Consider the following 57,671-nt stretch of genomic DNA (forward strand, 5'->3'; position numbering starts at 1 on the left):
TTCGCATCTTGAGCGTCAGTATTGCAGGGGCTGTGTTGATGTTTTTAGTACAGCCCTGGCTCTTCCAGAGCGGCGTGGTGCCCATTACCCAGGTGGAAGTAGAAACCTGGATCTCCGAAAAGTATGCGGTCGGTGCTGCCATTGTGTTTGGCACCGCGTTGATTTCTACGCTGCTTTGGTACGTCAGCGCCCTCCGCGCTAGAGTAACCTCCTTTAACGAGGCATCGCCCCTGCGTTTGGTGTGGGGATTGCTGTTGCTGTTGCCCATTATTGGCATTTGCGTAGCGCTGTATTTTTATAACAACAGTAGCGAGGCGTTGCTGCCCCTCACGCTAATGTATGTCGTGGATATTGTCTGGATGTATTGGTTTTCCACCGCCATTAGTTCGCCGGGGCTGCTGAAGTTCATTCCGCCAGGGTCGTTTTCGGTTCGTCACCTTATAGGGCTGAAGTAATGTCTTTATACATCGTCTCGATTGGAGGAACGGGGGCCAAGTGCGTTGAGTCCATCATCCATTTAGCGGCAGCGGGGTTGTTGGGGACAGAAAAAATTCAGGTGCTGTTTATCGACCCGGATGAAAGCAACGGCAACTTGACGCGCGCGCGCGAAACGCTCGCGACCTATCAGGCCTGTCGGCGGGCGATCGCCCAAAGCACCCGTCCCACGTCTTGGATGCAGGCACCAATTGAGTCGTTGGAAGTATGGTCGCCCTTTAGCGGTAGCCTGAATAAATCGTTGGGTTCTTATTTTAATTACGAGAGCTATGCCTTTAACAGTCCCGGATTAGGGCATTTATTTGACGTGCTGTACACCCAAGGGGAGCGGGACGCGGAGCTAGACGTGGGATTCCGGGGGCGTCCGGCCATCGGTTCGGCCATTATGAGCCAAGTAAAGCTAGATACCACCAGTCAGGAACCGTGGCGATCGCTGCTCCAAAGCATCGAACTGGATTTGGGGGCAGGCGGCGGGTCGCCCAGACTTTTCATTTGCGGCTCTATTTTTGGTGGGACGGGCGCGTCGGGATTTCCGACGATCGGGAGGCTGCTCAAGAACAAGCTAGAGCGATCAGGGATGAGCGATCGCGTCAAGATTGGCGGCCTGCTGATGCTGCCCTACTTTCAGTTCAGCGTGCCCGTCGAACAAGACCCCGGTGCAATTTATGCCAGACCGGAGCAGTTTTTACTCAACACCGAAGCGGCTCTGCGCTACTATCAAGCGCAGCCGATTTTTGACAGCATTTATCTCTTGGGCGATCGGGAGCCTGCCTCTGTGGCCCAGTTCAGCATTGGCAAAAATACCCAGAGAAACGATCCCCATTTTATCGAGCTGTACGCCGCTCTAGCCGCTCGTCACTTTTTGGCCCAGACCGAATTAGAGCCAGTGGTGCTGCTCAGCCGCCAGAACGACCAGCAAGTGACTTGGGACGATATCCCCGACAAGGCCGTAGTGAAGCCTACCCTAGCTAATGCCGTGCGCTTTGCCTACCTCTGGGCCGCTAATCTATCGCCGGAGCTGAATGCGGGCAAAGGGAATATCAAAAATTTCCAAAAGGCCGCGCCCTGGTTCAGCCGCTTCTTCAAGCCCCAAGGTCTCTTTCTCGGCGGTCGCGGGATGCCGGACCTTAACGATGAGGTGGAGCAGGACACCCTTCAGTGCATTAATGCGTGGTGTGTTTCGTTTCTGCGCTGGGTCAGCCTGATTCACGGCTCCGGTGGCAGCAACCGCAGCATTCAGCTGTTTCGCCATGCTTTGCTCGTGGATGCCAACGGGAACGTACCCCCCGTGACGGAAAACTTCCCGAAGCTGGTGTTGGGGTCCGATAACCTAGAACAGTCTAGAGATGCGACGCCCCAAGCCATTAAAGAAAAACTGATGGCGATCGCACCCGACCCACCGCCGGGAGTAGCAGGCTTAGCCACAACCCTCTATTCCTTGTGCAAACCTTAATCTGTCCTTGAGGTATTCATGACCGAAAGCAGCAAAATCCCGCAGTCGTCTTACTTTTTCCTGCCCAAGCTCAGAGATGGCGGCGGCCCCCAGGAGGGCATTGACATCAAGCCCGGTGCGGTGGGTGCTTGGGATCGGCAGTCGCGGGCGGCCTTTCAGCACGTGGCCTCTAGTCTAGAGGTACCCTCGGCGGGGCGGGACGTCAAAAGCGTCAGCTCCATTCCCGATATGTGGGCGCGGCCTTTGTCGATGGAAATGGCGATCCACAACCGTCGCTATCCGATCCGCGCCCAGATGATCGAGCAATGGCAGGGGATGTTGGCGGCGATCGCCCTGGCTGAAGTGCGCGGCTTTCCCCTTAAGGCGGTGTTGGTGGAACTGGAGGCGGAGCAAGAGAAAGGCGATGCCTTTGCGCGATCGCTCTACGAACTGCGGCCCTCCACCCAAAATTGTCTGTATGCCCTCAACGGCAGGCATCCTTGGCAAGACGTATACGTGTTTCTGTGGAACGGGCGATCGATTGGGATGTCTTCGCCCAGTACCTTGGTGTGCCCCTCTGAAGAAGGGAACTGGGCGGGGTTGCCCTGGTGGTCTGGGGGGAGGTTGCGATCGCCCGTTGCACCTGTGGATCACCTCAATCTAGACGAGAAAAGCCAGCTCCGGCAGTGGCTCGAAATTGTGCGGCAGGAGCTGAACCCGCCTGGGGAAGTGGTGAGCAAAGCCGTTAACGAAGTCACGGCGCTGTTGGGGGAATTTCAAACCAGCTTGGGTAACGTGCCCAATCAAACCCTCAAACGCAGTAACGAGGCTCGCTTTTTTGGCGTCAATATCGTCCAAGGGCCGCTGCGCGCCCTCAATACGCCCATCCAGGCCAGTCCCAAGGACTCCAGCGTGCGGGTGCTGCCCAGCGTGGGTAAAACCCCAAGTCTGGATCTGCTGCTGATTCCCGAAGCCCACCAAATCATGCGGGAGTGGCGCGAACCAGCCCAGAGCATTTGGATTCACGGCACCATTAACCTCGCCGCCCTCAAGGCAGAAGACGTGCCCCGTTCCGGGGAGATACCGCGCTGGGGCGTACGGTGCCTGCGGGAGGCAGATGTGTTTCTGCCGGAGCTATCGTTTATTACCCAGGCGGGGGCGTTTCCGGGGGGATTGCTCCCCAAGGGCACCGACGCCCTTGCAGAGTTCTACGAGGGTAAGAGCATTACGCCGTTAGTTCCTCTCAACCCCCTGCTGATGGAGTACCTGACGCCAGAGGATCTAGTGGCGATGGTGCAGTTTCAGCGGATCGATCGCGCTTCCGGCCCTCAAGTAGAGGTCATTTTAGACCTGCGCCTGTCTGGCATAGATGGGAGCGGCACGGTCTACCGGATGGCAAAAACCTACCCACTGAGTAAAGAAAATGCGATCGCCGAAGTTCCGGTTCTAGAGCTATGGCCCAACTTCCGGTCGGCAACCTGGAAGGAATACTACGCCTTCTACTACGAACCCAATCTGGGCACTTTTCAAGTTCAGTTTGCGAAGGCGCAAGAGACTCATAGCTTTAAGGGAGTGGGTTCGTTCCACTATCCCAATCAATCCTTTCCAGACACTGAAAGTAACTGCCAGATCCTGCAACTTGAGGAGTTTCCAGCGTTTATTGACTGTCGCGACAAGAACCAACGGCCCATTGGCTTAATCTTGCTCAAAACGCCCAAGGAAGTGGGCACCACGACGGGCATTCCCTGGAAAGTAGGGGTTGATTTTGGAACTTCTTTTACCAATGTCTACGTGAAGCGCAGCGGTATTGTGGAACCCTTGAGTGTTGAGCCGCTCCACTATAAAGTCACGCAAAGCAGTGGTGAAATTCGGCAGCCCGCCCTCTACGAGTACTTTATTGCCAGCAGCATGGAGTTGCCGCTATCGACAGTACTGACCACGCGCGGCAGCAAGGGAGAAACGCTGCCCATTCTAGACGGACGCATTTATATCCCTCGCGATAGCACTACCTTTAAGCCCAACACCGATGACTGGATTCGCCCTAATCTCAAATGGTCGGCGGAAAGTCTCAACTTCAACCGTCTGTTTCTGAAGCACCTCATTTTACAAATTACGGCCCAGGCTGCTGCCAGCAGTGTCAAAGAAATTCAGTGGGCGCTCTCTTATCCGTCCGCCTTTTCTAAAACCGATCGCAATAAGTACGTCAAAAATTGGCGAGATTTAACGGTAGCCATTGAGGAATCGACGGGCTTGACTCAAAATTGTCCGACCCTCGACAACCCCAGCAACTACCGCACCGAAAGCTTGGCGATCGCTCAGTATTTTGCAGACTTCGAGCTACCCGGTCGCAAAAGTAAGCTGGATCTCGTCAACAGTACCTGTATTGACATTGGGGGAGGCACGTCAGATATTTCGATTTGGGAAGAAAATAAGCTGGTGCATCAATGTTCGGTACAGCTAGCAGGCAAGGACTTATTTTCCCAGTTCGTTCAAATGAATCCCAATTTTTTGGAGCGCCAATTCAAGATCAAAATTGACGAATGGCGCAAGCTTCAGGGCTTCCAGTTTTACGTCAAGCTAGATGTTTTCATGCGTCGCGAAAGCGAAGGGTGGCTCCAAAATCGCCGCGATATGGTGGCCGAAGACCCGGAGTTTCAAGGATTGCTGCAACTCATGACTCTAGGGGTTTCGGGACTGTACTACTACGTGGGCTTGCTTCTGAAGGCGCTCTACGCTGAAGGCAAATACAAAACTCCAGAAATTACACCCGTGTTTGCCGGGGGCAACGGTTCCCGACTGCTGAACTGGCTGGCCGATGGGGGCGAGTTCAACCGACACTGCGAAGCTAACGATTTGTTTAGCGCCATGCTCAGCTGCGCTTCGGGTTTTGAGGATATCGATGTCGAAACCAAACTGAGTCCGCTGCCCAAAGATGAAGTTGCTTGCGGCCTGGTTTTAGACGAGAGCCACCTCAAAGGACTCGATAAGCGGGATGAAGACCCCCTCATTGCTGGGGAAGCTTTTACCGTCAATGGCGAACCCCAGGATGGCAGTGCCAGAATGCGCCTGGGCGGCACCATTGAGGACTTTGCGGTCCCAGAACTCGCGGCCTTGGCCCATTTTATGAATAGCTATCACCGCACTCTAGATGCCCAGCGCGTCGAGAGCATTGCTCCCTTTAAGGGCTACGCGGTCAGCGACGCACCCGATGCCAATGCCGAACTATGGCGCGCGACCGCGCGGGAACTGAAAAAATCTTTGCTACGACTCAGGGGCAACGCAGACGACATCCGGGTAGAGCCGCCCTTTATTTTGGCTTTGAAGGCACTGTTACAGGTATTAGGAAATCGATGGGCAGACGAATGGAAATAAAATATTTACACAACCTTGCGCCTGCAGGCTTCCTCTTGATGGCGCTATTGCTCGGCGATCGCCCATTGACGCCAACGTCTAACAGCGCTTGGGCGCAGAGTGCCAACTCGCCATCCCCTGCCGAAACAGCGCCTGCTGATTTTGCCACACCTTCTACGCCGTACTCAGATCCTGCTCACTCAAATTCGGGACAGGAACCTCAAGATGCCACCAACGGGTCGGTTCCGGCTTGGCTGTGGTTTGCTTTAGGCGGACTTGGGTTGTGGAATTTGGCCCTCAGCTTTTTAGTATGGCAAAGCCTAAAAGACTCCAATGGAGCCAACCATAAAATGATGCGGAAGCTAAAGGAGTTGGATGCTAAAGATGGCGAACTCAACCAACGCATTAGCCGTAAATCTGCATTGATTGAGGAGTTAAGAGGGCAGCTTTCTTCCTATAAAAAGACGTTAGAGGTCGTGCAACTGCAAGCTCAACCCAAATCTGCAAGGGCGGATGATTTTGGCTTTGACGCTAGAAATCAACCCGCTCGCTACGGCAACGATACTCCATTTGCAAGTAATGATGTTCCTGCAAGCAAGGGCTACGACTACACCGCTCGCGTTAGCGCGCTCAACCAACCCGCTCCCACTGCGAGCAACCCTTGGGATAGCATCGTCCAAAATTACAATCTCTCCCCTCAAGTCTTAGAAAGCTCCGTTATCGAGCGGGTTTCCGAGACCGAAGAAAGCGTAGCCAGTCGGCGCAACGGAAACGCGGCAGTCTTTCTGAAATCAGCCAATAACTACAGCTACTGGATTTTTATGGGGGAAGATCGCAATTATTGGTTGACGCCTAAAAGCGATCTTAAAATTACGCCGATGGGATTCGACACGCTCCAAGCTTTATTTGAATGTCCTGAATATCAGCAGGGTTCTAAAATCCAAACGATCAAACCTGCTAAAGTTTCTCAAAATTCGCTTTCTGGTGGCTGGGATTTGCTTGAAAAGGGTCAAGTGCAATTTACGCGATAGCAGCACGGGTCAAATCCAGGGATTCATGCGTTGAGTTCTAGCGGTTGCGATGGCTATAGTCTCTGCCCCATAACCCTTTGACCATCATCCAAAGCGCTTTAAACGCGCCTGAGGGACCAAGCTGCCGAATCATAAGCTGCACGCTCAGCACAACGTTGAAGTTGTAGGTATAAGAAATTCCAGGCCCGCCAGTGCGATCGCTCACGACGAAGAACAGATCGAGAGGATGAGTTGAACGTAAAAATTCATCGATCAAAATGCGCTCTGTTTCGGTAAATTTGAGGGAATACTGAAATACCTTTTCTAACTCGCCTTCAGCACGGGCGACAATCGCGACAGCGGCAGGTCCAAGACTGCCGCCCATTGCCTTATCTGGCTCCATTGCCGCGATATTCGATGCTCGAGACTCGTGCAAATATGCCACCATTCGTTCGACCAAAGCATCTCGCTCTGCCGGACTCAACCGATCGGCATTGGGGTAGGGAGAAACAGCCAACAAGTCTTCCATGGGCAATTTAGGCCATTCAGAACGGGTGTTTAAAGGTTGTCCGATCGCCGATTTCAGCTCCGCTGAAGGTTCTAATCCAAAGGTTGCAAATAGCTCTGCAACGTGCGACTCATGGTTGAGCCGATCTAAGGTGCATTCAAAATAGGTAATGCCTGGAAACCGACGTTTGTAATCTTCGGCACGCAAATTAATTTCTTCCACGTACCACTGGCATAATTCGTAAGGATTGGCATTTTCAGCGGGTGCGCTCTGGTTTCTGACGTCTCCAGGCTTCAAATACCAGGTTCGACTCCATTCTGAAATACCCGGCACTTCGTGGACTCGGAGCAAGCTGGCGGCTGTATCGTCTGCCGCTCTACTCAAAATAATGACCCCTATCTCTGATTGAGGGATGTAGAAATCCGGTAGTAAATAGCCCCAACCCTTGATGTAAGAGTGATTGGTTTCGCAATAAACTTTTGCGCCAGTGCCGCGTTTTTTCTGAATTTCTTTAATCTTTAAGGGCATCAATGCATGAAGCGCGCGCTCATCTCCTTCATTAAATTGTTGCATTGGCAACCCATTCATGATTGGAGGTCCTTCGTGAAAGCTAACGGTATTTTTTGCCTTCGAAAGCAATTCTGTTAAGTAATCCGAACCCGACGTCCGGCATTGATGCAAAAAATATATCGAATCATTGTTTTTCTCTATAATATTTTTATAATGGAATTAATTTTTAGAAAATCTAGCTATAAAAATGCTGTTTTAAGCTTACCAATAATGCATAATCTGTCAACTTTATCTAAAGAGAAATTGTTTAGAAATATAGGGCGATCGCACAGGTCTATCATAATAATCCAACAGCCCGATACACTAGATGTAATGCTTTACTTCTAAATTGCCCCAAGCAAACCCATGACCACAGAACAACGGCTCCAGCGAATAGAAGATGAATTTGAAGTTGTCAAAGACCTGCTGGTTTCCGCAGCTCGCTATGCAGAATCTGCAAACCAAGAGCTAGACCGAGTTGTAGGTCTCATCGAGCGACTCACTGAATCGCAGGCAGTTTCTCAAGCTGTACTAGATGAGCGATTTAGACAAGTATCCGAAACGCAGACTGCGTCTCAATCCGCACTAGATGCGCAGCTTGGGCAACTGTCTAGATCTCAGGCTGAAACCGATATACAGCTCAAACGAATGCTTGAAGCTCAAGCTGCAACGAGCGCCCAACTAGAGCAAACCAGCCAACGGCTTGATGAATTTATCTTTCAGGCACAGCGGCTCTTGTCTAGAGATGCCGAACGTCTAGACAATGCAGAAGGCCGCATCGAACGCTTAGAGGCGATCGCCCAGCGCCTAGACCGCAACTACGAAGCGCAGCAGTCTCAGTTCCAAGAATTTCAAATGACCACCCGTGCGTCCCAAGATCGCCAAGAACGCATCTTAGACTATCTTCTGCGCCGTGACGGGGAAACCCGATAAAGTAACAGCGTTAGACCCCAAGTCAGCCCTATCCCGACGATGCAAAGAAATACTCTTCAGGAACGCTACGCACAGGGCGATCGCAATTTTCAAAAGGTCGACTTGAGCGGTGCGGACCTCAGCGCTCTAGATCTGCGCGATGCGGACTTTAGGGGCGCGGATCTCTACGGCGCTAAGCTCGTGGCTTCGCTGCTCAACCGAGCCGATTTTAGCGACAATGCCAACTTGGCCTATGCCAACCTCAACGGAGCCGATCTTAGGGAAGCCAATTTGAGCGGGGCTAATTTGGAAGGGGCCGATTTGGAAGGGGCGATCGCCCAAGGGACCCTCTACGACCCCACCACTGTGTTTCCCATCGGCTTCGATCCTGTCGCGGCAGGCGGCATTGCCGTACAAGAACTCGATCGTCAAAGTCGGCTTGCCAGCGTCGCTCAATTAAAAACTCAAGCCGCCCAAAATCCAGTCCCTCAACCCCAACCCATCGCCGAAACCGCGCGGGATTTCTCTGACGATCGAACCGCTTTCGGGACTTCCAATCCCGCAGCGATCGACGCCGACGATTCGGGTTTGTTTCCGTCTGCGGGTGTTGCTGCGCCGCCCACTGTCGCAGCGCCCTCTCCACAGCGCTCCAGGTCGTGTCTGGGGACATTATTGGGAATGTTTCTGGTGCTGGGCCTTGGGTTTGCGGCTCTAAACTGGTTTGACTTCTCCAAACGGTTTCAACCCTCTACGAATCCTTTCAATACAGTGCGGTACCCGCGTCCGGCCTGTGGCGATCCTTTACCCACTAGAGCTAAAGATTATCCGGTGAATTTATATCCCGTATTCGTTCGCTATTCTCCTGCTACGCTCAAAACCGTGACCCAGCAATTTTGTCGAGATGCCTTTGCGACCGATCGCTCGGGGTTGGGCGTTCGGTCGATTCAGGTGGCTTCTTTTACAAATCAGCAGCGCGCTACGCAATTTGCTCGGTTTATGATGCAAAAGGTTGGGAGTGGAGAGGTGGGCGCGTCCACTCGAATTTCCCGATGAGTCGATTAGAATTTTATGGATTGCTAATGCGGACACATGGACATTACTCAACTCAAAACGCAGTACAAGGCCGGAGAGCGGAATTTTCATGGGGTGCAGCTATCGGGTGTCAGCTTGGCTTGGGTCGAGCTAAAAGGGGTGAATTTTCGGGGTGCAGATCTGAGCCATGCGAATCTCAGTGGGGCCGATCTCAGCGAGTCAAACCTCAGTGGGGGAACGAATTTAACCTTTGCGGATTTAAGTCGGGCTGATTTGCGCAATACAAACTTAAAGGGCACCCGTCTGGAAGGCGCCAATTTGGAGAGCATTCAGCTTGAAGGGGCGGTTTATGACGAGAACACTAGCTTTCCCCTTGGCTTCGATCCGCTTAAGGCCGGGGCGATCGCTAGCGGAGCGCTTCAGCCCGCAGCAGTCGCGTTAGAAACGCCACAACCGACTAAGCCAGACGTCGATTTAGAAGAGCACGCATCCAGAGAGCGTCCAAAACTACGAGAGAAGGAGACAAAGCCTAAAAATACTCCCCCCCGAATCTTCGGTCCAAAACCGACGGTCGATACGGCCAAGAAACTCTTTCAAAAAGCACGTAGCGCAACGGTAGATACCATCAGTGATTGGCAAAAGACGGCCAAGGCAACAAGGTGGGTTTCTGCTGCATCTTCTGAAACCAGTCGTCCAGAAACTGATGTTTCCAATACTTCTGGTCGAGGGAAATCGGGCGTTGTCCCTGCCAGCATTAAAGGAAGCTGGAATTGGGGCGCGCTGTTGCTGCCCTGGTTTTGGTTTTTAGACCATCGCGTGTGGGGTGGTTTTTTGCTCTGGCCGTTAGGATTTTTGCCAGGGGTCGGAAGCTGGATTACGTTTGGATTTGCGGTTGTCATGGCCGCCAATGGCAATACCTGGGCTTGGCAAAACCGCAGGTGGGAGAGCGTTGAGGCATTTAAGAAACATCAGCGAGTTTGGACGATCGCGGGTATCGTTTTTTGGATTGTTTTCTATATTTTTAACCTCGCATCGCGGCGATGAAGGGATGGGTCGCATTCTTTCTTTGAGAGGCGCTTTCGATCGCGAGTCCGATGGCGCGGGCAATGAGGTTTTCAATGAGGTTTTCAATGGCGTGCAAAAAGGCAAATGCTAAGCTGTGGTTAACTGCATCCTGAGGCTGTTCTATGACTGCCCTGACGCTCAATTTAGACTCGATCGCCCATTTGACCCACGCACAGTTTCGCGAGCTTTGTCGAGACAATCGCGATGTTAGGCTGGAACTGACGGCTGAGGGAGAATTGATTGTGATGCCGCCAACGGGATGGGAATCGGGCAGGCGAAATGCAAACCTTACGATGGACTTGGGGCTATGGAATCGCCAAGTCGGTCTAGGGATCGTGTTTGACTCCTCAACGGGCTTTATTTTGCCCAATGGGGCGGTCCGCTCTCCTGATGCGGCTTGGGTTGCAAAGGAGAGAATTACGGCACTCAACCCCAACCCTGACGGGTTCTTGCCCCTCGCGCCAGATTTTGTTATTGAGCTGCAATCTGCGAGCGATCGCCTTAAGACGGTACAGCACAAAATGCAGGAGTACATCGACAATGGCGTTCGTTTGGGGTTTTTGCTGAATCCTCAAGATCGGATTGTTGAAATCTATCGACCGGGAAGAGAAGTTGAAGTGCTTCTGTCTCCTGCTGAGATATTGGGCGAGGACGTTTTGCCTGGGTTTGTGCTGAATCTGAAGGGGATTTTTGAGGATTGAAGGGGCGGTCGTATCCGCCCATTTTTGGGAAACGCTTATAACTATATCAATGAGTCAAACCTCAGAGCTTTTAACCGTTAAACCCAGCATGAAAGCTCAAGAATTAATTGAGAAATATAAAGTAGCATGTCAAATTTTTAGAGAGTATCTTTAGAAATGCACCTCATTTGAATCAACAACACTTAATGCAGATCCAATGAAATCAAAAGAACTCCTAAATCAATACGCTACGGGAAAAAGAGATTTTCAGGAAATCGACCTCTCAGGAGAAAATCTCGCTTGGGCTGGTCTTGCCGACATTGATTTAAGGGGATCTAATCTTCAAAATACAACGCTAAGCAGCGTAACTCTTTGCCGAGCAAACCTGAGCCAAGGAACAAATTTAGCGTTTGCAGACCTTAGTCGCGCGGATTTATCCGAGGCTGATTTACGGAGCGCAAATTTAGAAGGCGCAAACCTAGAGGAGACTACACTGAATGGGGCAATCTACGATAAGAAGACTCGTTTCCCAAGGGGATTTAACCCGTTAAGTATTAAACCTATACAGTCTTCACAAGATGCTGCACCCAAGAATCAACCTCAATCCGCCAGCAGTACACCTCAAACCACATCAAAAGAGTGGGAAAAAGCGATCGCCCAAAAACTAACGAGCAACCTTGCTGAAGTTCGTAAAGGAGAGCTTGCCATCGCTCAAACTGCCCGCGATGTATTTTGGGCGGAACGGGATGCAAAACCGATTGATGTTGCGTGGGTTGACGTAGAACAGACTCAGGCTCCACGCCCAAACTCAACCGAGCTGACGGCAACAGCGATCGCCTGGGAATGCCAACACACCCTTAAATCTCACAGAGCTGCCGTCAATGCAGTTGCCATCAGTCCCGACGGTAATTGGCTGGCAAGTGGAGGGGACGATCGCGCGCTGTACCTTTGGGATCTGAACGCTGGGCGCTATGCCTTCTCTTTTTTAGGGCAGTCTCAAGCAGTCACTTCAGTTGCTATCAGCCCAGATAACCGAGCGATCGCCAGCGGTTGCTTCGACCAAAAAGTGACAGCGTGGCATCTAGAACCGCGAAAGCTGATGCGAACGTTTATGGAAAGCGGCCTAGGCAAAAGCCACAACGGACCCGTCCATGCCATTGCATTTACGCCTACAGGCCAAAAACTCATCAGCGGGGGTGCAGACAAAACCATTAAAGTTTGGAACCTACAGACGGGTAGCTTAATGAAGACCCTGCGCGGACATGAAGCTGCCGTTACCGCAATTGCCCTCAACTCAGACGGTAAGACCCTTGTAAGCGGTAGTGTCGATAAAAAGATTGGCTTGTGGAACCTCGAAACAGGCAAACTGAGCCATTTGCTGACAGGACATGAAAATTGGGTTCATTCCGTAGCGATTAGTTCAGACAGCCAAGCCGCTGTTACCGCCAGCACTGATGGCATCATAAAAGTCTGGAACTTAAGGACAGATTCCTTGCTCTATTCCATTACCGCCCATGCCGCAGGCGTCATCTCAGTTGCCATTAGCCCAGACGGAAAAACCATTGCCAGCGGCAGCAGCGATCGCACTATCAAGCTCTGGAGCCTTGCGACGGGCCAACTCCTCAGCACGCTTGAAGGTAGCAACCCCGTTGCATTTTCTCCTGACGGCAAAAAACTGATTTCCGGTGGAGCAAACTACGCCCTTAAAATTTGGCAAAGAGTGACTTAGGGTGCGATATTTTTAAGATTGCGAGCAACCATCCATCCAGAGCAATTGTGAAGCGTGAAATTGACCTCCGACTTAAAGTTTCAACCTGGAAAAATCAAATCTTTAGTTAGCCTAGGCGCGATCGCCGCCATCTCTTTGCTCTTTGGATGCAGTCCCAGCCAGCAATCCATCTCCTGTCCCCAGCCCGCCTCGACCGCCGAAGCAGCCACTCGGCTCAAGCAAACGTCCGACCTCGAACTTTCGTTTTTAATCGATGGCACCCTCTCCATGCAGGGTTACGTCAACGACCTGCCCGACAGTCGGTACAGCAAAACCCTCCGACTCATGGATAGCGCCTCCTCCACGGGTTGGAACAGTGCAAATACCAAATACTATCGGTTTGGGACCAAAAAACAGCCCATCGATCGCGAAACCTTTCTCAAAGCGCAACTCCCGGTCTTTTATCAAAGCGGCAGCGACTTCAGCACCAGTCGCATCGACGCAGCCCTCGCCGACCCGGCAGACAATCGACTCAGCCTAGTCGTGACCGACCTTTACCAAAAAGATGCCGACGTCAGGCTCGTGCAAAATTTATTGGCTCAGCGCTACCTCGAAAAAGGCTACGCGATCGGCATTCTAGCCGTCAAAAGCGAATTCAAAGGCACCGTTTACGACGTCGGTATCTCCAACCAAAATTTTGGCTACTCGACCTCCGGTCAAACCTCACGTGCCTTTCATCCGGTTTACGTAATGCTGCTCGGCAGCTACGGCAACATCAACCACTTCTTCGACCAGCTCCAGCGCAACGGACTCAACGATGTCGAGCATGAATTCGTTATTTTCTCGCCCCAGCCCGTCGCAGAAGCTGCCGTCCTCAACGCCAACGAAATCAAAACAGCCCCACGCAAAGATATCCTTCAGCCCAAATCCCTCAACGACGGACGGCTTGTCGTCCGCAAACAACAGCCCGAAGATCCGGTGCAGTTTTTGGTGGTGACTAAAAAAACGGCCAGCCAACCTACAGATGTCGAACTTCCCTATCGCGCCTTAAAAGGAGTACTGCCAGTCGAACCGACGGCGATCGCCCTTACCCCAACCCTCGAAAAATACCAAAGCCAGTCCAAGCAATTTCAGCCCAGCAACACCCAGGGGTTGCAGCTGACCGATTGGAACGTCAAAGACGGATCGATTCGTTTCAAGGCAAAAATCCAGGCAGACCAGCTCGAATCGGGCATCTATCGCTTTCAATTCGACGCGTCCCCCACAGACTTTATCGAACCAGATTGGTGGAAAACCTGGAATGCCACAGAAGGCAACCTAGACGGAGCCAAAACCCACAACCTACAGCCGTTCCTCAGAGGACTGCGGCTCCGCACTGCCGAACTGATGAAACAGCAAAAGCCTGTTATCGCTCGTCTTTGCTACGCCGTTCAGAAAAAGTGAAATCGATTTTGGTCGCGAGGAACGGTCCGATCGCGGGTCAAACATTTTTCCCGTAGGTCGGTTATCCGGCCCGCTGAGAGACGTTGCTGAGACACCATTGATACAAATCTTTTCATACTATAGAAGAGTCGTGGTTATAGCGTTGGATGGTTCTTATGTTTCCATTTTGTTGTTTTATGGATGCCGCCACGCGGCATAACTATCGCAAAGCCCAACTTGACTTCCTGAAAATGTCGCGAGACGGGCTAGAAACCCGTCTGGCTGCCCTTAATGCGGCGATCGCCACTCTAGAGCAACAGCAGTCCCGTACTGCCCCTGGAGAAACGGCCCAATCCTAGATCGTTCCGTCGGTTCGCGTCGGGACGGGGTGCCGCACCGACGCCCCGCCCCCGAGCGAGTCCTTCGCTTCCAACCCCCTTACCGCCTTCTCTTGCTGCTCTCCATTTATTGCCCCATTTAGTTCTCCATTAGGTCCAATGTCTTCCGACCCCGTCCTAGAACAGCACTTCCAGCAACACCTGCGCGAACTGAGACCCCTGCTGCTAAACCTGCACAAAGCATTGATGGAGCAGGAGCGGAGCGCTTACGAGCAAGCCTACGGGCCGATTGCAACCAAAGGCGAGTATTTTCAGCTCGTTTTAGGGCACGAGCGCTTTAATTGGCTGCGACCCATCTCCCAGGCGATCGTCCGCATTGACGAACTGCTGAGTGCTAAAAAGCCAGAAACGTCCGAACCTGCCGAAGCGATTTTGGTTGACGTTCGGGGCTTGCTCAGCCCCCTAGCAGACGGTTCCATTGCCGAACAGCGCTACTATCTAGCGATCCAGCACAATCCAGAGATTGCCCTCATGCACGCCGCCGCCGCCCGAATCCTAGATCGGCCCTAAGGCCTCAAACGGGAGTCTGATGGAGCGCGACTGAGGCAAAGCGCGCAGTGATTCCACCGTCTGAGCTCCTCAAGGGGGGTAGGGCATTGGCAAATGGGACAGCGATCGTTGCCTTTCGTCCGTTTCTGCACGGCCACAGACCATCGCGAGAAAGCATCGCGCGCGTCTGCGGGCTGCGATCGCGCCTTTGGCTTTCCGCTCGCCGATTCCGCCGACACCAATTTCAAATCCAAGGCATAGCGGTGTTGAGGAGAAGGGCTGCGGTGCCAGTCTCGGGTAGAAAAATAAATATCTTTAACGGATCCATGCCAGGTCGCGTTCACTTTCTTTAAAATTCTGACCCTTTCGAAGGCCAAATTCTGCGCCCACGCACCGCCCGATACTGCAACGTGTAAAATTCCTTGGGTGCTGAGCTTGACGGGACGCGTTTGCGCGGCCACTGCGGCACCGACAATTTCGGGCCACAACCGCACAAACGCGTCAAAGGATTGTTGGTCGCGCCAATGGGTTTGCTTGAGCTGCGACAAAACAGCATTTAATCCTTCAAGGGGCATGGTCCGATCGGTAAGAGCCAGAGAGAGCTTGTTACGGCTGCGCGAAGACAGCTCTAATAAGATAGCTCAGCCAACGGTAAAACGATACTTATCGCTATAATCGTTCATTACCTGTCGCCTCTAAGCGATGAACGATCGTATACTGTATACTCTAATGATAGACAAGGGATATAGAACGCGCGCGTTAAACCTTAGAATTAAAAATGATTCCCATTTCTCCTGAAAGTATAGGAGTTTTATTTTGTCTTTGTCTTTGCGATCGCTCCAACGAAATCAATCCTTGCAAGAGCAAGCTTATCAAGCGTTGCGTTCCGCTATTTTGTCAGGGGAATTGGCTTCGGGAGCGCGGCTGATCGAAACCCATCTGGCTAAAAAACTTCAGGTGAGCCGAACCCCCATCCGCGAAGCATTGCGACAGTTGCAAAATGAAGACTTGGTGGTGGTGGATGGGGATAGCGTCTTGCGCGTCGCGACGTTCTCTCAAGCCGATGCCATTCAACTGTATAACTGCCGGATGGCCTTGGAACATCAGTCCGCGATCGAAGCCTGCGAAAACGCTACGGACGAGCAACTTTACAGCTTGAGTTTGATGGTCGCCCAGGCTGAAAAATTGGCACAAGAAAAAGCCTCTCAGCTCACTAATTTTCAGCTTTTAGATTTAGATTATCGCTTTCATCGCCTCCTCGCGGAAAGTTCGGGGAACTTGTGGCTGCGCTCCTTGCTCGATCAGGTCTTCGACAAAATGATGCTGCTTCGCATTCAGACCATGCAGCACAACCCCAGCGTCCTTAACATCCGCGTCGAGCATCGCCTGATCTACGAAGCTGTGGCCCAGCGAAACGTCAAGGCGGCCACGCAGGCAATTCTGAGTCATTTAGCTGCCGCCAAGGAACGGGTCATTCTAGAGATGAGCCACCTGCACTCGGACGGTAGCCTGATGTCCTCGCAAGAGGATTCCGTACTGGCCAAATAAGCCGTTTATTTTTATTTAGCGCCCTACCTCTATGACAATTTCCACCTCTGACTCCAAGCGCGTTTTTATTTGTGGGTCCGCGCTACGCGGACAGCCCGACCACCAAAATCTTCAGTCAGCCGTTTTTTTGCGCGAAGCTGCGACGCGGCCCAAGTATCGCCTGCATGCTGCGGTGGATGGGTGGCATCCTGCTATCTACGAGGTGGAGGACGGGGGCATTAGCATTCCGGGAGAGGTCTACGAACTCACCGCCGCCCAGTACGACTATTTGATCTCGACGGAACCGCCTCACATGTATCCGGGTGACATCGTGCTAGAAGACGGAGAAGTGTTGACAGCCATGCTGTATCCCCACGCACTGATTGTGGAGCACGATTGGCCCGATATTTCTAACTACGGGGGGTGGGCTGCCTATAAAAAGGCCGCGGCGATGGCGAGCTGAGCGCGCGAGTTTTTTGAGTTCGGTCGAGCTTTAGTTGTTTGAGGCAGTAACAGCCATGTCGGAAGCTTACCCACGGGACATGGTGGGCTACGGACGCAACGCCCCCGATCCCCAATGGCCCGGTCGGGCTCGCATTGCCGTCCAGTTTGTGGTCAATTACGAAGAAGGCGGTGAATCCTGCATTCTTCACGGCGATCGGGCTTCCGAATCGTTTTTGTCGGAAATTGTGGGTGCGGCCCCCTTTCACGGGCTGCGCCACATGAACATGGAGTCCTGCTACGAGTACGGCAGCAGGGCGGGGTTCTGGCGGCTTCATCGCTTGTTTGGGGCACGGCAGATTCCGGTGACGGTTTACGGGGTGGCACTGGCCCTAGCTCGGAATCCAGAAGCCGTAGCCGCAATGCAAGAAGCAGATTGGGAAATTGCGAGTCACGGCTATCGCTGGATCGACTACGCGTACTTCGATGTCGCATCGGAGCGGGAGCATCTGGAAAAGGCGATCGCCCTCCACACCCAAGTCACCGGACAGCGTCCCCTAGGCTGGTATACCGGACGCACGAGCGTCCATACGCGGCGGTTGGTGGTGGAAGAAGGCGGCTTTTTATACGACTCCGATAGCTACGCCGACGACCTTCCCTACTGGGTTTGGGACTATGGCAAGCCCCATCTCGTGATTCCCTATACCTTGGACAACAACGACATGCGCTTCGCGACGGCCCAGGGGTTTAATTCTGGGGATCAGTTTTTTACCTATCTGAAAGACGCTTTTGACCTGCTCTATGCCGAAGGGGAGACGGCTCCCAAAATGATGAGCGTGGGGCTGCACTGTCGGCTCGTCGGCAGGCCCGGACGGGCCGCCGCTCTGGCGCGGTTTTTAGACTACGTGCAGCAGCACGAACGGGTGTGGTTGTGCCGCCGCATCGATATTGCCCGCCATTGGCATCAATACCAATCGCCTGCTTGAGGACAAAATACTTGAGAACAAACTAGAAGTCTCTTTTTGCCGATCGTTGTTCATCTAAAAGGGACCGAGCATGGAACGCCTAAAGGTTGTAATTATTGGTGCTGGAATGGGGGGTCTCGCGACGGGGATTGCCCTCCAGCAAGCCGGCTACGAGGTTGAAATTTACGATCGCGCGAGCGAGTTGCGGCCAGCGGGGGCGGCCATTTCGCTCTGGTCCAATGGTGTGAAAGTACTCAACCGCATGGGATTGGGTGCGGAGATCGCTAAAATCGGCGGCCAAATGGAGCGGATGGCTTACTACAGCCACACCGGAGAACAACTCACCGATTTCAGCCTCAGCCCCCTCGTCGAACGCGTGGGGCAGCAGCCCTATCCCGTCGCCCGTACCGACCTCCAACAGATGCTGCTAGAAACTTTTGGGGCAGACAAAGTTTGCCTCAACGCCAAGTGCGTCAACATTCAGCAGACCCCAGACAGCGCGATCGCCAGCTTTGCCGACGGACAGATCGCGACGGGCGACTTAGCGATCGGGGCCGACGGCACCCATTCTGCAATTCGGCAGTACGTCGTAGGGCGGTCTGTAACGCGCCGCTATGCGGGTTACGTCAACTGGAACGGACTCGTGGAAGCCTCTGAAGATCTCGGGCCGCTCAATAGCTGGGTGCTTCACGTCGGCGAATTCAAGCGCGCCTCCGTCATGCCCGTGGGCGGACCCAATGGAGAACGGCGGTTTTACTACTTTTTTGACGTGCCGATGGCCGACGCAACCGAACCTCTCCAGGCCGATCGGCGGGAGGAGTTAGCGCGGCATTTTCAGGGTTGGGCCGATCCGGTGCAGCGGCTCATCCAGCGGTTAGATCCGGCTAAAATCAACCGCATTGCCATCCACGATGTAGAACCGTTGGAAACAATGGTACGCGATCGCGTTGCCCTCCTCGGGGATGCCGCCCACAGCACTTGTCCGGACCTGGGTCAAGGGGGTGCCCAGGCGATCGAAGATGCGTTTGTTCTAGCCAATTGCCTGGTGACGAATAATTTGGGCGTTGTCGATGCCTTAAAACGTTACGAAGCGCTCCGCCAAGCCCGAACGGCTGACATTATTTTGCGCGCCCGGAAGCGCTCCGAGCTGACCCACGGCAAAGACCCTGCTCGCACTCTACAGTGGTATCGAGATCTGAAACAGGAGGACGGTTCGGGTATTATCGACGGGATTTGCCGCACGATTTTAACAGGTCCGCTTTATTGAAATTGCCCTGTTGCACTTTGGCGGCTTAGATTTGGCGGCTTAGATTTAAAGACTTAAGCTGGCATCCGCTCAGCCGAATGCTGCGGGATTAAAATAGAACTTGCTCTGACGATGAGGACCCTACCATGCACACTCCAGTGCCGACATCCGAAGGCACCCAAACCTACGAATGGAAGTGGTCGAACCAGACCCTCAACATTGCCTACGATCGCCGTGGAGAAGGCTCCCCCGTTCTACTCCTACCTGCCTTCAGCACGGTCTCCAGCCGCAAAGAATGGGAAACAGTCGCCCAGATCCTAAGCGCTGCTTGCGAAGTGACCTGCGTGGATTGGCCGGGATTTGGAGAATCCGACAAAGCGGCGATCGCCTATAACGCGGTCCTCTACGAAGCCTTCTTGCCGGATTTTGCGACCGCTTGCTTCGACCGACCGCTGACCGTCGTTGCCGCAGGTCACGCTGCCGGATACGCGCTGCAATTAGCGCAGCGATTGCCCAAGCAAGTGGCCAGACTCGTCCTCGTCGCGCCCACTTGGCGGGGACCGTTGCCCACGATGGGTGCATCCGAGGCGATCGCCCGCAGTGTTGAAACGCTCGTCAGAACGCCATGGGTCGGTCAGTTGCTGTATTACCTCAACACGCGGCCCTCGTTTTTGAAATGGATGTACGGTCGTCACGTCTTTGCAGATGCTCAAAAGCTAACGCCAGACTTTATTGCTGCAAAATATGCCACCACTCAGCAGCGAGGAGCGCGCTTTGGCCCAGCGGCCTTCGTCACGGGGGGGCTAGATCCGGTCACCAATCGGGGTGCCTTTTTACAGCTTTTTTCGGGTTTGCGCGCCCGCTGTTTGGTCGTTATCGGCGCGGATAGCCCGCCCAAGTCTAAGGCTGAAATGGAAGCCATTGCTGCCATTGCTTCCGCGCAGATCCAGTCGCATCCAGGCTCCCTGGGACTTCATGAAGAGTACGGTGCTGAAGTCGCGGCGCTCATCCAGACGTTTTTACAACAGGAGTCTCGATCGTCAGCCCTCGGAGATAGATAGCGTCCCGCGATCGCCATCCAATGTCGCAAGCACCCCTACGGGTAGAGCGGCATTTTCGCCTTGGTGGCCGAAGGGCAGTTCTGAGACGATCGGGATGCCCGCGTCCGAGAGGCGATCGCGCAGCACCTCCTCCACCGTCAAACTGGCAATTCCCGCCGGAGCATCGCACTGGCTGAACCGACCGAGTGCGATCCCCTTGATCTTGGAGAGCGTGCCGCTCGCGCGCCAGTGCGTGAGCATCCGATCGATGCGGTAAGGAGCCTCAGAGACATCTTCAAGGGCTAAAATAACGCCGTCCAAATCGGGTTGGAGCGCGGTGAAGAGGCAATGGGTCGCCACGGTCAAATTGGCTGGGAGCAAGGGGCCCGTGACGGTGCCGCCGCCCCAGCCGTTTCCTTGGAGCGGCGCTAAAGATCGGCCCTCCACCCAATCGAATAAGCGCTCGACCGACCAAAGGGGTTCTTCGGCAAGGGTCGTCAGAACGGGACCGTGCACCCCGGAAATTCCTTGGCAGGCCAATCCCCACAGCAGGCTGGTGACATCCGAGAACCCGACCAGCCATTTAGGCTCCACCCTAGGCCAGTGCCAACCTTCCTGAAGCCTCGCACCGCCATAGCCGCCGCGACCGCACAGAATTCCTTTACAGGCAGGATTCTTAAGGCCATCTTCTAGGGCTTGCCGCCGCTCGGCATCGGTTCCGGCGAGGTAGCCCCACTGGCGATCGTAGGCGGGACACAGATCTATTTGGTACCCGCGCGATCGCCAAACCTCTAGCCCCCGATCGAAGGCCGTCGGCTCTCGGAGCGCGCCGCTGGGCATCGTCACCCACAGGCGATCGCCGGGTTGCAGCGGGGGGGGAACCTTGCAAACATTCATGCAATAGCCTCGATCGTGGGGTGGCGCAAGTCGGCTCGGTCCGTGCGGACTCGTTTAAAGGTTGAGATCCGCCACGGTGGGGTCGTCGCGGGACGAATCCATTATTTCATCCACCGCCAATAGCACGACCGTAATGTTGTCCTGTCCGCCATTTGCTTTCGCTTCCTGAACCAAGGCATCCGCCGCGCGATCGCAAGTGGGATTGTTCTCGAGCAACTGGGCGATCGCCTCGTCCTCAACCTCCTCGGTAAGGCCGTCGCTGCACAGCAGCAGCAGATCGCCGCTCTGGAGGTCGATGGGCTGGATGTCAATTCGGTTTAACTCGTCCCGACCCAAACATTGCGACAGGACGTGCCGCCAAGGATGGAGCCGGACCTGCGCTGGGGTTAAAATTTTAGCTTGGACGGCCTGGGCCACCCAAGTGTGATCTTCCGTGACTTGTTTGAGTTCGCCATCCCGGAAACGATAGAGGCGCGAGTCTCCAACGTGAGCGCACCAGGGAGAACCATCCTCGGCGAAAACGACTGCAACGGCGGTCGTCCCCATATCGGCCCGCTCTGGGGAAACTTTCTGGGTCTGCAAAATATGCTGATTGGCCCGCACAAACGCCTCTCTTAAAAGATCGGCAGGATCCAGTTCCGAACCCCAGTTCTTTTCTAAAAAATCTTGAATCGCAAAGGTGGCAATTCGACTCGCCTCCTCCCCACCCGCGTGACCGCCCATGCCATCTGCAACGATAAAAAAGCGGCCTTGAGGGTCGTCTATACAGTAGGCGTCCTGGTTGGCGGTCCGAACCGCCCCCCTATCGCTTAAGCCAGCAAACCGAAGTTTCATTCGTCTTATTACAGCATCCGTTCGTAGCGATCGATTCGTAGCAAGAGCCGCACGAGGGCAACGCCCATTCCGACTGCCAGCAGTGCGGCGATCGCCGCCAGCCAGACGTACTGGTTTACCAACAAAATAGTAGCCGATAGGGTGAAGGTTCCGATCAGCAGGGTATAGTTGGTTCCCATATTGACGCTGCTGATCCGCCGAAGCGCGCGATCGGTTTCGATGGAGCGCACCCGCACCCGAATATCCCCCTGCTCCAGCTTATCCAAGGTATCTTCTAAGCGTCGCGGGAGGCCGAAGGCAGAACTACCCACTTGGGCTGCCTGACGGCTAAGTTCTCCCAGCAACCCGCCGTTATCGTCCCGTCCCGATAAATTGCCGTTTGTCATAAGTTCCGCTGCAAAAGGTTTTGCAACCTCCATAAAGTTAAAATCTGGATCCAACCCTTTCCCAACTCCCTCTAGAGTGGAAAACGCCCGCATCACAAACGTGAAAGTTGCCGGAAATCGGAAAGGCTGGTTGTAGGCAACCTCATACAAATCATCGCTGATTTGGGTAATGGACTGAGTCTCAAACGGCTTGTCCATAAAATTATCCAGCATGTACTGGATCGATCGCCGTACGGGCCCCATATCCGAAACTGGCGCTAGCGCTCCTAAGTCGATCAAAGAAACCATGACTTGATTCGCGTCCCGCTGGGCAATTCCCATAAAGGTTTGCATCAATCGTTCCCGCGTGAGGGGCTGAATCTGACCCATCATACCAAAGTCGTAAAAGATCAGCTCTCCCGCTGAATTGACCGCAATGTTGCCGGGATGGGGGTCGGCGTGGAAAAAGCCATCCGTCAAGAGCTGATGGAGATAGGCTTCCGCTCCCATGCGCGCCACGGCCTTCCGCTCGATTCCTGCTGCTTCTAGGGCTTCGTAATTGCTGATCTTAATCCCCGGCATGTATTCCAGCGTTAAGACCCGCTTCGAAGCGTACCGCCAGAACACGCGAGGCACGTTAGCCCAGTCGCAAGCTCTAAAGTTGCGACGGAAGGTATCTGCATTTTTGCCCTCGTTGAGGTAGTCGATTTCTTCGTACAGGATGCGACAACACTCTTCATAAATACCAAGCCAGTCCCGGCCTGGACCCCAATCTGGATGGCGCTGGAAGTATTGGGCGATGCCTTTGAGAATTTTGAGGTCGATATCGAAAAGCTTTTTAAGTCCGGGACGCTGAACCTTAACAACCACCTCTTCCCCGGAATGAAGCTGAGCTTTGTGGACTTGCCCCAAACTAGCAGCCGCTAAAGGAATAGGATCGAAACTGTTGAAAAGATCGGGAATGGGTTTGCCAAACTCTTGGAAAATGGTGCGCTCGACCTGCTCGTAACTAAAGGCTGGAACGCGATCTTGAAGTAGGGAGAGCTCTTCGACGTACTCTGCTGGAAATAAGTCCGATCGCGTTGAAAAGAGCTGCCCTAACTTAATAAACGTGGGACCCAACTCTAAAAACGTTTCCCGAATCCAAATGGCCTGCGCCCGGCGTCGGGCGGCTTGACGCTCTGGAGTCATACCGCCTCGATAGCTCCAAGGCTTTGACATCAGCCAGCGGGCAGTCAGAAACTGAAAGACAAAAGCCCAAATATCGACAAAGCGCCGATGCCGAGAATAATTTTCTCGATTCCAGCGGTAGGCGCTACGGGTGTTTAGGGCAAGCGCCGTAGGAGAAGAAAGGGCAGACACACGGGTTCCTGGGCTAGTGGCGGTCAAGACAGTTTAAATTGTAAAAAAAAGCTCCCACTGAGGCACTTAGGACCCTGTTTTTTGACGATAGTCCTGGAGAGCGGCGCGGAGTTGAGCGATCTCCGCTCGCAGCTCGTCAATAATTTCTTGGAGATCTTGCTGCCCGCCCGTCGGGGGAGTCGCCACGCTTTCATGGCGGACTTGAGAGGCACTAGAGGCTTCTGCTTCGGCGCGTTCCATAACTTGTTGGGTGAACTGCCGCAACCGCTCGCGCTGCTCTGCGTCAAACTTGCCCACATTGCTCATTACGTCAGTTAGCCCGTGCTCTAGTTCTTCGGCAAGAACCTCAGCAGTGGCTCGACCGAGAAAGAAGGCGTTTACGAGGGGATTAGTCATGTCTGGGGTGGCCAAAAGACGATTATGCTTCGCAAAAATTATAACTCGCCTGCCCTATATTGTGCTGGCAGTTTTTTGCGTTTTGATGGGCCAGCTTCTGACTGGGCAACTGTTTCGACCGTTTTATAGCTCTACGCCCGAGGGCAGCGGGAAGGGTATCCGCTCCGCATGGCCCCAAAATGCTTCTAGGCTGTAGAACTGCCTTGCCTCTGGCATCATAATATGGGCGATCGCATCGCCGTAGTCCAATACAATCCAGTTTGACTCGGACTGACCTTCAATGTGAGCGGGCGTGCGGTGGCAAAGCTCCACGGCTGCTTTCTGCATGGAATCGGCTAGGGCCTTGACTTGGGTGCGAGAAAAGCCCGTGACGATCACGAAATAATCCGTGAGATAGGACACCTCCCGTACATTTAGGATCGTAATATCCCCACCCTTGCGCTCATCTGCCGCTGCAGCCAGAGTGAGGGCCAATGCTTTGCTAGAGGCAGGAGGTTGTTGTGGGTGAAAGTCAGACTGGTTCGCAGTTGTCAAGAAAGGATGCTCTGAAATCAAGGGCTAAACCAATAGGTGTGCAGTAGAATATCTCCAGCATATAGCAATTGCTCCGATCGGGGGCTGAGCTAAAGGTAACTTCAAATAAAGCAGCACCGGACCGAGCGAGTTGGCAGCCATAAAAATAAGGGGGCTAGAGAGAGCAAATCGCCGCTACTTGAGCAACGATAGTGAGGGGGTGCGTCGCTCTGACAACTTTGGAGGAACTTATATCTATTGGATTATTAAATATCTTTAAAATTTAGATATATTAGCTAGTGTAATTTCAAATCACTGCAACCAGCTCTAATGTCCGAACGATTTGTCTGCACGTCCTGCCAATAGAACCCTCCTGTACGAGTAATCGTCAGAGTTTTGATGGTTTGCTGCTAAAGCAATACCAATTTGGAAAAGAGCGCGCGGTAAAAATCTCGATCGGCACCGAACCTTAGCAAAAACTGAGGGCAGCAGATGGGTTTGTCTGTATCGCGCGGTTTGGATGAGGAAAGTTCGCGCAACAGCGCTTAGCTCAATCAATAAGACTGTAGAGTCATCAGTAAAAATGTTTTTTCAAGATCCGCTAGGGCTTTCTCGGCTTTTCTTAGACGGTTTGGGAACTCAAGTTAAACTAGCCCACTTAGATAGAATTCCTGAAAGCAGATCGATCTTGGTCGTGAGCAACCATCGCAGCTTTATGGACGCTCCCCTCTTAATGACAGCGCTCAGCAAGTCCATCCAATTTGCCTGCCATCATTACATGAGTCAAATTCCCGTCTTGCGAGAAACGGTCCAGGCGTTAGGGTGCTTTCCCTTAGAAGCGCCCAACCAATCCCAGCAAGGCTTTTTTGACCGAGCGAATTGCTTTTTACAAGCCCGAAAGTTGGTCGGTGTCTTTCCTGAAGGAGGGCAACGTATGGTGAGACCTAGCTCCCCGCGAGAGATCGCGCCCTTTCAACGCGGCTTTGCCCATCTAGCAATGCGATCGCCCGTGCCGAAGCTAGCCGTTCTACCTGTCGCCATTATTTCGCAAGACGAAAGTACCCATCTCGGCGTACCGCTTCCATTGCTGCACTTTTTCGATCCCTCTGAGCCTTTGTTCGAGCAAATGGGATGGCATCCGATAGTTGTCTATCATAAAGTTAAAGTTGCAATCGGGCATCCTTACTGGATTACTCCGACCCATAAAGCGCAGTATCGCGGGAAGCAGGGCAAAGCAATGGTCGGTCGGTTGACCCAGTATTGTCAGCAAGAAATAGCTCAGTTACTGCACCAAGAGGGGGTGTATTAATGACAAAACTCAAAAGTCAAGTTTGCTTTCTAACGCCTAACGCCCTTTTCCCAGACAAACCACTCTTCATTTTTCTGCCAGGGATGGACGGTACGGGGCAGCTTCTCCGAACTCAAACGGTAGGATTAGAAACTGGATTTGACGTCAGGTGCCTTGCAATTCCACCCGACGATTTAACATCTTGGGACGAACTGTCCAAACAAGTGGTGGCTTTGGTGGAAGCTGAGTTGGCTCGTCGACCTGTCGGGCAACCCGTCTACTTATGTGGAGAATCTTTTGGAGGCTGCTTGGCGCTGAAAGTTGCCCTGCAAGCACCTCATCTATTTACTCGCATCGTGCTCGTCAATGCAGCTTCTTCTTTTCATCGCCGACCTTGGATGCTGTGGGGAGGGGAAGTCATTCGGTGGTTTCCAGATTTTCTCTTTGAATTTTCAGCCGTCGGGTTGCTACCATACCTTGCGGCTCTAGAACGGATTACCCCAGAAGATCGGAGAACCTTTTTGAATACGATCAAAAAAATCCCTAAAGCAACCTCGGCTTGGCGATTGTCTTTATTAAAGTCTTTTGAGGTAGACGATCTCCCCCTGTATCGATTGACGCAACCTGTTTTAACGATCGCGAGTGGAAGCGATCGCCTTTTACCTTCGATCGCGGATGCTCGACATTTGGTCAGCCTTTTGCCTAACGCTAAGCTTTTCATTCTGCCCAACAGCGGTCACGCTTGCCTGCTAGAAAAAGACGTAAACTTGTATCGAATATTACAAGAACAAGACTTTTTGCCTCAAGTTAATGTAGATAGTCTTACTTCAGTAAAATAATTATTATGTATTCTAAATGAAAACTCTATACACATAAATTTCATTAACAAATCACAAAAAATTACGTACCATTTAAAGTAGAAATCCTCTCTTAAAAGAGAGGATTATTTTAAGACACGCATTGCCCGCGCGCGCGCCGATTTTAGCTTACCACCAAACTCTATTTCCGTTCTCATCGACGCGAGCCAGTCGAATCATGTCGGAGATTTCCTGCGCGTCTTTGACATGGTGAAGGACCTTATCGGGTTTGCCAGGTATTTTGAAGACAAAATAGGTAGGGACTTTGAGGTGCTCGCCCGTAATATCTCCAGAGTCGACTGCTAACTGATTTTTCTTTTCTTCAACAGTCTGAGGCTCGTCGGAAATGCGATCGCCAGGGTTAGCGGTCAGGTGTGCCTTGTTGACGTCGATTTTTCCATTCTGGGTCAGCAGATCGGAATCAACCCGATCGGGTTTCTGAGTTGATTTTTCAGGTTCAGATATATTCTTCATGGGAGCAAACCTACTGTGAGGATTGAACTCCCTTGAATCTAAAAGATAAGCATCATTGACGCGCTCGTTCGAACGAGAGACTTTGCAGAACCAGAAGTACGATTAGCACTTTCTAGGAATGAATTTCAGGATGGTTCGCGACGGCTCCCTCGGCCAACCACGCCTATTTTATGGCGATAGGCTAGTTCTCCTCCATACCAACCCGTAACACCCAGAATTACAGACACCAATATGGAAAGAACAATACCTTGCGGTATTACAGCTTCAACGGGGTTGCTGTACCGGAGAATCCAGTTTACCAAGGTAATGAGAAGCGCAGCTACATTCCCAAATAAATGAACCCACCCAGCACTCCGCTTGCGCACGCGGTCGATCTTTAGAAAGTCCAGTATGCCAGTCAATGCAGCAACGATACCAGTGATGAAACCAGCTCCGATCAACCATAATGAGGCTCTTGCCCAAAACGCATCGTTGCTCGACCAAAAGCCTATATCTGTTGCAGCCGCACCCACTAGAAAAGCAACTGGAAAGGTCACTAAAAGGGGATGGAGAGGATGTCCGGCTACCGAAACCGTACTGGTTATACCAGTATCTTCAAAGTCTCTAGGTTCGCTCTCGATTAGTGGCGGAATGTTAGGAACTTGTGTCACTTTCCTTCTCCGGTTTAAGTTTAATCCGTACACACTGCTATAAGACGTTCTAATCTAGATTGACTGCATCTATCAAAATACATATTTTATGTCCAGATTAGAATTTGTACGTACAAAGGTGTAGAAAAGTGAGTCTTTGTATTCATATTTAGTAAGAAGCTCGGGTCGAAAATCTATCTTAAGACGTTTTCTCTTTCAAGAGAAATTATCTAACCTGATCGAAGTGAATTTATAAAAGGAGGGCGGTCATGGTTCAAAATATTTTTCTAGATTCCAAACAATCAAACAAAAAAATTGATGTTTCAATTCTCACCAGTGCTCTTCTGATCGTTCTGGGCGTGTTGGGAATTATGCTTCCTGCATTTTCAAGCCTCGTAGCAGAAACCTGGCTGGCTTTGATTCTAATTTCTACAGGTGCGGCAAAATTTGTATATGCTTTGCAAGGTCGCCAAGAAAGTGGATTCGTATTAAAAATCTTGCTCAGCATTCTATACTTTTCAACAGGGATAGGGCTGCTGTTTTACCCGTTGCCGGGACTGTTGACGCTAACATTGTTGTTGGGGAGCTTCTTTCTTACTGAAGGAACCTTCGAGCTTTTTCTAGCCTTTCGGCTGCGACCCAAGTCCAATTGGACTTGGGTTTTGGTCAATGGAATCATCACGCTTTTTTTGGGAGGTTTGGTTTGGTTTCAATGGCCCTCCAACGCACCGTGGCTTCTTGGGACCTTACTAGGGGTTAGCATTTTATTTTCAGGAATTTCTCGTCTGATGTTGTCTTTAAACGGTCGAGATAACAGTATGGATTCTCTGGGGATGGGTCCCTCCAATTCAGAAATCGAGAGTACTGAATCAGATTCAACTAATCAAGGGGAGACTCCTATTTCTAGCTGAGTTTTCCTAAATTTTAATTTGCGATTCGATCGGGAGATATAGGCAATGGATAATACAGATATCAAAAATATCAATACCCCAGAAATCGATCCCACTGAAGTTGAAGATCCGAGACTTGCAATTGCAGACGAGCACCGTTCCTTTCTGGAAAAAGTCATGGTTGAAGGGGGGCTGGCAGATCCCTACGATGCCCGCGATTTAACAGAGGTCGTTTTTAGAGTGGTGCGCGATTTGATGACAACGGAAGCCTCCGATCGCGTTGAAGGCGAGCTCCATGAAAAAGCATTGCCCACGGATGAAAAGGCATTGCAGATGGAAATCTCGGATCTTTGGAAAGATACTAATCCAATCGTTGGGTTTTTAAGTCGCCTGCGTCCTCCGTTAAACGGTCCTGGCCTTTCAGGAATTGATGACAATCGCTTTTTATCCCGAGTTGCAAATGAAGGAGGAGTGCCACCGACAGTCGATCGCGAGAGGGTGGTCAAAGCTGTTTTTTCTGCAACTAAAGAGAACCTTTCGCCAGAAAGAATTCAAGAAGTTGAAAGTTTTTTACCTGGAAGGGTTCGGGAACTTTGGGTTGGGGCTTGAGACCGTCGCAGCGCGGACATCCATGCTAGTGTTTCATGGCTTTCGCGAACTCGCCCTGTTGGCATCGGTCTTTCGCCTCTGCGTTCAGCAAGTCGATAACCTCTGCAACCAATTGGTTAGGTTCGATAGGCTTTGAAACGTGTTTTTGGAAGTCCGCTGCAATGGCTTTTTGCCGATTTTTTTCACCTGCGTAGGCAGTCAGGGCGATGGCCGGGACCCGTCCTCCTTTCTCAGGCGGTAAAGAACGGATCATCCTGAGTAACGTGTAGCCGTCTACATCTGGCATACCAATATCGCTGATTGCAATATCGGGTCGAAACGACACCAAAGTCGATAGAAACTCGGCTGCAACGCCAGTAGTCCTGACTTCCGCGCCTGCTTGGGCTAGAACTTCCGCTGCGAGTTCGAGACTGTCTGGTTCGTCATCAATGATGAGGACCCGAATGCCGACTAAATTGCCCTTCCGGTCGATTGGATCGATCGGTGAATTCCTTAGCGGTGCTTCGGTTGACAGCGGCAGCCTGACCGTAAAGGTAGCACCTTGCCCTTCACCCAGGCTGCGAGCGGAAATCGTGCCGCCGTGGGCTTCGACCAGTTGATAGACGATCGCCAGGCCCAACCCAAGCCCGCCGTGTTTGCGACTGACAGACGCATCTTCTTGGCGGAAAGACTCAAAAATATGGGGCAAGAAATTGGGATTGATACCCTCCCCCGTATCTGTCACCGTAATCTGCGCTTGGCGTTCTATCTGCTCCAGTCGGATATCGATTCGCCCGCCGTGGGGCGTAAACTTAACGGCATTGGAGAGCAAGTTCCATACGATTTGCTGCAGCCGAACGGCATCTCCAGAAACTTGTCCGATATCGACCAATACCGGACAGATCGAAATTGATTTGGCAGTAGCAGCAGTCTGCACCGTCTCGATCGCAGATTCGACTGCTCGTAATAAGTTGACGGGCACTGCATTGAGCGTCATTTTGCCGCGCAATACGCGAGCCATATCGAGGAGGTCGTCCACGAGCTGACATTGCGCTTTAGCATTGCGTTCGATGGTGGCAAGCGCTTCGGCGACTTTAGCTTCGCTGAGTTTGCGAGTTTGGAGCATTTTAGTCCAGCCTAAAATGGGGTTGAGCGGCGAGCGCAACTCGTGGGAAAGCACTGCTAAAAATTCGTCTTTGATGCGGTTGACCCTTTCCGATTCTGCTAAAGCTGCTTGCTTTAGTTCGAGGATGCGATCGCGTTGAATTTCGGACTGCTTTTGGTCGGTAATGTCGATCGCAGCCAGAATAGCGTAGTTCGGACGCGGGTTGCGATTGGAACGGTCAAAAAATACTTGTTTTCGCACGCTCAACCAGCGTACTTCGCCATTTGGCCAAACCACGCGATGGTGGTGAGCAAACCAACCGGAGCCTGCTGGATCCAGAGCCCGCTCGATGATTTGCTCTAGCGCTGCCCGCTCGTCGGGGTGAAATGTCTCGTGGATGCGATCGCGAGCAACGATCAACTCATCTGGGGGAAGGCCATATAAAGCAGCGGCTTCTGGTGTTAGCTCAACCCTGTTTGAGGCGTAATCAAATTTAGCAAGGGCAACCCCTGCAACTTGAATCCCCAATTGCAGCCGCTCCTCACTCTCTCGCAACGCTTCCTCTGCCTGTTTGCGCTCGGCAAGCTCGTATTGGGCTTGCCGATAAAGCTCCGCTTGTCGAATCGCAACGCTGACTTGCGTTGATAATTGTTGCAGCAAATCAATTTCTAAGGGTTGCCATTGGCGAGGAGCGGCGCAATGATGAGCGATCGACACTCCCCAAAATCGATCTTCATGCAAAATAGGAACGACTAAATTTGCCCTGACTTGATATCGAGTCAAGAGCTGCACATGGCACGGATCGACATTGCCATCGCAAACATCTGCTCTTGCAGTCACCATTCCCTGTCGGTATTTTTCGATATAACTCTCGACAAAACAAGGATCGTCAATCTGCTCGGACAGTATAGAGACCCACTCTGACCCGACGGATTCCGCTTTCACGACTCCTTTTCCGTCAGACTCCCATTGAAAAACAACCACGCGATCGGTTCGGAGAAACTGTCGTACTTCTTCGACGACGATAGACAAAATTTCATCTAGATTTAGCGACTGATAAACCTTCTGGGTAATTTGCGCGATCACCCGCTCTCGCTCTATGCGATGTTGTAATCGATCGCTCAACTGTACGGTTTCGATCGTCCCATTTACCGCTACTTGCAAGCTCTCTGCAGTGATTTGTCCCTTGACGAGATAGTCTTGCGCGCCTGCTTTAATGGACCGAACGGCAATTTTCTCATTTCCCTGCCCGGTCACCACGATAACCGGTAAATGGGCCTGCGAGGATTGGGTTTGTAAAGCCGCCAAAAATTCTAGACCGTCCAAGTCCGGCAATTGGTAGTCTAGCAACACGATATCCAGCTGGTGGCGCTGCCACAGTGTCAATCCCTCCCGTCCCAGCTCTGCCGTCAGAATCGTATAGCGAAATTCTCGATCCTGTTTCAAATACCGCCGATACAGTTCTATATCTTCGGGACTGTCGTCCACGATCAAAACAGCGCGCTCGATTGGACTCATAAGCGACCGTCCTCCAATCCATCCAAAGGAAGCACTGTGATTTCCAACCAGTAACTCAGCAATGTTTGAATGCTTTGCTTTAACAGCTTAAAATCCATGGGTTTGATAATATAGCTGTTCGCACCTTGATGGTAGCAGGCTTCGATGTCTTTGGGATTGTTAGAGGTTGTAAAGACAACCACTGGAATCGCTCGCAATCGATCGTCCTGCTTGATGCAATGCAGCAGCGCTCGCCCATCCGTTCCCGGCAAGTTGAGATCTAGCAAGATCAGTCCCGGACGGGGAGACGTCTCGGGGTTCGTATAATAATCGGTGCGGTAGAGAAACGCCAATGCTCGATCGCCATCCGTGCAGCGATAGATCGGGATCGCTGAAGAATATTGCTTGAGACAGCGCTCGAACGCCTCAAAATCTTCGTTGCTATCTTCAACGATCAGTAAGGGCGGAAATTTCGAGGTAGAGAGGACAGAAGATCCAGTCATGAGTTTGGCGCTGCCGACAGGGTAAAGTAGAATGTGCTGCCTTCGCCGGATGTGGATTCCACCCAAACTTTTCCGCCATGGCGCTCTACAATTTTTTGAACGATGGTCAAACCCGCACCGGTACCCCCTCCATAAGCCCCTTGGGCGTGCAGTCGTTTGAAGATTTGGAAAACCCGTTCTAAATGCTGTTGGGGAATGCCAATGCCGTTATCGCGGACGTAAAAGGCATAGGGAATAATCCCTTCTCGCGGTGCAGTTTCCGATTCAATAAAACCAATTTCTACCCACTTCTCGGTTTTGTCGTTGTATTTAATGGCATTGCTAATCAAATTGGTCAATAACTCGTTGACTTGGGTGCGATCGCACTCAACGATCGGCAAAGGTTGGGGCAACCGAAACTCGATCGACTGCTGGGGGTGACCGATCTTTAAAGTATCGATCGCCTGCCTGACCAAATCGTTGAGATTGACGGGCTGCCGCGTCAGCTCGGTACGTCCTAGCCGAGAATAGTGCAGGAGCGAGTTAATCAAATCTTCCATGCGCTGGGTGAGGCGCACCAGCGTTTGCAACTTGGCAACGCCTTCCTCAGGAAGGATATCTGCATAGTCCTCCATTAAAAAATTAGAGTAGTTGTGAATTCCGCGCAGCGGTTCCTTCAGATCGTGAGAGGCAACGTAGGCGAAGGCATCCAGCTCGGTATTGCTGCGTTCTAGCTCGAGATTGACCCTTGCCATTTCATCGGCTTGACTCAGAATCATGCCGACAATTAAGCTGCGCAGTTCGGAGACGATCTCGATCTCGCAGGGTTTCCAAGCCAGCGCGCAACCCCGTACCGTTTCTTGCCATCGTTCGAAGGACTTACGCGGGGATAAATACACCTCGCCATTGGCCGAAACTTCCACTGGTTTGTTGGGATTGCCACCCCAGTCAACGATTTGAATCACTTCTGGACGGAACCAAAGAATGTAATTTTGGTTGATTTTGGATATTTCTAGGGCTAACAAGCCGCTAGCAACCGCCTTAAATGAGGCTGCCCTTGGATATAGCTCGGGTAACGATCGGGTATGTAGCAGATTGTATTGAATCTCAGTTACGACCCAGTTTCGTAGCGCAGATAGTTCGGCTTCCGGCGGCGTTTTGCCAATACAAATGATGTGCTCTCCGGCACAAATTGCTGCTCCGGTTGCCCCCACGAGGTCGAGCAGGTCTGAATTGAGCTGGACTAATCCATCTAAGAAATTTTTGGATTGAGATAGCGATGTTACAAACTGACTTTGCAACGACTTCAATTTCATTTTGTAGTCCAAGTCTTCATGACTTTCTTTGGTTGCCAATTCTACAGACACCACCTGGCCCACAAATTCGCAAATAGTGCGCACTGTGTAGGGTACGTAGCGAGGGGTAGAGTGATGGCAGGCAATCAGTCCCCATAATTTTCGATCCTGAATGAGGGAAATAGACATGGAGGCTCCCACCCCCATATTTTTGAGGTACTCCAGGTGAATTGGAGAGACGCTGCGCAGCACGGCTAAACTCAGATCCGTCGGGCGATCGTCCAACGGGTTGAGCGCGGGCAGCAATGCCACCGGCTCGTAGGCAGCGTCGGGAATCAGCCTCAGCCAGTTGAGTTTGTAAAGCTGCTTGGCTTGTTTGGGAATATCGCTGGGGGGATAGTGCAGGCCTAGATAGGAGGTCAAATGGTCGCTTCGATCTTCTGCAATGACCTGTCCGGCACCTTCCGCGTTAAATCGATAAACCATGACGCGATCGAATCCCACAATCTTGCGCACTTCTTGGACCGCGACCTCACACATGTCCAGGAGGGTGGGAGCTTTTTGGATTTTGGTAACTATCCCTTTTACGGATCGGTAAAATTCAAAGAAGTCCGATTTCTGGTTCGCCTGTTTGGGTTCTAACTCCAAAACAATCAGCGAATTGCAGCGATGAACGATGCCATCAAACAGGAGTAATTTGCTTTGACGCTCGATCGAAATATCAAGGGAATTGACGCGCTCGAAGTCTTCGCTCAAGCACTGCCGGACGGTTTCGACTTGTTGAGGGGAAAGTAGGTTTGATAGGGGCTTGTCTAATAAATCCTGGGGATGCTGTTCCAGCCATTGGAAGAGGTTGTTGCTGACTTGAACGATTTTGAAGTCGGGTTCTTGGAGAACCAACAGAACCCCATGGGGTTGAATCATGCCTGGAATGTGGATGGGTTCGCGATCGCAATTGGTCAGATCGATGGCTTGGGTGAGTTCAATCGCCTGATGGGTCATAAATCGTTCGCACTACTTCGAGTAAAACAGTTTACCGATCTTTAGGGAAAAAGCTCGCTAAACAAAGCACGGACGCCAGGTTATTTGATCCCTACCGCCTTTTATTCCTAGAACGGTTTTAGATAAAGCCACAGAATCTACCACAGTTTACCTATATAGGATCTAATACTTAATAGAGATTTTTTTCTACCCCTTTAGGATGATTTTAACTGGTTTGAGGCTAAGGCATCATTTTTGCGACCAAATCGGGTAGCGAGGCTTCGGCACGGGCGCTCGGCGTGCGATTGAGCGCCCGTGCCAAAGGCCAGATCGCGCTCAGATGAACGGGAGCTAGTGCAATGTCTGTGGAACTTTTTAAACTATCGTGGAGCAGTAAATGCTTGAGTTAAGTTATCAACGGTCAGTCAATAGTGGGAGTTGTAATGTCTACATTCAGACACAGGCTTGAGGCTGAGTAGCTCGTTAGACTCAACAAGAGTAATTAACGTTCTCTCGCTGAGCGTTCAAACAAAAAAGGAGATAGATCGTGACGAAAACTTCTAACCCTTTTAGCAGAGTCAAGCAAGGACTCAATAGTCTTACTCCTGCAACTTCAACGGTGTATGAGAAATCTCAACCAACCGATCTAAAAGGGCGTCTAGACTGGGGGGAACCGGGACTGACAATTTTAGACGTTAGGAGCCGGGCCGAATTTGACGCATCTCACATTTTGGGTGCCATGCACGCCCCTGTAGATCGCCTCCAGCAAGGCATCAACCTCGGTCTAGAACCCGAGCGTGACATCTATATCTATGGCGCGACGGATGAAGAAACAGCGATAGCAGCGGGTTACTTGCGAAGCGCTGGATTTTATAAAGTTTCCGAGGTGCAAGGCGGACTTGATGCTTGGAACTCAATCGGCGGTGCAACTGAGGGAATTGCAGTTGAAGAAGCCGGTCCCCACCCCGATTCGTTCAACGTGGTGACGCGCTTGAAGAAGTTTGAAGAGGAGAGAAAAAACGCGCGAGCGATGAAGGCCGTGAAAAAGCAGCAAAACGCACGGGTAATGCAATAGAGCTCAGCTCGTTTCGTCAACTTCGCAGTTTGATGTGCTTTAGACCCGCTCTCTGCATTCGAAAATATCTGTCACATTCGATCTAAATAGGGCTTGCTGAAAAAGTCATTTCAGACTGAGATTGGCAACGCGATCGCCAATTCAGACATAGCTGGATATGAATGCTCAGTAATGGACACAAAGGACATCGATTCTCCCATCGTCAGCTGAGCGGCTTCGTCACGCTCCATCCCGCCATGAAGGACTTGCAGACACAGATCGAAAAGCCAAAAAAGCAAGGCTAAGAGCCCAGCGAGCCAACGCTCCAAATTGAGCACGAGAAACGTAATCGCAATGGCACTTTGAGCCGTGTGGGCCAATTTCGCCATCACCCGTGCCAGAGAAAAGCGTCGCTTGGCCTGACCAAACTTACCTTCAATCCAGACCCGGACTTTCTCATCTTGACGCGCCTGTCGCTTGAGTTGAGCCTGCACCGATGGGTCTTGCTTCGGCCTGCCCAAAGGCGGGCCACTCAATCGGATACCACGCGCCTTACACCAACTGCGATTGGCGCGAGTGCGATAAATCTGGTCGGCATGAACCGACTCGGGATAGCAGCCAAACCGAGCCCGATAAGCTTCCACCTGGTCTTGGAGATGGGTCGACTCATTGAAATTGTCCCAACTGAGCCGGTCTAGAAACACACAGCCGTTGATACAACTGACCGATAGCTTTGCACCAAACTCCACGGGCACGCCTGCTTTGCCACGCACAATGGGCCTCACATGGGGCTGGGCGATGCTCACAATCCGGTCATCGATGCGACGGATGTTGGCGTCAAACATGGCTCGTTGTTGCCTGACGACTTCAGTGATGACCAACAGCAGGCGATACTGACGCCGACTCAGTTGTGCCAAGGATGCCCCAGCTGTTATGAGGATATCAATATGCTTGAGATTGCGACCCAGATAGTTGAGTTGCTGACGAATCCCTTTTCTCCTGAGTTGACGGCTGGGTTTTCGTTGCTTCGAGATGGATAGATACGCTTTGCGCGCGAGCTTTCGGTAGGTGCGAGGCTTGGTCTTAAATTGGTCGCTCACTTGGACGTAGAGGGCATCTAGGATGGCTTCGCTCTGCTCTCTAGCCTCATTCAATAAGCTCAAGTCGCTCGGGTAGCGAATATCCGCAGGGGCACAGGTCGCATCTAAGATGAGCTGCCCTTGATTGGGGGAGGGTGGCTCATCGTCATCACGGTCTGATTCAGATGCTGCTTCACTCGATACCGCCATCTGTGATTCAGTAGCTTCTGCCACTCCTTGCATCTTCTGCACGACGGCTTCGTTGACCTGACCCACTAGCTCCAGACTCAGGCGTTTGCGAAAGTGAACCAACAGGGATGAGTCAAATGGCGCTTCATCCCGATACTCGCTAAATCCCAAGAAGTACTGCAAGTATGGGTTCTCGCGGATCTGCTCCACGGTCTCTTCATCGCTGGTGCCGAGCTTCTCTTTGATGATGAGGGTTCCCAATGCGACTCGAAACGGTTTGGCTGGTGCGCCCATCGTGGCACTAAACTGGTCGGCATAACTCGCTTCTACTGTTTCCCACGGGATGAGTTTAGCCAGCTTTACCCAGCGATTGTCACGGGACAATTTGCCGCCGAAGGGCAGGTAGAAGTTCTCAAAGGACAGTTGGCCTGGGGGTGAAGTCCGATACATGCCGACTCAAGTGCAAGGGGTTTGACTATTTTTCGCCTTTTTTCTTGCACTTTTCAACCCCCTTGTTCGGACAGATGAACTGTAATCCCTACGTTCTATACTTTTTCAGCAAGCCCTAAATAGGAATTGATGCAGTAGGTGATATCATTTGCCTACTGCACTGTTTTTAGCAAGTTGTTGGCGCAGTGTCTAAGATGTCAAAACTGACCGCGCATCCGTCTACTCCTCATGAAGTACAGCTTCAAAAACTAACCCGCCTCAGAACCGTCAGCGATCTGTGGGATCGTGCTTTTGGCATTCCGGGTACACAGTGGCGAGTAGGGCTAGAATCGCTGTTAGGGTTGCTTCCGGTCGGTGGCGATGTTGTGGGCCTAGGGATTTCAATTTATATTCTGTGGCAAGTGGTGCAGTTCAATCTACCCAAGACAATTTTGCTGCGGATGGTCTTTAATATTGGCATTGACGCCCTTGTAGGGGCAGTACCGATTTTGGGCGATCTTTTTGACATAACGTGGAAAGCGAATACTAAAAATGTCAACCTTCTCGAATCGTACCTGCGGGAACCCATCAAAAGTCGTGGCGCGGATCGACGATTCCTATGGCTTTTATTTGGTGGGATGTTAACCGCGTTCGTTTTGCTATTGATTTTTGCAATAACGGTATTGGCTTTGATAGTGCAGGCTTTGCCAAACTGAGGCTGTCTCGCTAACATGACGTAGATCTCGGAACACTATATCCTGGCTGGGCCGACCGCATCTAGATTTTTTCCACTTAATTCTATTAATGTCCCCCTCAATCAATTTGAACTTCTACACAGCCTGGGACTGACATGCTGTTTTGAGACCTCTAATCTGTTAAACAGAAACCCGATGAATTTCTCATGCAACTTAACTTTCTAGTGTTTCGAGAAGATGCTTTGAAATTCATCTACGTAAAGTCTGGCTAAATTGGAGGTTCCAAATCATGCGGAAGAATATTTTCAGCCTAGGTCTTCTTTTGACTGCCGCCCTCAGCCTTGCGAGCACCCCTGTACGGGCTGACGAACAAGTCAACACTCAAGTCACCAATCAAAGTGCTGGAGCAGTTGGAAACGGTAACTACATCTATCAGCAAAGCGATCAGATGAGCATTCAGCAGCTCAAGAATCGCGGTCGCGGTGGTTCTGGTGGCACGCAAGATAACCTACAGCAAGTCGATCAAGCTGCAGCAACAGTGGGCGACGGAAACGGTATCGAGCAGCGTTCCAACCAAATTAACGTTCAACAGCGCATGAATAATCGTCGCATGCGATCCGGCGATGACTACTACCGTCGTTAAAGCTAGTTTCTAACCTCCTGATTTTGCTCGCTGCAATATTTGAAGATAGGTGTTGTTAAGAGACTCGATCTTGCGCTCTTAACAGCCCTATGCTTTAAATAAATTTACTGGAAATCTCTAGAAGAAATTTATGGATACTACCCTCACAGAATTCTAGGGATAGCGGAGGCATAAGATCGTGTTAATTCTAAAGACCATTCCACTCTTCATGGTTGCTACGCTAGCCTTCCTCCCTGGAATTGCAACAGCAGCCAGTGTAGACATCAAGTCCGGCAGCTCGCGAGTTGTCATCGATCGAGACGGTCAAGTTTACATTCGCAATAAAAAAGCAGTCCGCGACGCTTATTACGACGACTACGATTCTGATTTCGATGAGGATTTAGATCGAGTCATTCCACGCGTTTACCCCTACTCAACCAGACGGTATCGACCGAGTTTGCGCAATCGCTACTACCGGGGCTACCGCGGAAGGTGTAAAGGCTACAGCTATAGCCGCAGCAGTTATGGTTCGAGCACTTACAGTTCTTCAACGGTCTGTAACTAGCTGCCGCTTTTTCTTTTTACTAAGGAGGCAAACACGATGCATTTGAAGGGACTGCCTTTAAGTCTTTTAGGTTTCTTATCCATTCCCGCGATGTTTGCTGGATGGGCAACACCTGCCTCAGCTCAATGCGTGATGACCGATGTAGGCGTGCAGGTTGCAATCCGCGGTAAGAATCCTGCCAATCAACAAAATAACGTGGATATGCAAAGTCCAGGGCGCTGTAGCGGAAACGCTATCACGCAAACAGGCACCCAAGTTTATTCGGGAAATGCCGATCGCGTGAATCAAATTCGCAATAGTCGTCAAAGCGTGAGCGGAGATGATGGGAGAGGACCTGGGGGACCAGTCATTAAAGTCCCTGTCGGCGTAAAAGTTGACGTATACAACCCCGCTTACGATTCGGATTTCATGGATCGAGTTCGTCGCTAGGGCGATTTCTGAAGTGAAAACTGCCAACTCTGCCGTAGGGGTGCAAGACCTCGTGCCCCTACGAAGCAGTAGATTTCATTCTAAAAAAGCATGAGAAATTCTGTTGGCGGACTGAGAAAAGCTGCGTAGCGTACGCGGCTGCGTTAGTCGTTTGAGTTGGAATGAAATGAGTAAAGCAATCTATCTGAAATCTATTGCGATCGCCTCTTCTGCCTGCGTTTTGTTATCGATAGAATTGCCTGCGTGGAAGTTAGATTTTTCTCCCACAAAGGCTGTTGCCGTTAGCCAACAAATGCAATCGACAGCCATCAGCCTCAATGCAGCCGAGCTCAAACAGCCTCAGATTTTGAGCATTAGCACTTCTCGAGCGCTAACCCAGGTGACGGGAGGCATCAGACTCAATGGCAGGCTCATCAAAAAACTCGGTCGCACGCCTACTCGCATCAATCTAGCACCCAGCCTTAAAACAGGGAAGAACACGATCGCCATTTCGGGCAAATACAGTCCTGCGAGCAGTTCCGTCAATGTTGAATTGATCGGTCCTAATAACCGCGTCAGCCAACAGATGGGCGGAAACGGCTCGATCGACCAGGTTTTAGTCATACAGGTGCGGTAATAACTTAATTTAAAATCTCTACCATGCGTAACTTACCTCTTCAATTCGGCTTTTTCGGTGCGGGTCTCTTGAGCTTACTCCCCCTCTCGGCACAGGCCCAGCTGACTGTGAATGCGACTCAGAATGCGGCTATCTCTGGAGACAACAATCAGATCACTCAAGTTGTCAATCAAACGATTATTTACCGCTCTAAAAACACATCGAAACGGTCTTTCTTCAAGAAAGATGATGACGATAGAGAAGATCGGGGTCGCAAAAAAGGTTGGGGCGATCGCCATGACAAGTACGATAAAGGCCTTCATAAAGGTCATTACAAATAATTACGAATAAGGGGATTTCTAGAAAAGAAGAGAATACCGAGTCGTAGGGGCGCAAGGTCTTGCGCCCCTACAGCAGAATGATTGGTAGTTTCTATTTCAGGAATAGCTAAAAAAGGAGAGCCTGACGTACCGTCAGACTCTCTTCTTGATGAGAATTGAATTTTCTAAAGCGCTTCGGATCGGGCGAGTGCGGACTCGAGTACGGCTCGTAACGGTGCAGAACTTTAGTCGCAAGGCCGATATTTACAATCCGGGGCGGTCTGGGCCACTGGGCTGATATTGCTATTGCTGTTATTTGCAGCGGTAAAACGTACCGCTCCGACTGCAAGAAGCAGACTTATAATGATTCCAATCGATAACTTGAGTCTCATCTTGTGCTTCTCTGTCAATATAGAAACAATGGCGCAGACGATTAGGTCTATAAGCTCGTTCTTATTTATAGGTTAGCAGCCCTAGAATGAGATGTCAGTCTAACCCCATAGAGAAATTAGTCCCAAAGGTTGCTTTAAACTTTGCTTGATCGGTCGCAAAATAGCGAAACAAGTGGAAAATATGGGAGAGACGTCCGAACCAAAGGCACGTTTTGCCTATCTTCTTGTCTTCACCCTGGCCAACCCGTTAGCGAAGGCATTCCTAGAGGGGAAAGCGATCGTGGATCTGGCAGAGTGCTTTACGGGCAGGTGTGGGATTGAGTGTGTTTAGGGGGTAGGGGCTATATGAAACCGCAGGGCTGGGATGCTTTCCTAATGCAAATGGTCCTTGACTACCGACTCCGAGGGAAGCTCAAGGAAATCTTTTTGGTTCGGTTTGCCTACGAAAACTGGCGCAAACCGGATAAGTTGGTCTGGGAGCTGGCTGAGGCTGCCAGTTACGAGACTTACAAAAAGCACATGACGACCATTTACGCGCAGTTTTCTCAGGCGGATTTGGAAGGTTGCCCCGATCTCGATCTGCAAGGGAAAGGACCCGGCAAATTTAACATCCTCCGAGACTGGCTCAAGGAAAAGAAATACGTGGAGTGGCACCAAAGCAGCTTGCTGGCCACCAACCACAGTCTGAATCGATTTGAACTGCGATCGCCAGTCAATAGCGACTCGCCCCTGTATATCGAACGCGCGCCCCTTGAGGCCGACTGCTACCAGGAAATTTTGAAGCCCGGTGCCTTGATTCGGATCAAAGCCCCTGAAAAAATGGGCAAAACATCTCTACTCCGAAAAATTTTGCTCTATGCGGAGGGGAGCGGGAGCCGAACGGTGTATCTCAATCTCAGAGAAGCGGAAGGAGCCGTATTTTCAAGCTTGGATAAGTTTTTGCGTTGGTTCTGCGCCAACGTCAGTCGAGAGTTGGGCATTCAGCCTCTGCTGGATGACTACTGGGCGGAAGAGCTGTACGGCAGCATGATCAGCTGCAAAACCTACTTTCAGGACTATTTGCTGCGGAATCTAGAGGGGTCTCTTACCCTAGGGCTAGACAACGTAGACCGGGTGTTTGAGTACCTCGAAATCGCCCAAGACTTTCTGCCGATGCTGCGCTCTTGGCATGAGGAAGCCCACAGTCAAGAAAGCTGGCAGCAGTTTCGCTTGGCGATCGCCCATGCTACGGAAATTTACATCGACATCGATGCCAACCAATCTCCCTTTAACGTCGGCTGGCCCGTCCAACTCACGGGATTTAATTTCGAGCAGGTCAAAACCTTGGCCAACGCCTACGGACTCGATTGGACGACCGCAGCCGACCTGCACAATGCCAAGCTGCTGGTGGACATGCTGGCAGGCCATCCCTACCTCGTCAAGCTAGCGCTGAATGCGCTGGTACACCAGGAAATGACACTAGAGGCGTTGTTGGAGGAGGCTCCCACCCAAGGGGGAATTTACGGCGATCATTTGCGCGGTCATTGGGACAACCTTCAACGGCAGCCGGATCTGGCTGCTGCGATGAAACAAGTGGCGATGGCGGACCGGGGCGTGCAGTTAGGGCCAACTCAAGCTTATAAGTTAGACAGTATGGGTTTGGTAAAGCTTCAGGGGGATGAGGTCGCGCCGAGCTGCGAGCTTTACCGTCAGTATTTTCGAGCGCGCCTCTAGGGTAAAAGGCACCTTATGCAAACAGTCCCCAATCGGGCCAGCAGTTATAAAGTAGGGGGATGTCTCGGCTTCAACCATCCCACCTATGTGGAAAGAGAGGCGGATCGAGATCTCTTGGAGGCGCTGAAGGCGGGGCAGTTTTGCTACGTGTTTAACTGCCGTCAGATGGGGAAGTCGAGCCTGCGGGTTCGCGCGATGCACCTGCTCAAGACGGAAGGAATGCGCTGCGCTGCTGTGGATATGACCAGTTTGGGCAGCAATATCAACCCGCAGCAGTGGTACAGCGGCGTTATCTATCAGTTGTTTCAAGGATTCGAGCTGGGTGGCAAGGTCAATTTAAAGAGTTGGCTGCAAGAGCGGGATCGGTTTTCGCCCGTGCAGAAATTGAGCCAGTTTTTAGAAGAGGTATTGCTGGGGAGTTTCCCAGACCAAAAGTTTTTTATCTTCATCGATGAAATCGATAAAGTTCTGAGCCTCAATTTCTCCCTAGACGATTTTTTTGCCCTGATCCGATTTTGCTACAATCAGCGGGCCGAAAATTCCGCCTATGAAAACCTGACGTTTGCGTTATTTGGGGTGGCGACGCCTTCGGATCTGATCGAGGACAAAACGCAGACTTTATTTAATATCGGTCAGGCGATCGAGCTGACGGGATTTAACCCCATCGAAGCGCTGCCGCTGGCTCAAGGGCTGTCCCCAAAAGCGGAAGCGCCTCAGACGGTTCTGCGCGAGATTTTGTCCTGGACGGGGGGGCAACCTTTCCTGTCTCAAAAACTTTGTCAGTGGGTCGTCTCGTCCGAATCTACGATCGCTGCGGGGCAAGAGGCCGCGTCGATCGAAAACTTAGTGCGATCGCGGATGATTTTGCACTGGGAATCTCAAGATGAGCCAGTGCATTTCAAGACCATTCGCGATCGCCTCCTCAGCAAGCCCGAACGAACGTCGCAGCTCTTGGGGCTGTATCGCACGATTTGGCAGCAGGGCTACGTTCCTGCCGACAACAGTCCCGAGCAAAGCGAGCTGCGGCTGACGGGACTAGTGGTGAAAGGTCAGGAGCATTTAAGGGTTTACAACCGAATCTATCGGGAGATTTTCGACCGGCGCTGGATCGACCGGGAACTCAAAAAGCTGCGGCCCTATGCAGAGGCGATCGCCGCCTGGGAAACCTCCGATCGCAAAGACGAATCCAGGCTTCTGCGGGGGCTAGCCCTCCAGGATGCCCTCCACTGGGCGGATCGCAACAGCTTGAACGATCGGGATTATCAGTTTCTGGCGGCCAGCCAGGATTTAGACAAGCGGCTGGCGCTAGAGGCCGAACGACGGGCCATGGAGTTTGAAAAACTAGGAACGCAACTAGAGCTGGAGCGACGGGCAAAACAAAAGCTAGCCTTGGCCTACGAAAAAGCAAAGCGCCGCCTGAGAACGGCAGCAGCGATTTTGATCGTCTCTCTGCTGGGGGCGGCAATTTCGACGACCTGGCTGGGCTACGCGGTTCAAAAGCAGAAAATCGCCCAAGATAAAGCTCTAGAGTGGGCGGGCAAAAGCGCTTTAAAACAGTTTGAGTTTCAACAAATCGACGCGCTCTTAACGGCAATGGAAGCGGGACAAGAGCTAAAAGCCTCTGTCAAGACGGCGCAACCGCTTCAGAACTATCCTGCGACAACGCCCATCGCTGCCCTACAAGATATTCTCGACAACATTCGAGAGTGGAATCAGTTAGAGGGGCATCAGGAGGGCATCAATGGCATCAGCGTGAGCGGTAACGGACGGAGAATTGCGACGGCTTCGAGGGACGGGACGGCTAAGCTGTGGGACATTCGAGGCAAGGCGATCGCGACGTTCATCGGCCATCAAGGGGATGTTTACAGCGTCAGTTTTAGCCCCGACAGCCAATGGCTCGCCACCGCATCCAAGGACGGCACTGCAAAGATTTGGAATATGCAAGACAAGGCGATCGCCACGTTGAAGGGACATCAAAGCGATGTCTATAGCGTGAGTTTTAGCAAAGACGGTCAAACCCTCGCCACCGCTTCGAGAGACGGTACGGCTAAGCTATGGAACTTAAAAGGCAAGAATCTTGTTACGTTTGTAGGGCATGGGGGCGATGTTTATAGCGTCAGTTTCAGTCCAAATGGCGATCGCCTGGCCACTGCATCCAAGGACGAAACCGTCAAACTGTGGGATCTGCAGGGGAATTTGCAGCGTACTTTTGAGGGCCATCAGGGGGCGGTCAACAGCGTCAGCTTTAGCCCCGACGGAACCCGCCTTGCCACGGCTTCAACGGACAAAACCGTCAAGCTGTGGGGCTTGCAAGGGCAGTTGCAGGAAACCTTTGAGGGCCATCAAGGTGCGGTGTACGACGTTAGCTTCAATCCCAACGGCAAGCTGCTGGCGACCGCCTCGGAAGATGAATCCGTCAGGCTTTGGAACTTGAAGGGTCAAGAATTAGGTGTTTTACCGGGCTATAAGGGTGCGGCCTATGACACCAGCTTTAGCCCCGACGGCAAATTACTCGCAACCGCTTCGCGCGAAAAATTTGCGCGATTGTGGAATCTTCAAAACAATCCGCTTAAAGAAGGGCCGGGCGTTCAGAATGAGGTGGCGGCCCTCAGCACTAGCGCGGATGGCACCTGGACGGCAACAGCTTTAAAGTCGAGCGAAGTTCTGCTCGAGAATGAAAAGCAGGGAACTCTAAAAACGATTAAAGGGCACCGATCCACTATCTATACCATCGCCTTTAGCCCAGACAGGCAAAAACTGGCAGTGGGGTTCAAAGACGGTACCGTCAACTTGTGGGACTTGCAAGGCAAGCTGCTGGCTAAATTCAAGGGACATAAGGAAACCATTTATGGCCTGAGTTTCAGCCCCGACGGGCAGCTACTCGCCACTGCATCCCGAGACAAAACGGTCCGGTTATGGACCCTAAAAGGGCAGCTCGAGCAAGAGCTGAAAGGTCACCAGGATCCTGTCTACAGCGTCAGCTTCAGCCCCGACGGGCGGAACTTGGCCACTGCTTCAAGCGATAAAACGGTCAAGCTCTGGGATTTAAAGGGACGCCTACAGCAGACTTTCCAGGGACATCACGGCCCCGTCCACGATGTTGCATTTAGTCCTGACGGTCAACTTCTGGCAACGGCCTCAAGCGATGAAACGGCAAAGATCTGGAGCTTACGAGGTCAGTTACTGCGATCCTTTCAGCATTCCTCCGGGTTAGTGTTTCGGGTTAACTTCAGTCCTAACGGTCAACTCATTGCAACTGGGGAAAAAGATGGGGCCATTAGCGTTTGGGATTTAGAGGGAAATCTGATATCCAAGTTTCAAGGACATCAGGGATTGGTCGATAGCGTTCGCTTTATGCCCGACGGTCAATTACTAACTTCTTCCAGGAATGATGATTCAATTCGGAGGTGGCAGGTGCAAACATCGGCATCGGAGAAACTCGATCGGCTGCTCAATCGCGGTTGTAGCTGGCTTGACAATTATTTCTACAGCCACCCGAAAAAAAGGTTGAGTTTTTGTAAATCTACGTTCCGCTGACTGGCGAGGGGGAGACATCATTATTGGAAAGCTCGCTCAGATAGGAGAGAATTTGTAGACCGCTGGGAAATGGGAGATAAGTTCACCCATTCCAGGTTTCCGCAGAAAGCGGGAGTTCGTTAAGCGAGTCGCCGTTTTCGATTGAGGGTTTCGGCGGCTACTTTTCTCAGGGCTTCTAGGATTGCTTGGGTTTTTGGTGGCATGGTTGTCATGTTGCAGCCTCCTGAAGAAGTTGGTTGCATCGATCGTGGTTGAGGATTTCACGGGTTTCTCTTTGCTGAATAAAGATGAACAGATAAAACTGCCGCATATCGATCGAAGTGTTCCGACTAATTCCTCTCTCGCCTACATTCATTCCGACGTTCCTATGGCTCCTCCTCTTCATTGAGAATGTCGAGATAAGCCGTATAGGCAAAAACACGATTGCGCCGTTGCCCCGTCAGCTCATGCACCAAGCCACCTTCCACCAGAGTTTGCACCGCCTTAGCTGCCGTCGGGAAGCTCAACCCACTTCGGTTAGCAAGCTCCTTCAGACTACACAGCGGACGCTCCCGCAACGCAGCCAACACCCGCAACATACTCCGAATCGCTGCCGCCGAAACACCGCCTTGCATTTGGATGCGATTGACATCCTCAGCAAAAAGCCCTGTCAACCGCTGTACCGTAAGCACTGCCGCCGAAGCCGTCCGGTCAACCCCCTCCAGAAAAAAATCCACCCAAGCCTCCCAATCCCCCTCAACCCGCACGCGATCCAATAACTCGTAATAGACTGCACGGTGTTGCTTCAAATAAAGACTGAGATACAGCAACGGTTGGCTCAAAAGTTGACCGTGATACAGCAGCAAAACAATCAACAACCGCCCTAATCGTCCATTCCCATCCAAAAACGGGTGAATCGTTTCAAACTGTACATGTGCCAGTGCGGCCCGCAGCAAAGTTGGGATTCCGTCCCCTTGCCCATGCAAAAAACGCTCTAGCGCAGCCATACAAGCATCAACTTCCTGAGGGGGCGGTGGCACAAAACGCGCATTCCCTGGACGGGTTCCCCCAATCCAGTTTTGGCTGCGGCGAAACTCCCCCGGCTGTTTTTCACTCCCCCGCCCCTTAGACATCAGCTTCTCGTGCATTTCCCGCAAGAGCCGATTGCAGAGCGGAAACCCCTCCCGCAGACGTGCCATACCATGCTCCAGCGCCGCGATGTAGTTGCTCACCTCCTGCACGTCATCAAAGGGCACCCCAGAAGCCTCCTCCATCTCAAACAGCAGCAGATCGTTAAGCGATGATTGAGTCCCCTCAATTTGTGAAGAAAGCACCGCCTCCCGACGGATATAGGAATACAAAAAAAGCTGCGGATCCGGTAACAGCAGACAGACACTATCCAACCGTCCCAAGGCCAAGGTTGCCTTTTCCAGCAACTGCTGCCGTCCACCACTGAGATCCAGCACAGGTAATGGCGGCAAGGGATCCGGCACAAAAGCTCGGACAGTCTCACCCCCTGCTACACTGCTCGCATAGTATCCGTTAGAGTTGCGCCGCATGGTCGTCTAAGATCCTTTAATAAGAATCTTCGTTATTAAAGATTCTTGCCTTTATTTTAATAAGTGATGTCATTCATGACTATTTGACAAGCCCATCTTCTTAAGGCACCTCTTTACCCGTGTCGTTATTTAGGATAAATCCGACATTGCCGATATTATTGCCTACAGATTCTGGATATGATTTTTGTGCATCTCGAACCAGCAAGAGGCGAGGTAAACGCTAATGTAACGCGTTAAATGAGCCTCCCCATAACGCTCGTTCCGCTCGTTCTGCTTTGGCGTCTCAACAGGCGTAGAAACCTGAGCCAAGCTTTGGCAGGCGGATCGAAGAACGTAAAAATATCGCCAAATCCCACATTTGTCTTTTGGTGGTGGAGCCAATGTTGCTCTGGAGTCGTAACGTGCAAAAATTGGCACAACCGCAGCACTCGTTTGGGCGTTTGCCAATGGATGACGCTGGTATGCCTCCACCACACGTGGAGTTGACCTAAACCCAGTCCCGCGATGACCCCAAAAGGCGAAAGCGACCATAGGGGAATGGCAACCAGCAAATAAGGCAGCGCACCCAAGACACCGTCCAAAAGAACGTTGAAGTTAGCGGCAAGAATGGCATAGTGCCGGAACGTTTGTTTGGAAGAATGGTGGGTCTGGAGATGGAGACAACCGAAAACATGCTCCGGGACGTGATAGCAGAATGTAGACAAGAAATCTCCAACGCACAGCAGCAGCCATGCAGCGATGCTAGCCTCGAGCATTTTTATGCCTCACACGCGAAAGGTTTCGGCTGCGTCCCGCAAGCACGAAAAACTTACCCTGGCTTGCGGGTCGAACCGGAACTTAACAGATCGAGGGTCGATTTGCGTGTAGTCTGCCTTACCTCAACCGGATCCAATTCCATCGCCCCGCCAGCGCACCTCTGCGTTCTCCCGAAATGCAGGCGAGCTGAATCGAACTGTTGCTGCAGGCCCAGTGCGGAGCCGCAGGCCGCTTACAGCACGCCCTTAGAACTGGGAATTTCATGCTGTCGGCGAGGGTCGATTTCAACGGCCATCCGCAGCGATCGCGCAAAAGCCTTAAACGTCGCTTCAATAATATGGTGAGAATTGATGCCATCCAACTGGCGAATGTGGAGCGTCATCTGACTGTGGTTGACGATCGCCACAAAAAACTCCCGCACTAACTGCGTATCATAGGTGCCCACGCGCTGGGTCGGAATTTCTAGACCGTAGCTGAGGTGGGGGCGACCTGAAAAGTCCAACGCGACCTGAACCAAAGACTCGTCTAGGGGTGCAATAAAGTGACCGAAACGCTGAATGCCTTTGCGATCGCCCAATGCCTTTGCAATTGCTTGGCCTAGGGTAATCCCCACATCTTCATTGGTGTGGTGGTCGTCAATATGGATGTCGCCCGTGGCTTGCACGGACAGATCTAGGAGACTGTGGGCTGCAATCTGATCCAGCATGTGATCTAAAAAAGGAACGCCCGTACGGTTGTTAGCCTGTCCCGTGCCGTCCAGGTTGAGGGACGCCGATACGTCGGTTTCTTTCGTGGCCCGCCGGACGGAAGCGGTACGGCCAGTCGAGAGGGAGAGGGCGATGGGGTTCTCTTGGGTTTGCATGAATTAGAGCCGTTCGGTAGACCACTTTTATTATCGCTGGTTGGGGTCACCTAGAGGCTTTCTAAATGCGATCGCGGGTTAAAGCTGCGGTTTGCTGCAATCTTTTCGTAATATTCCCGCTCGAGGGCGCTCAATTCCTTCGGCGGCACGATCTGAATCTTGAGCAACTGATCGCCATTGCCCCCCTTCGGCAGAGGCCAGCCTTTTCCTTTCAGCCGCAAAGATTGACCGGACTTAATCCCCGCTGGAAGGTTGACTTGCACCATCCCCGTGGGGGTAGGAACGTCTACCTTAGTCCCGAGTACCGCTTCGTCCGGTGTAATGGGAAGCTCGCACGCGAGGCGATCGCCTTCAAACTTAAAAAAGGGATGGGGCTGGAGCTTAACGGTCAAGTAGAGGTCGCCCCGCGTTTGGGTCATAGGATTGAGTTGCCCCTTACCTCGCAGGCGGATGCGGCTCCCCGCCTTAGTTCCTGCCGGAATCCGCACCGTCAAATTTTCTTGGGTGCTCAACAGCAGGCGCTTTTCAGTCCCCTTCAAGGCTTCTGCAAAGGTGAGCGTAATTTCTGCCTCTGCATCGGCGGAGACATTGCCCTGAGGAACGCCTGCGCCAAAGCCGCCAAAATTATCGAAGCCAAAGCCGCTGCTGGGGCCTCCCGTTGAAGTGCGGGTTGAGGTGCGGTACGTGCGGGCACCAGGACCGCCGCCTGCCGCACCGCCAAATCCAGTACTAAAGCGACCCAGTAGCTCGTTGATGAACTCGTCAAAGTTGCCGTAGCGCCCAAAGTCTGTATCGAAACCGCCCGCGCCGCCACCTGGAAATCCGCCGTCCATCTGCCGCCAGTATTGTCCGAATTGATCGTATTTTTTACGTTTTTCCTTATCGGAGAGGACTTCGTAGGCTTCGTTGATTTCCTTAAATTTAGTCTCTGCACTCCGATCGTTGGGGTGGAGATCGGGGTGGTACTGGCGCGCTAGTTTGCGAAATGCTTTTTTAATATCAGACTCGCTGGCCGACTTATCCACCCCAAGGATTTGGTAATAGTCTTTAAAATCGGTTGCTGGCATGGGTTGAGTCTCCTTTAAGAGCAGTCGGTAGAGTTGGGGGGGCTACGGAAGAAGAGTTCTAACGCTTTATTAAAGATAGCCCATAGGCAAAGCTCTGCACCTCCTATTGCAGAAGGTGCAGAGCCTCTTCATCCGTTGATCCTAGGATGCACTCAATTGTCCGAGGACTAATTCAGTTCGACCTTAAAGGTCTTTTGCTTATCGCCTTCTGCTTTGGGTAGTGTCAGCGTTAAAATACCATCCTTATATTCCGCCTGGGTTTGGTCGTTAACCACGCGGGCGGGCAGCGGAACGATGCGCTGGAAGCGTCCGTAACGAAACTCGGAACGGGTCACGCCATTTTCTTCGGATTCAGTCTGGGACTTGCGTTCGCCGCTAATGGAGACGGACTTTGCCGAGACTTGAATGTCGAGATCCTTTGCATTCATTCCGGGCAATTCTAGATGGAGCTGAAGGGCCTCTGGCGTTTCTTTTAACTCAGCCGCTGGCATAAAGGCGAGGTCGTCAAACCCTCTAGAGCGAGAGGGGGTAAGGCCATCGAACAGGCGATTGAATTCCCGATTTAAGTTTTCAATTTCCGATAGTGGTGCCCAACGAACGAGAGACATAGACTTACCTCCTGTTTTTGGTTCTGCAATAGTTGCTCTGTTTCGTTACGTTTTTACTGTATCGGATGCCATTGAAAAGCTTGGTTCGGTTTGGCGTAAAGGATTCGGAGCAATAACCGAACTCAAAATCGTTCGCTCGATTCGGTCGGTTGAGGGTCTATGCAGCTCGTCACTTTAGGCCGCTATCTGAGATTTAGGATAGCGGCCCTGTCAAGCGTTGTCTCTAGAGCAGTCCTAAACGCCAACTCCGTATAGTTCTGTGAATCGTTTGAACAACTGCATTGTTTCGTGGTTGGAAACTTTGTCGAGTTCGATCGAGCGCTCTAAATTTCGCCTCGCCAACTTGCGGATATAGGGCAGATCTTCCAAGACAGTCAAACAAGAAGCAAGGTGAAAGACGATCTTTAAAAGAGGTTTGAATCGTTTTAGGCTGGAGTAGATATCGATAAATAACTCATGCCCGCGGTTCTGTAATGGAATGACGTTAAAGAGAACCGTTACTTGCTTCCCTCGATAAATGGGAATGGTTAACTCAACCGTATACGGATCGTGCAGCGTGAGATCCACTTCAACGACTGGCTGCCGCCATAGCCTTAGGATATTTAAAGGCGATCGTAAAATAGTTTTAAATCTAATCGTTCCGCCTACTTCGCTAGATTGGAAGTGACTGACCTGTAGGATCTCTAGATTATTCAGACTGAACCCGTGCACGCTCTCCAAATGCTTGAGGTTGAGCAAATGATAGATCTGGCAAAGATACGGAAACGGGTAGAAGTATCGCTGGCCGACCAAGTGATGCGCCCGCAATTCAGTCATTCTCGCTTCAATCGCGCGATCGCGAGGATTTATCGTTTCTACTTCGGTCGCGATCGCAGAAGAATTCTCGGCATTTTCTACGAGCGCTAAAGCATTAGATTGGCTATTTTGAATGTCCTGCATAATTTCTTATCAGTAGTTTGCTAGTATTCGCCAGTAGAAACAATCCCTCAAGCAAAAGTAGTAGGGCTTCCGCATGCCCGACGCACGCTACAGAAACCTCGTACGAATTCCAGGTTGAAGCCGAGGCTGTCGTTTACCAGCCTTAGCTGCAGATGAATGGGTCCTTTTTAATTAACGTCTCGCTCAAACTAGCGCTACCTCACTCAGCAACTGCCTTCGTAATAGCTCGCCGTGCAGTTGCTTCACCATCTATTGCTTTACTGCCCCTTAATCTTAAAGAGGCCACAGTTAAGGGGTATCTGTCTGAAGTCGTAATTTTTAAGAATCCTAAAGTTTTAGTTGACAGATGTCCCGTTATTCGATCTTTTTTGCCAAGCTCGGTTTGTGCGATCGATCTCCGTCCCTCTCAGCCATGGGAAGTTTTCTGGTTGACTCCGGTCCCATGAGATGAGATCGATTTTTGGGGTGTCGCTTTACGAAAACCGAACCTTTTTGGGCATATTAACCTAGGACATGTCCTCAGCCCCATCGATCGCCTTTGATTGCGATGGGAAGGGTTGGGAAAAGCCAACGGACTTAAATACCGTCGAGTTAGGCGGTTTGCGAACGCTTATCAGAATTGCGGAACTTCAAAATCTATGACGTCTCAAGATCGCAACGATCGCCAACAAGAATTAGAAAATCGAGAAAAAGCGCTTCAGGATCGCGAATTAGCCGTTCGCCTTAAGGAACTGGAAGCAAAAATTCATGAAAGAGATCGATCCCAAGAGGTTTCCGATTCACCCACTCGCCCGCACGCTGTTGCAGAGAAGCCGCTACAGAACCGATTTAAAAAATTCGTGAAATGGTCGAAGGTCATTGGGTTTTCAGTCCTCGGGCTGACAATTGCATTGACTGGCATGTTTGTTGGCATCTGGTTGGTGTTTGTAGCTCTTCTGGGTGGAGCTGGATTCATCTGCTATAAGCTGCTTTGGGAGTCAGATCGCTCGAAGCGCCCGTAAATAAAGCCAATTCACGCAAATGTGGCTGGGTTTGAATTTTATCCTTATATTGCTACGCGAGAGCATCGTTCAAGGCCATCAGCATCGATCGCAGGAAGCGGAGTTGGTGTTGTTGGGGACTGTCGGATTCTGAAACATCAGCCGATAGAGGACAATCGATCGCAGTTTTGGCATTCTTTTCATAGGTCTCCAAGGCTTGCAACGCAAGCTGACTCCACTGCATTAAGTATTCAGCAGCAGCGTTGCGGTAGATTTGTTCGTTGCGAGCGCTATCGGTGGGTGGCGCGGTATTTTGAGCCGAGGGTGCCATGCGGTTCAGCAGAAAACTGGCTCCGCCCAAGACGGCTGCGCCGACAGGGCCACCCATCACCAAGCCGAGTCCGGTGGCGATCGCAACGGGAGCGGCTTCGTCGGTTTTGGATGGCGGGGCTGGGGGCGTTTCGGGGGGCGGCGTTCCGAGAGCGGGTTCGGGCGGGAGAGAGAGCCAGAGGTCGGCGGGTTGGGGTAGGCTGAAGAAGTCGCAGGCTTTATGAACCCAGTGGGTGGTAGATTTGCGATAGTTTTCCCAATCTGGCCGGAACTGCTGAGTTTCCCAAATCATAAACGTGCCAGTCCGCAATGCTTCGCTGAGGGTTTGGCCGTAGTTTTGCAAAAGGTTGGGGTAGGCGAGCCAGTCGCGAACGCTTGCAATGCGATCGCGATGGCCTTTTTGGATAATTGCTTGGGCCTTACGCTTGACTTCTAACTGCTGTTCGCTCTGCTGTTGCGTTTGACCTTCGGTTTCCGCTGCCAGCCGCTCGATTTTGAGCTGTAGGGCTTCGCAGACTTTCAGGGCGATCGCCTTCAATCTCGCGCCCTTCGGCTGCCATCCCGCGTCGCGCTGGTGTTGCGCGATGGTTTGCAACGCAGCTTCAAACATGGGTAAACCCGCAGATTGGGCCGCAGCCATATCGCCCTTGAGTCTCGCTCGCAGGGCGGGGAGCGCATCCACGCGGTACAGATTGCTGACGCCAGGGGGTAGTTTAGAACGAAAGCTTTCCGCCACAAAGCGCATGCGCTGGGAAACCTGCTGTTGTTCTTCGGGTTCGAGGAGGTTCAGGAAGTTGACGACAAACACGACCGTTTCAATGCCGCGATCTTGCAACCAGTCCCGCAGGTGTTCGCGCTCGCCGAGGGTCATGAGCTTGCGCCCATCGAGGATCTGCACGATTAAATCTGCGGTCAAGAGCGAATCTCTCACTAAGGCATCCTGGGCTTCGCGATCGTTCGTGCCAGGGAGGTCGAGGAGTTCGACGCCCGTTTGGAGCCAAGGATGAGGGCACCACACCTCGACTGCCGCCACGTCTTCGCGCATGCGTCGCGCGTCGTCTAGAATGGCGTATTGCTGAAGCAGTTCGATCCCCTCCCCGACAATGATGCGGCCATCGACGAGTTGGATCCGAGTTTGGAGTTCCGGGCCATAGCGAACGGCGATCGCAGCTCCGGTGGTTGGAATCAAGTCCATGGGCAAGGTTCGTTCGCCCAACAGCGCGTTGAGGAGCGTGGATTTGCCATAGTTAAAGGGGCCAAACACTGCAATCCGAAAGGCTTCACCTCCGGTGCTCAACGCCGCAATCTCTCGCCGCAGCGGATCGCTCGGGGCTAATTCGAGTCCTCCGATCGCGGTTTGCAATTGCGAGAGTAGCGTTTGATAATCTGCCGTCATTACCCGCCTAGAAATGATTGGTATAGATCTTCAACCCGATCGCAATCCTCGGTCACAGACGCCTTCAAGCTTTGGAGGCGCTGAAGTTCCGTACTGCGATCGGTTTCTTTGGTTGCCTTCTGTTGCAGGAGACCTTCTAATTCTGCCTTACGGGATTGAATATCGTCTTGGAGCCGATCCATGACTTCGCGTTCGTAGGTATCGAAGCATTCCTGCACCGCACTCGTAATATCGGGGGAATACTGCTGGGCAATTTGGGGCAGATGTTTGACGAGTTCTCGCTTTGTGACCTTTGCGAGTTCTTTACGGGCCTGCTCTGCTTGGAACGCACCCAAGCCTAAGCCTACTAACGCTAAGGCGATGGGGCCGAGAATGACACCAAAGACCGAGGCTGCCACGATCGCAATGCCTGCCGCTGCAAAAATGTTCAGCAAAATGGCGTTGAAGTCAAAGCCTGCTGCGGCTAAAGCCGCCCCGCTGAAGTTGCCCGTTGCTAGAGAGAATAAGCCCATCGCCCATTTTGCCCAAGGGGGGCCGTCTTCTTCAATGCTCAGAGCAGCTCGCGTTTGCAGTTTCTGGCCTGTCAGCTTCTCCGTCATGCGATCGGTTACTTCTAGGTAAGAAGTCCCGTAGCGTTCGGCGGTTTTAGCCAGTTGAGCGAAGGCTTCTGTCAGTTCTTTCTCAGACTTTAGCGTCCAGGCAAAGAACTTATCGTTGACGTATTGTTGGAAGGCTTTCTCAAAGGCTGCGTTAAATTCAGCCCGTCGCCCTTGGTTGAAAAAGTCCAATAAACTCAAGCTGGGGGGCTGATATTTCAAAAAGTCTGCATCGAAGGTCTGCTCTAGACCCATTACATAGTTGCGAAACGACTCTGCGATCGCCCGTGCTTTGCGATCGCGCGTGGACTGAATCTCGCGGCGGAACTGTTCGCCGATCTCGTGGAGGGACTTAAACTCTGGCTCTACGGATGCGATCCGCTGCTGGAGTTCTTCCACCCCTTGCCCCAACAGATGCGTCCGCCGCTCGATCGACTCTTTGAGGCGGCTGGAAACTTGCCGAGAGAGCGATCGCGCTTGGCGGAGTTCCATAATGGCGCGTTCTTCTGTCAAAAATGGATTGAGGGCACCCATGAATTCCGGAAAGCCCGTTCCATCCAAGTTGGCATTGGCATCCTTGAGCCGTCGCCGCAGAGCCACCAGTGCCGAAATGGGGAAGACGCGCTCGTTGTAGCGATCGTAGCCTTCATGGGTGCAGTATTCCGAGAGATTGGCGCGAAAAACCTTATGGAGTTTGGCTTCCGCATCGACTAGCTCTTGAGCATCGTCCGGGTCGATCAGCGATTCGCGGACTTGATCCCAGGCGTTGATCAAGAAAAATACGGCCAAGTTGCGATCTTTGATGTAGTTATCTAGATAGCGCCGTTCGGCTAGGGTGCAGGGTTGGGAGGCCCGTAGAACGAACAGCACCGCATGGCATTGATGGATATAGCCCAGAGAAAGTTCGTTGCGGGCTTCGGTATCGTTGAGTCCCGGACTATCGACAATTTCAACCCCTTTCTCTAAAAGGGCCAGCGGGTATTCTACGACTGCATGGGTAACGTCAGGAAAGGCGAGTTCTTTGCGCTGTTCTAGCTGTTTGGCTTCCTGCGGGTCGATGGTATAGCGCTGCTTGAAGGTTTGAAAATCGATGCGTTCTGGCGATCTGCCATTGCTGAAATGCACGGTCACGGTCTTTTCGGGGCCGTATTTTAGGATGGTCAAGATGGCCGTACAGGGATTCACATCGCTTGGGAGCAAGTTCTCTCCCAGCAGGGCATTCAATACCGTACTTTTGCCCCGCTTCATATCCCCCAGCACGAGCAACCGAAACACGCCTTGCTGGAGGTAATCTCCCGTGCGGGTGACGTCTTCGATGTCGCGTTCTAGCCCTAGGGAACCGGAAGCGTTTTTTCCTTCTGCTTCGGAGGCTTTGAGCTTGGTGGCGATTTGTTTGAAGCAAGGGGCCATTTTGCGCCGCACTTGGGCGACGCGATCGAGGTCGTTGAGGAACCCTTGGGTTTCGAGTTTATTGCTCATGATGGGTTAATTCTTATAGGTTTTTAGTCGCAGCAATTCGATCGAGACCCGCAGCAAGCCGATCTTCCAAATCCCTCAATCGCGCAATTTCGGTTTCGCGATGGATTTCGTAGGATTCTTTTTGGTTGAGTAAGTTGACCAATTCCGACCGCCTTGCTGCAATATCGTCATTAATGTGTTCCGTCACTTGAGCTTCGTAGGTTTCAAAACAGCGCTTCACCGCTTGGACAACAGTTGGTGATTGTTCTTCTGCAAGTTGAGGTAGGGTTTTGGCAAATTCTCGTTTGGTCGTATCCAAAAAGGTTTGACGCACGATTTCAGCCTGCAATGCAATCAGTCCGACGCTTCCGATCGCAACGGTAAAAACATTCAGGGTCAGACCGGAAAACACCAGTCCGACAATCCGCAGCGCGACCACGATGGCAACATAGGCTAGGGCAGATTGAAACACGCGCTGCCAAAACAAACTGAATTGCGAAGCCGCCCCATTAAGCGCATCGGGGATGGATAAAAATAAATCTTGGATGACATCCGCCCAAGGGGTTGCCTTTGCACTCTGAAACTTTTGACCCGTTGCAATGCGATCGCCCACCAATTTCTGATTCATCGCATCTACGACCTGTTCGTAGTTGACGCGATAGGCATCCGCGCTCTCGTTCAATTCCTCAAAGGTGCGCGCGATCTTCTGCTTGGCCATGAACTCCCAGGCAGCAAGACGGTCGTTGATATAGCGCTCAAAAGCACGCTTGAAGGACGCAAAGAAGAGACTGCGATTTTT

General features: G+C 51.8%; 53 protein-coding genes (2 of these 53 running past the window's edge). 31 read left to right on the top strand and 22 right to left on the bottom strand.

The annotated features are described in order from the left end of the window. The 4 genes in view from R6H26_RS20445 to R6H26_RS20460 are tightly spaced (at most 18 nt apart) and all read left to right on the top strand, a layout consistent with a single transcriptional unit that may run on beyond the window. Positions 1–455, top strand: the 3' portion of a protein-coding gene (locus R6H26_RS20445) for a hypothetical protein (protein ID WP_404785085.1). 16 nt of this gene lie to the left of the window's left edge; 455 of the gene's 471 nt are visible here — the last part of the coding sequence; its start codon lies off the left edge, out of view; it ends in the stop codon at positions 453–455. After that, a complete protein-coding gene (locus tag R6H26_RS20450) occupies positions 455–1,948 on the top strand; it encodes a hypothetical protein (RefSeq protein ID WP_404785086.1) in 1,494 nt (497 codons plus the stop codon). The genes R6H26_RS20445 and R6H26_RS20450 overlap by 1 nt, the downstream gene beginning before the upstream one ends. 18 nt (positions 1,949–1,966) lie before the next feature. Beyond that, a complete protein-coding gene (locus R6H26_RS20455; RefSeq protein ID WP_404785088.1) occupies positions 1,967–5,299 on the top strand; it encodes a hypothetical protein in 3,333 nt (1,110 codons plus the stop codon). Further along, a complete protein-coding gene (locus tag R6H26_RS20460; RefSeq protein WP_404785089.1) occupies positions 5,290–6,309 on the top strand; it encodes a hypothetical protein in 1,020 nt (339 codons plus the stop codon). Before R6H26_RS20455 ends, R6H26_RS20460 begins: the two co-directional genes overlap by 10 nt. A gap of 37 nt (positions 6,310–6,346) precedes the next feature. Here R6H26_RS20460 and R6H26_RS20465 read toward each other — a convergent pair whose 3' ends face one another. Further along, entirely contained in the window at positions 6,347–7,384 is a 1,038-nt protein-coding gene (locus R6H26_RS20465) for a hypothetical protein (RefSeq protein ID WP_404785091.1), read from the bottom strand. A 327-nt stretch (positions 7,385–7,711) separates the two neighbouring features. Here R6H26_RS20465 and R6H26_RS20470 point away from each other — a divergent pair, with 327 nt between their 5' ends. The 8 genes from R6H26_RS20470 to R6H26_RS20505 all read left to right on the top strand — a co-directional run bounded on the left by R6H26_RS20470 (position 7,712) and on the right by R6H26_RS20505 (position 15,072). Continuing rightward, positions 7,712–8,278, top strand: coding sequence for a hypothetical protein (locus tag R6H26_RS20470; protein ID WP_404785093.1), 567 nt, complete (start codon positions 7,712–7,714; stop codon positions 8,276–8,278). 39 nt (positions 8,279–8,317) lie between these two features. Continuing rightward, positions 8,318–9,310, top strand: coding sequence for a pentapeptide repeat-containing protein (locus tag R6H26_RS20475; RefSeq protein WP_404785095.1), 993 nt, complete (start codon positions 8,318–8,320; stop codon positions 9,308–9,310). A gap of 36 nt (positions 9,311–9,346) precedes the next feature. Further along, positions 9,347–10,333, top strand: a complete 987-nt coding sequence (locus R6H26_RS20480; protein WP_404785097.1) for a pentapeptide repeat-containing protein — start codon at positions 9,347–9,349, stop codon at positions 10,331–10,333. 143 nt (positions 10,334–10,476) lie between these two features. Then, positions 10,477–11,055: a Uma2 family endonuclease gene (locus R6H26_RS20485; RefSeq protein WP_404785099.1), complete on the top strand. Its 579-nt coding sequence runs from the start codon at positions 10,477–10,479 to the stop codon at positions 11,053–11,055. Between the two features lie 196 nt (positions 11,056–11,251). Beyond that, positions 11,252–12,763 (top strand): WD40 repeat domain-containing protein, encoded by a 1,512-nt coding sequence (locus R6H26_RS20490; RefSeq protein ID WP_404785100.1) that lies wholly within the window; start codon positions 11,252–11,254, stop codon positions 12,761–12,763. 54 nt (positions 12,764–12,817) lie between these two features. Next, entirely contained in the window at positions 12,818–14,185 is a 1,368-nt protein-coding gene (locus R6H26_RS20495; RefSeq protein ID WP_404785102.1) for a hypothetical protein, read from the top strand. A 176-nt stretch (positions 14,186–14,361) separates the two neighbouring features. Further along, positions 14,362–14,523 (top strand): hypothetical protein, encoded by a 162-nt coding sequence (locus R6H26_RS20500; protein WP_404785103.1) that lies wholly within the window; start codon positions 14,362–14,364, stop codon positions 14,521–14,523. Positions 14,524–14,661: 138 nt separating this feature from the next. Further along, entirely contained in the window at positions 14,662–15,072 is a 411-nt protein-coding gene (locus tag R6H26_RS20505; RefSeq protein WP_404785105.1) for a hypothetical protein, read from the top strand. On the opposite strand, the gene R6H26_RS20510 is transcribed toward R6H26_RS20505, so the two are convergent. Next, positions 15,069–15,626, bottom strand: coding sequence for a DciA family protein (locus R6H26_RS20510; RefSeq protein ID WP_404785106.1), 558 nt, complete (start codon positions 15,624–15,626; stop codon positions 15,069–15,071). The two genes, R6H26_RS20505 and R6H26_RS20510, sit on opposite strands and share 4 nt — an antisense overlap. 241 nt (positions 15,627–15,867) lie before the next feature. On the opposite strand from R6H26_RS20510, the gene R6H26_RS20515 reads away from it, so the two are divergent. The 5 genes from R6H26_RS20515 to R6H26_RS20535 all read left to right on the top strand — a co-directional run bounded on the left by R6H26_RS20515 (position 15,868) and on the right by R6H26_RS20535 (position 20,291). Next, entirely contained in the window at positions 15,868–16,599 is a 732-nt protein-coding gene (locus tag R6H26_RS20515; protein WP_404785108.1) for a GntR family transcriptional regulator, read from the top strand. 31 nt (positions 16,600–16,630) lie between these two features. Next, positions 16,631–17,041 (top strand): gamma-glutamylcyclotransferase, encoded by a 411-nt coding sequence (locus tag R6H26_RS20520; RefSeq protein ID WP_404785110.1) that lies wholly within the window; start codon positions 16,631–16,633, stop codon positions 17,039–17,041. Between the two features lie 55 nt (positions 17,042–17,096). Next, positions 17,097–18,005 (top strand): allantoinase PuuE, encoded by a 909-nt coding sequence (gene puuE / locus R6H26_RS20525; RefSeq protein ID WP_404785112.1) that lies wholly within the window; start codon positions 17,097–17,099, stop codon positions 18,003–18,005. A gap of 70 nt (positions 18,006–18,075) precedes the next feature. Beyond that, positions 18,076–19,251 carry an FAD-dependent urate hydroxylase HpxO gene (gene hpxO / locus R6H26_RS20530; RefSeq protein WP_404785114.1) on the top strand — a complete coding sequence of 392 codons (1,176 nt, stop codon included), beginning with the start codon at positions 18,076–18,078 and terminating at the stop codon, positions 19,249–19,251. 125 nt (positions 19,252–19,376) lie between these two features. Continuing rightward, a complete protein-coding gene (locus tag R6H26_RS20535; RefSeq protein WP_404785116.1) occupies positions 19,377–20,291 on the top strand; it encodes an alpha/beta fold hydrolase in 915 nt (304 codons plus the stop codon). Here the strand turns inward: R6H26_RS20535 and R6H26_RS20540 are convergent. The 5 genes from R6H26_RS20540 to rsfS form a co-directional block, all read right to left on the bottom strand. Beyond that, positions 20,271–21,167: an LD-carboxypeptidase gene (locus R6H26_RS20540; protein WP_404785117.1), complete on the bottom strand. Its 897-nt coding sequence runs from the start codon at positions 21,165–21,167 to the stop codon at positions 20,271–20,273. The two genes, R6H26_RS20535 and R6H26_RS20540, sit on opposite strands and share 21 nt — an antisense overlap. 54 nt (positions 21,168–21,221) lie before the next feature. Further along, entirely contained in the window at positions 21,222–22,001 is a 780-nt protein-coding gene (locus R6H26_RS20545) for a Stp1/IreP family PP2C-type Ser/Thr phosphatase (RefSeq protein WP_404785119.1), read from the bottom strand. A gap of 8 nt (positions 22,002–22,009) precedes the next feature. Further along, the gene (locus R6H26_RS20550; protein ID WP_404785120.1) at positions 22,010–23,728 is read right to left on the bottom strand and encodes an ABC1 kinase family protein; all 1,719 of its coding nucleotides are present in this window, start codon (positions 23,726–23,728) and stop codon (positions 22,010–22,012) included. A gap of 66 nt (positions 23,729–23,794) precedes the next feature. After that, positions 23,795–24,124 carry a DUF6825 family protein gene (locus R6H26_RS20555; RefSeq protein ID WP_404785122.1) on the bottom strand — a complete coding sequence of 110 codons (330 nt, stop codon included), beginning with the start codon at positions 24,122–24,124 and terminating at the stop codon, positions 23,795–23,797. 123 nt (positions 24,125–24,247) lie between these two features. Then, on the bottom strand, positions 24,248–24,658 hold the full coding sequence (gene rsfS / locus R6H26_RS20560; protein WP_404785124.1) for a ribosome silencing factor: 411 nt from the start codon (positions 24,656–24,658) through the stop codon (positions 24,248–24,250). Between the two features lie 562 nt (positions 24,659–25,220). Between rsfS and R6H26_RS20565 the strand changes: the two genes are divergently transcribed. Further along, positions 25,221–25,946 (top strand): lysophospholipid acyltransferase family protein, encoded by a 726-nt coding sequence (locus R6H26_RS20565; RefSeq protein WP_404785125.1) that lies wholly within the window; start codon positions 25,221–25,223, stop codon positions 25,944–25,946. Further along, positions 25,946–26,764: an alpha/beta fold hydrolase gene (locus R6H26_RS20570; RefSeq protein WP_404785127.1), complete on the top strand. Its 819-nt coding sequence runs from the start codon at positions 25,946–25,948 to the stop codon at positions 26,762–26,764. Before R6H26_RS20565 ends, R6H26_RS20570 begins: the two co-directional genes overlap by 1 nt. A 147-nt stretch (positions 26,765–26,911) precedes the next feature. On the opposite strand, the gene R6H26_RS20575 is transcribed toward R6H26_RS20570, so the two are convergent. Both R6H26_RS20575 and R6H26_RS20580 read right to left on the bottom strand, forming a co-directional pair. Then, complete coding sequence (locus tag R6H26_RS20575) at positions 26,912–27,256, bottom strand: hypothetical protein (protein ID WP_404785129.1); 345 nt, start codon at positions 27,254–27,256, stop codon at positions 26,912–26,914. A gap of 125 nt (positions 27,257–27,381) precedes the next feature. After that, positions 27,382–27,906, bottom strand: a complete 525-nt coding sequence (locus R6H26_RS20580) for a DUF2231 domain-containing protein (RefSeq protein WP_404785130.1) — start codon at positions 27,904–27,906, stop codon at positions 27,382–27,384. A gap of 248 nt (positions 27,907–28,154) precedes the next feature. On the opposite strand from R6H26_RS20580, the gene R6H26_RS20585 reads away from it, so the two are divergent. Both R6H26_RS20585 and R6H26_RS20590 read left to right on the top strand, forming a co-directional pair. Beyond that, on the top strand, positions 28,155–28,796 hold the full coding sequence (locus R6H26_RS20585; protein WP_404785132.1) for an HdeD family acid-resistance protein: 642 nt from the start codon (positions 28,155–28,157) through the stop codon (positions 28,794–28,796). Positions 28,797–28,841: 45 nt separating this feature from the next. Beyond that, complete coding sequence (locus R6H26_RS20590; RefSeq protein WP_404785134.1) at positions 28,842–29,384, top strand: DUF2267 domain-containing protein; 543 nt, start codon at positions 28,842–28,844, stop codon at positions 29,382–29,384. A gap of 25 nt (positions 29,385–29,409) precedes the next feature. Here R6H26_RS20590 and R6H26_RS20595 read toward each other — a convergent pair whose 3' ends face one another. The 3 genes from R6H26_RS20595 to R6H26_RS20605 are packed head-to-tail and all read right to left on the bottom strand — an operon-like array spanning position 29,410 to position 34,744. Continuing rightward, positions 29,410–31,986 carry a response regulator gene (locus tag R6H26_RS20595; RefSeq protein ID WP_404785136.1) on the bottom strand — a complete coding sequence of 859 codons (2,577 nt, stop codon included), beginning with the start codon at positions 31,984–31,986 and terminating at the stop codon, positions 29,410–29,412. Continuing rightward, positions 31,983–32,468, bottom strand: coding sequence for a response regulator (locus R6H26_RS20600; RefSeq protein ID WP_404785138.1), 486 nt, complete (start codon positions 32,466–32,468; stop codon positions 31,983–31,985). The genes R6H26_RS20595 and R6H26_RS20600 overlap by 4 nt, the downstream gene beginning before the upstream one ends. Next, a complete protein-coding gene (locus R6H26_RS20605; RefSeq protein WP_404785140.1) occupies positions 32,465–34,744 on the bottom strand; it encodes an ATP-binding protein in 2,280 nt (759 codons plus the stop codon). The genes R6H26_RS20600 and R6H26_RS20605 overlap by 4 nt, the downstream gene beginning before the upstream one ends. A gap of 526 nt (positions 34,745–35,270) precedes the next feature. Between R6H26_RS20605 and R6H26_RS20610 the strand changes: the two genes are divergently transcribed. Continuing rightward, a complete protein-coding gene (locus R6H26_RS20610; protein ID WP_404785141.1) occupies positions 35,271–35,798 on the top strand; it encodes a rhodanese-like domain-containing protein in 528 nt (175 codons plus the stop codon). Between the two features lie 110 nt (positions 35,799–35,908). On the opposite strand, the gene R6H26_RS20615 is transcribed toward R6H26_RS20610, so the two are convergent. After that, on the bottom strand, positions 35,909–37,495 hold the full coding sequence (locus R6H26_RS20615) for an IS5 family transposase (protein ID WP_404783413.1): 1,587 nt from the start codon (positions 37,493–37,495) through the stop codon (positions 35,909–35,911). Between the two features lie 194 nt (positions 37,496–37,689). On the opposite strand from R6H26_RS20615, the gene R6H26_RS20620 reads away from it, so the two are divergent. From R6H26_RS20620 to R6H26_RS20655, 8 genes are all read left to right on the top strand, one after another. Continuing rightward, positions 37,690–38,190: a DUF4112 domain-containing protein gene (locus R6H26_RS20620; protein WP_404785143.1), complete on the top strand. Its 501-nt coding sequence runs from the start codon at positions 37,690–37,692 to the stop codon at positions 38,188–38,190. A gap of 268 nt (positions 38,191–38,458) precedes the next feature. After that, positions 38,459–38,812: a hypothetical protein gene (locus R6H26_RS20625; RefSeq protein WP_404785145.1), complete on the top strand. Its 354-nt coding sequence runs from the start codon at positions 38,459–38,461 to the stop codon at positions 38,810–38,812. Between the two features lie 178 nt (positions 38,813–38,990). Beyond that, positions 38,991–39,356 carry a hypothetical protein gene (locus R6H26_RS20630; RefSeq protein ID WP_404785146.1) on the top strand — a complete coding sequence of 122 codons (366 nt, stop codon included), beginning with the start codon at positions 38,991–38,993 and terminating at the stop codon, positions 39,354–39,356. A 36-nt stretch (positions 39,357–39,392) separates the two neighbouring features. After that, positions 39,393–39,785 (top strand): hypothetical protein, encoded by a 393-nt coding sequence (locus R6H26_RS20635; RefSeq protein WP_404785147.1) that lies wholly within the window; start codon positions 39,393–39,395, stop codon positions 39,783–39,785. A 166-nt stretch (positions 39,786–39,951) separates the two neighbouring features. Next, positions 39,952–40,401 (top strand): hypothetical protein, encoded by a 450-nt coding sequence (locus R6H26_RS20640; RefSeq protein ID WP_404785149.1) that lies wholly within the window; start codon positions 39,952–39,954, stop codon positions 40,399–40,401. Positions 40,402–40,424: 23 nt separating this feature from the next. Further along, positions 40,425–40,721 carry a hypothetical protein gene (locus R6H26_RS20645; protein ID WP_404785151.1) on the top strand — a complete coding sequence of 99 codons (297 nt, stop codon included), beginning with the start codon at positions 40,425–40,427 and terminating at the stop codon, positions 40,719–40,721. 746 nt (positions 40,722–41,467) lie between these two features. Beyond that, entirely contained in the window at positions 41,468–42,805 is a 1,338-nt protein-coding gene (locus R6H26_RS20650; protein WP_404785152.1) for an AAA-like domain-containing protein, read from the top strand. Positions 42,806–42,820: 15 nt separating this feature from the next. Further along, positions 42,821–46,342 (top strand): AAA-like domain-containing protein, encoded by a 3,522-nt coding sequence (locus R6H26_RS20655; protein WP_404785153.1) that lies wholly within the window; start codon positions 42,821–42,823, stop codon positions 46,340–46,342. A 365-nt stretch (positions 46,343–46,707) separates the two neighbouring features. Here the strand turns inward: R6H26_RS20655 and R6H26_RS20660 are convergent, their stop codons facing one another. The 6 genes from R6H26_RS20660 to R6H26_RS20685 form a co-directional block, all read right to left on the bottom strand. Next, positions 46,708–47,880, bottom strand: coding sequence for a Fic family protein (locus R6H26_RS20660; protein WP_404785155.1), 1,173 nt, complete (start codon positions 47,878–47,880; stop codon positions 46,708–46,710). Positions 47,881–48,113: 233 nt separating this feature from the next. Then, entirely contained in the window at positions 48,114–48,635 is a 522-nt protein-coding gene (locus R6H26_RS20665; protein ID WP_404785157.1) for a sterol desaturase family protein, read from the bottom strand. 233 nt (positions 48,636–48,868) lie between these two features. After that, positions 48,869–49,498: an imidazoleglycerol-phosphate dehydratase HisB gene (hisB, locus tag R6H26_RS20670; RefSeq protein ID WP_404785158.1), complete on the bottom strand. Its 630-nt coding sequence runs from the start codon at positions 49,496–49,498 to the stop codon at positions 48,869–48,871. A gap of 50 nt (positions 49,499–49,548) precedes the next feature. Next, the gene (locus R6H26_RS20675) at positions 49,549–50,565 is read right to left on the bottom strand and encodes a DnaJ C-terminal domain-containing protein (protein ID WP_404785159.1); all 1,017 of its coding nucleotides are present in this window, start codon (positions 50,563–50,565) and stop codon (positions 49,549–49,551) included. Between the two features lie 167 nt (positions 50,566–50,732). Then, positions 50,733–51,173, bottom strand: a complete 441-nt coding sequence (locus R6H26_RS20680; RefSeq protein WP_404785161.1) for an Hsp20/alpha crystallin family protein — start codon at positions 51,171–51,173, stop codon at positions 50,733–50,735. Positions 51,174–51,407: 234 nt separating this feature from the next. Beyond that, a complete protein-coding gene (locus tag R6H26_RS20685) occupies positions 51,408–52,112 on the bottom strand; it encodes a hypothetical protein (RefSeq protein WP_404785163.1) in 705 nt (234 codons plus the stop codon). Between the two features lie 638 nt (positions 52,113–52,750). Between R6H26_RS20685 and R6H26_RS20690 the strand changes: the two genes are divergently transcribed. Beyond that, entirely contained in the window at positions 52,751–53,113 is a 363-nt protein-coding gene (locus R6H26_RS20690; RefSeq protein ID WP_404785164.1) for a hypothetical protein, read from the top strand. Between the two features lie 52 nt (positions 53,114–53,165). On the opposite strand, the gene R6H26_RS20695 is transcribed toward R6H26_RS20690, so the two are convergent. The 3 genes in view from R6H26_RS20695 to R6H26_RS20705 are tightly spaced (at most 13 nt apart) and all read right to left on the bottom strand, a layout consistent with a single transcriptional unit that may run on beyond the window. Further along, on the bottom strand, positions 53,166–54,818 hold the full coding sequence (locus tag R6H26_RS20695) for a dynamin family protein (RefSeq protein ID WP_404785166.1): 1,653 nt from the start codon (positions 54,816–54,818) through the stop codon (positions 53,166–53,168). Then, the gene (locus tag R6H26_RS20700) at positions 54,818–56,893 is read right to left on the bottom strand and encodes a dynamin family protein (protein ID WP_404785168.1); all 2,076 of its coding nucleotides are present in this window, start codon (positions 56,891–56,893) and stop codon (positions 54,818–54,820) included. The genes R6H26_RS20695 and R6H26_RS20700 overlap by 1 nt, the downstream gene beginning before the upstream one ends. A 13-nt stretch (positions 56,894–56,906) precedes the next feature. Continuing rightward, on the bottom strand, positions 56,907–57,671 hold the end of the coding sequence (locus R6H26_RS20705; protein WP_404785169.1) for a dynamin family protein. The gene runs 1,290 nt beyond the window's last position; 765 of the gene's 2,055 nt are visible here — the last part of the coding sequence; the start codon falls outside the window, past its right edge — the gene reads right to left on this strand; it ends in the stop codon at positions 56,907–56,909.

Source organism: Altericista sp. CCNU0014 (genome assembly GCF_044923475.1).
In the GTDB taxonomy this organism is placed as follows: domain Bacteria; phylum Cyanobacteriota; class Cyanobacteriia; order Thermosynechococcales; family Thermosynechococcaceae; genus JAAURS01.

Excerpts from the sequence above, each read along its gene's own strand:
- hisB (WP_404785158.1), bottom strand. The coding sequence starts at position 49,498 with ATGCAAACCCAAGAGAACCCCATCGCCCTCTCCCTCTCGACTGGCCGT.
- R6H26_RS20625 (WP_404785145.1), top strand. The coding sequence starts at position 38,459 with ATGCGGAAGAATATTTTCAGCCTAGGTCTTCTTTTGACTGCCGCCCTC.
- R6H26_RS20595 (WP_404785136.1), bottom strand. The coding sequence starts at position 31,986 with ATGAGTCCAATCGAGCGCGCTGTTTTGATCGTGGACGACAGTCCCGAA.
- R6H26_RS20465 (WP_404785091.1), bottom strand. The coding sequence starts at position 7,384 with ATGAATGGGTTGCCAATGCAACAATTTAATGAAGGAGATGAGCGCGCG.
- R6H26_RS20675 (WP_404785159.1), bottom strand. The coding sequence starts at position 50,565 with ATGCCAGCAACCGATTTTAAAGACTATTACCAAATCCTTGGGGTGGAT.
- R6H26_RS20645 (WP_404785151.1), top strand. The coding sequence starts at position 40,425 with ATGCGTAACTTACCTCTTCAATTCGGCTTTTTCGGTGCGGGTCTCTTG.
- R6H26_RS20450 (WP_404785086.1), top strand. The coding sequence starts at position 455 with ATGTCTTTATACATCGTCTCGATTGGAGGAACGGGGGCCAAGTGCGTT.
- R6H26_RS20555 (WP_404785122.1), bottom strand. The coding sequence starts at position 24,124 with ATGACTAATCCCCTCGTAAACGCCTTCTTTCTCGGTCGAGCCACTGCT.
- R6H26_RS20620 (WP_404785143.1), top strand. The coding sequence starts at position 37,690 with ATGTCAAAACTGACCGCGCATCCGTCTACTCCTCATGAAGTACAGCTT.
- R6H26_RS20640 (WP_404785149.1), top strand. The coding sequence starts at position 39,952 with ATGAGTAAAGCAATCTATCTGAAATCTATTGCGATCGCCTCTTCTGCC.
- R6H26_RS20695 (WP_404785166.1), bottom strand. The coding sequence starts at position 54,818 with ATGACGGCAGATTATCAAACGCTACTCTCGCAATTGCAAACCGCGATC.
- R6H26_RS20635 (WP_404785147.1), top strand. The coding sequence starts at position 39,393 with ATGCATTTGAAGGGACTGCCTTTAAGTCTTTTAGGTTTCTTATCCATT.
- R6H26_RS20540 (WP_404785117.1), bottom strand. The coding sequence starts at position 21,167 with ATGAATGTTTGCAAGGTTCCCCCCCCGCTGCAACCCGGCGATCGCCTG.
- R6H26_RS20565 (WP_404785125.1), top strand. The coding sequence starts at position 25,221 with ATGTTTTTTCAAGATCCGCTAGGGCTTTCTCGGCTTTTCTTAGACGGT.
- R6H26_RS20650 (WP_404785152.1), top strand. The coding sequence starts at position 41,468 with ATGCAAATGGTCCTTGACTACCGACTCCGAGGGAAGCTCAAGGAAATC.
- R6H26_RS20585 (WP_404785132.1), top strand. The coding sequence starts at position 28,155 with ATGGTTCAAAATATTTTTCTAGATTCCAAACAATCAAACAAAAAAATT.
- R6H26_RS20535 (WP_404785116.1), top strand. The coding sequence starts at position 19,377 with ATGCACACTCCAGTGCCGACATCCGAAGGCACCCAAACCTACGAATGG.
- R6H26_RS20505 (WP_404785105.1), top strand. The coding sequence starts at position 14,662 with ATGTCTTCCGACCCCGTCCTAGAACAGCACTTCCAGCAACACCTGCGC.
- puuE (WP_404785112.1), top strand. The coding sequence starts at position 17,097 with ATGTCGGAAGCTTACCCACGGGACATGGTGGGCTACGGACGCAACGCC.
- R6H26_RS20510 (WP_404785106.1), bottom strand. The coding sequence starts at position 15,626 with ATGCCCCTTGAAGGATTAAATGCTGTTTTGTCGCAGCTCAAGCAAACC.
- R6H26_RS20490 (WP_404785100.1), top strand. The coding sequence starts at position 11,252 with ATGAAATCAAAAGAACTCCTAAATCAATACGCTACGGGAAAAAGAGAT.
- R6H26_RS20545 (WP_404785119.1), bottom strand. The coding sequence starts at position 22,001 with ATGAAACTTCGGTTTGCTGGCTTAAGCGATAGGGGGGCGGTTCGGACC.
- R6H26_RS20655 (WP_404785153.1), top strand. The coding sequence starts at position 42,821 with ATGCAAACAGTCCCCAATCGGGCCAGCAGTTATAAAGTAGGGGGATGT.
- R6H26_RS20590 (WP_404785134.1), top strand. The coding sequence starts at position 28,842 with ATGGATAATACAGATATCAAAAATATCAATACCCCAGAAATCGATCCC.
- R6H26_RS20685 (WP_404785163.1), bottom strand. The coding sequence starts at position 52,112 with ATGCAGGACATTCAAAATAGCCAATCTAATGCTTTAGCGCTCGTAGAA.
- R6H26_RS20615 (WP_404783413.1), bottom strand. The coding sequence starts at position 37,495 with ATGTATCGGACTTCACCCCCAGGCCAACTGTCCTTTGAGAACTTCTAC.
- R6H26_RS20575 (WP_404785129.1), bottom strand. The coding sequence starts at position 27,256 with ATGAAGAATATATCTGAACCTGAAAAATCAACTCAGAAACCCGATCGG.
- R6H26_RS20470 (WP_404785093.1), top strand. The coding sequence starts at position 7,712 with ATGACCACAGAACAACGGCTCCAGCGAATAGAAGATGAATTTGAAGTT.
- R6H26_RS20600 (WP_404785138.1), bottom strand. The coding sequence starts at position 32,468 with ATGACTGGATCTTCTGTCCTCTCTACCTCGAAATTTCCGCCCTTACTG.
- R6H26_RS20460 (WP_404785089.1), top strand. The coding sequence starts at position 5,290 with ATGGAAATAAAATATTTACACAACCTTGCGCCTGCAGGCTTCCTCTTG.
- R6H26_RS20485 (WP_404785099.1), top strand. The coding sequence starts at position 10,477 with ATGACTGCCCTGACGCTCAATTTAGACTCGATCGCCCATTTGACCCAC.
- R6H26_RS20700 (WP_404785168.1), bottom strand. The coding sequence starts at position 56,893 with ATGAGCAATAAACTCGAAACCCAAGGGTTCCTCAACGACCTCGATCGC.
- R6H26_RS20500 (WP_404785103.1), top strand. The coding sequence starts at position 14,362 with ATGGATGCCGCCACGCGGCATAACTATCGCAAAGCCCAACTTGACTTC.
- R6H26_RS20520 (WP_404785110.1), top strand. The coding sequence starts at position 16,631 with ATGACAATTTCCACCTCTGACTCCAAGCGCGTTTTTATTTGTGGGTCC.
- R6H26_RS20570 (WP_404785127.1), top strand. The coding sequence starts at position 25,946 with ATGACAAAACTCAAAAGTCAAGTTTGCTTTCTAACGCCTAACGCCCTT.
- R6H26_RS20660 (WP_404785155.1), bottom strand. The coding sequence starts at position 47,880 with ATGCGGCGCAACTCTAACGGATACTATGCGAGCAGTGTAGCAGGGGGT.
- R6H26_RS20680 (WP_404785161.1), bottom strand. The coding sequence starts at position 51,173 with ATGTCTCTCGTTCGTTGGGCACCACTATCGGAAATTGAAAACTTAAAT.
- R6H26_RS20665 (WP_404785157.1), bottom strand. The coding sequence starts at position 48,635 with ATGCTCGAGGCTAGCATCGCTGCATGGCTGCTGCTGTGCGTTGGAGAT.
- R6H26_RS20480 (WP_404785097.1), top strand. The coding sequence starts at position 9,347 with ATGGACATTACTCAACTCAAAACGCAGTACAAGGCCGGAGAGCGGAAT.
- hpxO (WP_404785114.1), top strand. The coding sequence starts at position 18,076 with ATGGAACGCCTAAAGGTTGTAATTATTGGTGCTGGAATGGGGGGTCTC.
- R6H26_RS20455 (WP_404785088.1), top strand. The coding sequence starts at position 1,967 with ATGACCGAAAGCAGCAAAATCCCGCAGTCGTCTTACTTTTTCCTGCCC.
- R6H26_RS20475 (WP_404785095.1), top strand. The coding sequence starts at position 8,318 with ATGCAAAGAAATACTCTTCAGGAACGCTACGCACAGGGCGATCGCAAT.
- R6H26_RS20690 (WP_404785164.1), top strand. The coding sequence starts at position 52,751 with ATGACGTCTCAAGATCGCAACGATCGCCAACAAGAATTAGAAAATCGA.
- R6H26_RS20605 (WP_404785140.1), bottom strand. The coding sequence starts at position 34,744 with ATGACCCATCAGGCGATTGAACTCACCCAAGCCATCGATCTGACCAAT.